A 42,759-nucleotide genomic window follows, 5' to 3' on the forward strand; every position below is an offset into this window, starting at 1 on the left:
CAGCGACCGGCCGCTGGCCAGCACCACGTGGGCGCCGGAGTCGGCGACCCGGCGTACCGCTGCCTTCACCGCGGGCGGGATAGTGCCCTCGACGCTGCCGGAGTTCCCGTCGGTCCACCGCAGGAGGGTCCCGTCGATGTCCAGGGCGACCAGCTTGGGCTGCCACTGGCCCGGCGTCGTCACGGGAGCGGCTCCAGGACCTCGCGGCCGCCCAGGTACGGGCGCAGCGCCGCCGGGACCCGGACGGATCCGTCGGCCTGCTGGTGGGTCTCCAGGATCGCCACGATCGTCCGGGTCATCGCGCACAGGGTGCCGTTGAGGGTGGCCAGGTGTCGGGTGCCGTCGCCGTCACGGCCGCGGATGTCGAGGCGACGGGCCTGGAAGTCGGTGCAGTTCGACGTCGAGGTGAGCTCGCGGTACTTGCCTTGGGTGGGGATCCAGGCCTCGCAGTCGAACTTGCGTTGCGCGGAGAGACCGAGGTCACCGGCAGCGACGTCGATCACCCGGTAGGCGAGCTCCAGCTTGTCCAGGAACGCCTTCTCGTGCTCGAGCAGCCGCCGGTGCTCAGCCTCGGCGTCCTCGAGGGTCGTGTAGACGAACATCTCCACCTTGTCGAACCAATGCACCCGGATGATTCCCTTGGTGTCCTTGCCATGCGAGCCTGCCTCCTTCCGGAAGCATGGGCTGAACGCGGCGTAGCGCAGCGGCAACTTCTCCGCGTCGAGAATCTCGTCGGAGTGGTACGCCGCCATCGGCACCTCGCTGGTGCCGACCAGGTACAGGTCCTGACCCTCGATCCGGTAGACGTCGTCGGCGGCCTGGCCGAGGAAGCCGGTGCCGTCCATCGCCCGCGGCTTCACCAGCGCCGGCGGGATGGCCGGGATGAAGCCGGCGGCCCGAGCCTGGTCCATCGCCATGTTGATCAGCGCGAACTCCAACTCGGCGCCGACGCCGGTGAGGAAGTAGAACCGCGATCCGGACACCTTGGCGCCGCGCTCGATGTCGATGGCGCCGAGCAGCTTGCCCAACTCGATGTGGTCGCGCGGTTCGAACCCCTCGGCGGCGAAGTCCCGGGGGGTGCCGACGGTCTCCAGGAGCACGAAGTCGTCCTCGCCGCCGGCGGGCGCCTCGTCGGCCGCGACGTTGGGGATCTGCATGGCCAGCTCGATCCAGCGGGCCTCGGCCGCGACCTGGGCGGCTTCGGCGGCCTTCACGCCGGCGGCCAGCTCCTTGGTCCGGGCCAGCAGCGCCTGCTTCTCCTCGCCCTGGGCGCGGGCCACTTCCTTGCCGAGTGCCTTCTGCTCGGCGCGCTTGGCCTCGTAGTCGCCGATCGCGGCCCGACGGGCGGCGTCGGCCTCCAGCGCATCGTCGACGATCGAGGACGACTGGCCGCGACGCTTCAACGAGGTACGGACACGGTCGGGTTCGTCGCGCAGCAGGCGTGGGTCGATCATGACGGCAAGGCTATCCGGAGACCCGGATCACGGTCCGTCGGTGCGGCGACCGGGGCATTCGCGGGGCATACTCGTGCCCGCCCCGATCGTGAGGAATCCTGCCGTGCCCGACCGTTCCCGCTCCCTGCCGCTGGCCGGCGCCCTGGTGTGCCTGACCGCGTTGACCCTGGTCACGGCACTGGTGGTCGGCGGCTGGGCGCCGCTGGCCGGCTTCGACGACACCACCGAACTCTTCCGCGACGCGGCGCTGCGCCACGACTCGGTCGAGCCGGTGCTGCTGGTGCTTGAGATCGCGCTCAACTCCATCGCCCTGGGCATCCTGACCGTGGCGATCGCCGCCCTGCTGTGGGCACGCAGTCACCCCCGCGCCGCGATCTACACCGCGCTGGTGATGGTGCTGACCGCCCTGGTCACCAGCGTGATGAAGGCGACGGTGGGCCGGGAGCGCCCGGCGTGGCAACCGGAGGGGACCCTGCTCACCGAGGGATCGTTCCCATCCGGGCACGCGTCCGGGATCACTGCGCTGGCCGGCGTCGCGATCGTGTTGGCGTGGCTCTTCCTGCGCAAACGGGGCCTGAAGGTGCTGGTCACCGCGCTGTTGCTGGTGCCGGTGCTGATCTCGGTGGTCGACCGGCTGCTGCTGGGGCGGCACTACTACACCGACGTGACCGCCGGGATCCTGCTCGGCGCCACCGTGGTGCTCGGCGTACTGGCGTTCTATTCACCGCTGCCGGTCTCCCATGCCGCCAACGCGGACCCGTTGCCGGTCGCGCCGGGCACCGGTCGGCGCCTGCACGTGGTGGTCAACCCGTCGAAGGTGGATCACCTGGCCACGTTCCGTTCGGTGGTCGCCTCGATCGCGAAGGAGGCGGGCTGGTCGGAGCCGCTGTGGCACTACACCACCGTGGAGGACCCGGGCGGCGGGATGGCCGAGGCGGCTGCGGTGGCCGGCGCCGATCTGGTGGTGGTCTGCGGCGGTGACGGCACCGTCCGCGAGGTGTGCGCCGAACTCGCCGGCACCGGCATCCCGGTCGGCATCGTGCCGGCCGGCACCGGGAACCTGCTGGCCCGGAACCTGGACATCCCGCTCTTCCTGCAGGCCGCGGTCGACGTGGCCATCAACGGCCAGGACCAGGCGATCGACATGGTCGCGGTCAGCGGCGACGGGATCGAGGACACCCACTTCATGGTGATGGCCGGGATGGGGTTCGACGCCGCGATCATGGAGGGCGTCAACGAGGAGATCAAGAACAGGGTCGGTTGGCTGGCCTACGTCTGGTCCGGCTTGAAGTCGCTGCTCTTCCCCGCCATCAAGGTCGAGGTCTCCATCGACGGCGGCGAGTTCACCACCCACCGGGCCCGGACCGTGGTGGTCGGCAACGTCGGCTACCTGCAGGCCGGGATGCCGTTGCTGCCCGACGCCGCGATCGACGACGGCACCATCGACGTAGTGCTGCTGTATCCGCGCCGGTTCCTCTCCTGGGTGCCGCTGGCACTGCGGATCCTCGCCAAGCGATCCCACACCGACGACACGATCAACCGGATGACCGGACAGTCCGTGGTGATCCGGGCCGCGCACGACACCCCGCGACAGTTGGACGGGGATCCGATCGGTCCGGGGCGGGAACTGCGGCTCGACTGCATCCACGGGAAGCTGCTGGTGCGCGTCCCCCGCTGACGCGTCGGGGTCGAGGCGGATGATTGGTCGAGGCTGTCAAGACCCCCGTCAGCAGGCGCCGTACGCCGTCGGGCGGACGTTGTCGTCCAGGCACAGTCGCCCCAGTTCGATCGGCACCAGGGCGCCGTCGGCCACCTCCCACCGCCACAGCTGATGGATCCCGAAGTCGGCCATCGTCTCGCGGGTGAACAGCCCGTCCTCGGTGATCCAGGTGGTGCGCTCGAAGAACCCCACCCAGTGGCCGTCGATCGGAGTGTCCTCGGGCTCGGTGAGGAAGACCAGGTCCCCGGCCGTCTGGACGAAGGTCCACTGCTCACGGTGCTCGCGGCTCTGCAGCACAGCGACGATGTCGCTGTCGGGCACGTGAACGATCCCGTCGACCCCGCCGGGCGGCAGCTCGATCCGCCGCTCAACGCCGGAGCCGCGCATCACCAGCTCGCCCTGCTCGTTGGAGTACGACGCGTCCTCACCCTCGGGGGCCCCCACGACGGAGAAGGTCCACGGACCCACGGAGAGCAGTCCCCCCGGAGGAGTGAGCACACCCTCCTCGATGCCCAGTCCACCGTCGACCGTCCACAGCATCGGCAGCTCCGCATCGCTGCCGGCGGGGTTGTCCCGACACGAGGTGGGGGTCGCATCGCTGTCCGGGTCACCGCAGTGCATCGGGTGCGGCACCGAGCGCAGCACGTCTCCGGCGGCGACCCAGCGGCGTACCGCCATCGTGACCGGAGGCGGGTCCCCCACGACGTACGCCGCGTCCAGCAGCGCCCCGTCGGGGTCGATCCACATCCGTCGGCCGTCCTGGACGGCGAGGAAGTAGGAGAACTCGAGGGGCAGCTGGGTCAGTCCGGTGCGCAGGACCCAGACGCCGACGCCGCCGCTGCGGTGGCTGACGGCCACTCCGGTCTCCTGGTCGAGGTCGACGAAGCCCATCAGGCTCTCCGCGCGGCGGACCCTGGCGGAGAGCACCTGGCCGTTGCCGAGGGTCACCTCGAGCTCGTTGCCGACCAGGGTGACGACGTCGTCGGCCCCGTCGCCGTTCAGGTCACCAGTGAGTTCGCCGGTGACGCCGGGCACCGGCTCGTCGGTCGGGGTGCGATCGATCGGCGGCAGCGGCTGCGGATCGGGCGCGCCCCTCGGCAGCAGGACCAGTCCGAGGATCAGCGCCGCCACCGCGGCGGCGGCGACCAGCACCGGGGCCCCTTGGCGCCACCACGGGACTTCGGGCTCGGGCAGTGGCGCGGGCGGGAGCTCGGGGGTCACCAACGCGGCCCGGGCGGCCAGCGCCCCACGCAACCGGTCTTCGACGTTCATCGGGCCACCTCCTCGGTGTCCAGCAGGCTTTCCAGCGCACCCAGTCCGCGGCTGGCGGTCGACTTGACGGTGCCGGGGCTGATGCCCAGCGTCTCGGCGATCTGGGCCTCGGACAGGTCGGCCCAGTAGCGCAACACCAGCACCTCACGCTGTCGGGTCGGCAGCTGGCGCAACGCGTCGAGGACCTCCCGATGCTCCTCGGCGAGCAGCACCGCCTCGTCGCTGCCGGCGAACGGCACGTCCGCGGGCGGTGCCACGCTGCGCGCGGTACGCCGGCGGCGCAGCAGCGTGCGGCAGCGGTTCACGACGGCGGTGCGGACGTACCCGACGGCCGCATCCGGATCCCGCAGGCGTCGCCCGATCAGCTGCGCGAACGCGTCCTGGACGACATCCTCGGCCTCGGCGGTGGTGTCGACGAGCAGCACCGCGAGGCGCACGAACCGCGTCCGGTGGGTGAGGTAGAGCTGCGCCACCTCATCGGCACCCAGCACGCGGCCCATGCTGCTCCCCTTCGGCTCGGATCTTTCATCCTGTCACTGAGTGGGACGTTCGGGGAGGCTCGAGGTTGCCTCATGGCTGGTAGGAATCGCCGGTTCAGCTTCAGCTGGGCAGGTGTCACGCCTCGACGGCTGGGTTCACGCCTCGACAACCCGGGTGCCCGCGGGCGTCGGGCCTGCGAGAATGCCCGGCGTGACGTCGTACGACATGCCCGCCCCGCTGCCGGGGCTCGACCAACGCGCCAGCGCTCTGCCGCCGGTGCGGTCCATCGCCTATCAGGGTGAGCCGGGCGCGAACTCCGACCTGGTGTGCCGCCGGGCGTACCCGGAGTTGGAGCGGGTGCCGTGCGCGTCGTTCGAGGACGTCTTCGCCGCTGTCGAGAACGGTGCTGCCGATCTGGCGATGATCCCGATCGACAACTCGCTCGCCGGTCGCGTCGCCGACATCCACCACTTCCTGCCCACGTCGGGGCTGCACATCATCGGTGAGCACTTCCTGCGGATCCAGTTCACCCTGATGGGCGTTCCGGGGTCACGGCTCGAGGACGTCACCACGGTGCACAGCCACCTGCACGCGCTCGGCCAGTGCCGCAACGTGATCCGGGAGCTGGGGCTGCGCCCGGTGATCTCCGGCGACACCGCCGGGGCGGCGCGGGAGGTGGCCGAGCTGGGCGACCCGACGCAGGCGTCGATCTCGCCGCCGCTGGCCGCGGAGATCTACGGCTTGGAGATCCTGCGTGACGAGGTCGAGGACGCCGACCACAACACGACCCGGTTCGTGGTCCTGTCCCGGGAGCCGGTGACGGCCCCGGCCGATCAGGGGCCGGTGGTGACCAGCTTCGTCTTCAGTGTCCGGAACCTTCCGGCCGCGCTCTACAAGGCGATGGGTGGGTTCGCGACCAACGGGGTGAACATGACCAAGCTGGAGAGTTACATGGTCGATGGGCACTTCACCGCCACCCAGTTCCTCGCCGAGGTGGACGGGCATCCGGACCAGCCGAACGTAGCGCGGGCCCTGGAGGAGTTGCAGTTCTTCACTACCGAGCTGAAGATCCTCGGGGTCTACCCGGCCTCACCCGCGCGCCAGTTGTGACACCTCGGCCGACCAGATGTGACACTTCGGCCGACCAGAACTCACACTTCGGCGGGCCACAAACCCCACTTCGGCGGTTAGTGGGGGGCGAGGTGGAAGACGGGGATCTCTCGGTCGGTGCGCTCGGCGTACTTGGCGTAGTTCGGCCAGGTCCGCAGCATCGTCTGCCACACCTCGGCGCGCTCGGCGCCGGTGACGAGCCGGGGTACGGCGGTCACGGTGCGGCCGTGCTGTTCCACCTCACAGGTGGCCGCGGCCTTGACGTTGCCCACCCAGGCCGGTGGCTTGGGGTGGCCCCAGTTGGAGCCGGCGACCAGCCAGCCGCCGTCATGGGGCACGCAGAGCAGCGGCACGGTCCGCGGGATACCCGACTTGCGGCCGGCAACGGTCAAGAAGATCTCCGGCAGGCCGGCGAACCACAGCAGCGTGACCCGGCCGCGGGTCAGCTTGCGGATCCCCTTGTCCAGGCCGACGACGTACCTGGAGTAGTTGTGCAGCCACGGCAGCGCACCGATCCGGATCGCCAACGGCCGCATCGGGTTAGGGACGGGCATGCTCGATCGCCTCGCTCTCTTCGGGCGAGAGCTGCTGCTCACAGCTCCAACTGCTGATGTTCTTGGCATAGGTCCGGGCCTCGTTGCGGCCATGGATCGAGGTGATCACCACACCGTGCCCCAGGTCGTCCACCAACGCCAGCGACCAGGACAGGTGACCCCCCATGTCGCCGAAGGCGTCATACCGGACCACCGCCAGGTGCTTGAGCGCATCGGCACCCTCGGCGCGCAGCGCGGCCACCTCCCGACGCAGCCCGGCGACGTCCTCGGGGACCTCCTCCACCGAGACCGACGATCGCGGTGCCCGGCGCAGCGCGATCACCAGCGCGGCGAGGGCGATCGGGAGGGCCAGCAGGCCTGCGTAGGACACAGTCGAGCAGCCTAGCGACAATGGTTGCTGTGCCGGACCATCTCATCGTCGTGTTGACGTTCGCGACCATCTTCGTGGTCGAACTCCCCGACAAGACCTTCATCGCCACCCTGGTCCTCTCCACCCGCTACCGGCCGCTGCTGGTGTGGATCGGAGTCGGGCTGGCGTTCGCCGTGCAGACCGCGATCGCGGTGGCCTTCGGGACGGCGATCTCGTTCCTGCCGGCCGAGTGGGTGCGGCTGGGCGCGGTGGCGCTCTTCCTGACCGGCGCGGTGATCCTGTTCCGAGCCGCCCGCGGCGCTGACGCGGCCGAGCTGGAGACCGAGCACGACTTCGAGGAGAAGGCGGTCAAGGCGGGACCGGCGCACGGGTTCCGGGCCGTGGGGATGAGCTTCCTGGTGCTCTTCGCGGCCGAATGGGGCGATCTGTCGCAGTTGCTCACCCTGTCCCTGGTGGCCCGGTACGCCGACCCGGTCGCGGTCTTCATCGGCGCCTGGGCGGCGCTGCTCACCGTCTCCGGGCTGGCGGTGCTGGCCGGCCGGGCGTTGTTGAAGCGGATACGTCTGTCGCTGCTGCACCGGCTGGGCGCCGGCGTCTGCGTGCTGCTCGCCGCGCTCACCGTGGCTGAGTTGATCAACGGCTGAGGCAGCCGGCGATGCCCTAGGCTGCTCTGGCATGAGGGCTGCACAGGCATGAGGGCTCACGCATGAGGGCTGCACAGGCATGAACCACGGTGCGAACAGTGAGGTCGGGCAACTGCGCAGCGTGCTGCTGCACCGACCGGGCCCGGAGCTGCAGCGGCTCACTCCCCGCAACAACGACCGGCTGCTCTTCGACGGCATCCCCTGGATCGAGCGGGCCCAGGAGGAGCACGACGCGTTCGCGGAGACTCTGCGCGGCCGGGGCGTCGAGGTGCTGTATCTGACCGGGCTGCTGACCGAGACCCTGGCCGACGCCGAAGCCCGCGAGCATGCGATCGCCGCGGCGCTGACCGGGCTGCATCTGGGCGACACGCTGCGCCGCTACTTGGCCGACGCGCTCGCCGACGCCACCCCCGCGGAGCTGACCGAACTGCTCACCGCCGGAGTACGCAACGACGAGGTGCGTGGCGGATTCGGGTTGGTCACCAGCCTGCTGGCGCACGACGACTTCCTGATCGACCCGTTGCCGAACCTGCTGTTCACCCGTGACTCCAGCGTCTGGCTCGCCGACCGGGTGGCGGTCACCAGCCTGGCGATGCCGGCCCGGGCCCGCGAGACCCAGTTGACCGAGCTGATCTGGAGTCGGCACCCCCGCTTCGCCGGCCAGACCCGGATCCACGGCTGGGCGCACGAACACGTCGAGGGCGGCGACGTACTGCTGCTGGCCCCGGGCGTGGTGGCAGTGGGGGTCGGCGAGCGGACCACTCCGGCCGGGGTGGAGCGGCTGGCGCGACACCTGCTGCACGCTGGACTGGCGCACACGGTGCTGGCCGTGCCGATCGCCCAGGAGCGGGCCACCATGCACCTGGACACGGTGTTGACGATGGTGGACGTGGACACGCTGGTGATGTACCCCAACGTGGCGGATTCGTTGACCGCATGGACGGTGACCGCGGCCGAGCCCAGCGACACCGAGTCGGAGTTGGAGTTGCGGGTGGCCGGGCCGGCGCCGTTCCTGCAGGCGGCCGCGACCGCGATGGGGATCGACGTACTGCACCGGATCGACACCGGCCTGGACCCGGTGGCCGCCGAACGGGAGCAGTGGGACGACGGCAACAACACCCTGGCGGTGGCACCGAAGGTGGCGGTCGCCTACGAGCGCAACGAGGGCACCAACGCCCGGCTGGAGGACGCCGGCATCGAGGTGCTGAGGATCGCCGGTTCCGAGCTCGGTTCGGGCCGCGGCGGGCCCCGGTGCATGTCCTGCCCGATCGCCCGCGAGCTCCTCTGAGGGCATAACTGAGGGCTCATCGGGGCAGAAAAGATCCGACCGCCATCGACGGGGGAAACGACAGCGGTCGGACTTGATTCAATCTACGACACGGCCAGTTCCTGCGTCACCGGGTCCGGGAAAACTGCTCGGTAAAAAGTCCCGGGCCACCGGACCGAAGGCCCGGATCAGCGGATGGTGACCTGTCGGCCGGCCAGCCCGGCGCGTGCCGAACGTTCCTCGGTGGTCAGCGGGACCGCGGCGGCGAGCGCCTCGACCAGCTTCGCGTCGAACTCCTGCGCCGGCCCCTCGAGGGCCTCGTGCCCGGTGCCCGAGGGCAGGTCCCAGACCGGCGCCAGCAGGCCGTGCGCCCGGAACATGCCGGCGAACCTGGCCCCCGGCACCAGGATGTCGTCGCCGGCGGCATGCAGCCGCGCCAACGCGTCCAGCAGGGCGTCCTCGGGTTCGGGGCGGACCCAGCGCAGATGCTCCCGGGTGGAGACGTCGGCCCAGTACGCCGCGGTGACGCCGGTCAGCCGGACGGTCGGGGTGATCGAGGCGTCCGCCTGCTCGATGGCGGCGACCACGGCCGCCGGTGGGTCGGTGAGGTCGTCGATCCAGTAGCCGAAGCTGTCCAGCACGCTCACCTGCAGGTGGTCGGCGGCGACCAGGTCCTGGATCCGGGGCGCGTCGGCGGCGGGGGCCTCGGTGAGCCCGACCGGGCCGACCTCGGCGGCCAGCGCCTTCACCAGGACGGCACCGAGGTCGCGAGCCGGATCGCCGTAGTTGTGCTGAACCTGCAGACCGAGCCAGACCTCACCGGAGTCGCGGACCATCGCCGGTGCGGCAGCAGGCAGCAGCGAGCAGAGTCGGACCGTGCGGTCGGCGTACTCCGCGACCAGGGGCAGCGGCGCGGTGGCCGCGGGCACGAGCTCGCGCAAGGCGATCACGTCGCATTCGCTGGGCATCCCCTCGAAGGGCCGGGCGACGAAGGCCGGTACGGCGGACGGGTCGCCGTGGCAGGCCTTGTAGCGGCGGCCAGAGCCGCACGGGCAGGGCTGGCGGGGCCCGACCTCACCCGGCGTGGTCTGTCCCTTGCTGCGCGATCGCTTTCCCATGGCAGCTGAACCTATGCGATCACTGATCGCCCAGCAGCTTCAGGATGTATCCCGGCTTGTCGGTGATCACCGCACGCACCCCGTAGCTCTGGCAGATCTGCAGGTCGGCGGCGGTGTTCACGGTCCACACATGGATCTCCCGGCCGGCCTCAGCGAGCCGACGACCCAAGCCGGGGTGCTCGCGGAGTACGCCGATGCCGGGGCCGACGATCCACTCCGAGCCGACCACCCGGCGCAGCATCGACCATTGGTGCGCCTTGTCCATCAGCTGCACCAGCCGCAGCTCCGGCGCGAGCCGTTGCACCCGCTGCAGCGCGGAGAAGGAGAAACTCATCACCCGGGCCGGGGAGTCGGCGCCATCCCACCCGAAGTCGCGGAGCAGTTCGACCAGTCGCTTCTCGACCAGGCCGCCGAAGCGGGTGGGGTGCTTGGTCTCGATCGCGAGTTCGACCGGGCGGTGGTAGTCGGCGACCGTCTCCAGGAGCTTGCGCAGGGTGAGCACCCGGTGGTGCTCCTCGTCCACGTCGGGCGCCTCGTCGTCCAGATCGGCCCACGGGTTCTTCCAGGTGGCGACATCGAGGTCGTGCAGGTCCTTGAGGTCCATCGTGGAGATGACCTGCTTGGTGGTGGCCACCCGCTTCAGGCTGCGGTCGTGTACGCAGACCAGGTGGCCGTCGGCCGTCAGCCGGACGTCGCACTCGAGTGCCTCGGCACCCGCATCGAGGGCGGCCAGGTAGGCGCCGAGCGTGTGCTCGGCGATGGTGTCGGAGGCGCCACGGTGGGCGACGACCTGGGGTCGCATGTGCCGATTATGGAGGTTGCGGGGCCGCGGTGCGAGGCGACTGGCGGGTCGAGTTCGGATCACGCGCGCCGACCCCCTTGCCGTCTGTGCGCTGGGGGATGATGATCAAGGTATGCCCACCAACGTCACCGTCACCCTGGACGACCATCCCGGCGAGCTGGCGCGGCTGGGTCGGGTGCTCGGCGCCGCCGGCGTGAACCTGGGTGGCCTGTGCGCGGTGACCAGCGGCGGCGGGAAGGCGGAGGTGCATGTGCTGGTCGATGCGCTTGCCCCGGCGATGGCCGCGCTGGAGGGCGCCGGCATCGAGATCGTCGGCGAGCAGGAGGTCGTGGTGCTGCCGTTGGATGACTCACCGGGTGCGGTCGGTGAGGTGGCTCAGCGGGTCGGCGACGCTGGCGTCAACATCTCGTTGGCCTACCTGGCGACCAACACCCGCCTGGTGCTGGCCACCGACGACTTCGCCGGCGCGTTGGCGGCGCTGCGGGACTGACCCCCTTCTGGCACACCCACGCCGGTGAGGTGCCTTCTCAGGGGCGGACCAGGGGTGATCCCGATGGTGGCGGAGGCGCCGCCGGGTCGATGCTCGGATCATGACCCCCACCCAGCCCATCGACACGCGGATCAAGATCGCTGCACTGTGGACCGCGGTCCTGTTCGTCTTCGCCTACGTCGACCTGTTCTCGCTGTATCGCCCCGATGTGCGAGCCGACCTCGACGCAGGGCGGCTCTTCGTCTTCGACATCACCGAGGTGTTCCTTCTCGCCACCACGCTGTACGTGGTGGTGCCCAGCCTGATGGTCTACCTCAGCCTGGTCCTCCCCCGCCGGATCAACCGCCCGACCAACATCACCCTCGCGGTGGTGTACGCCGTCACCATCCTCGGCAGCGCGGTCGGCGAGTGGGGCTACTTCATCTTCGGCAGTGTGGTCGAGGTAGCACTGCTGGCCACGTTGGTGTGGCACGCGTGGACGTGGCGAGCGGGGCCGGTGCCTGCCGCCGAGTGAGCGACCTACCCCGGCAGCGGGCCTCGGCACAGGCAGAACGGGTGCCCCGCCGGGTCGGCGTACACCTGGAAGACCTCGCCCGTGGTGGCCGGATCGTCGGCGGCCTTGAGCAGGGTCGCGCCCAGGCTGAGCGCCCTGTCGTGGGCGGCGGCGAGGTCGTCGACCCAGACGTCGAGGTGGACCTGTTGTTGTTGCGGCCCGTCGGGCCACTGCGGGGGCACGTGGTTGGGGGCGAGTTGGATGCCCAGTCGCCATTGGCCGTCGACGATGATGCTGTGCCAGTCCTCGTCGTCATCGGCGTCGACGGTGCCGTCGAGCAGCCCCGCCCAGAAGGTGCTCTCTGCCTCGAGGTCGGGGGCGTCGAGGACATGGATCAGTCGGGAGACGCGCATGCTGTCGATGCTGCCTCATCGGGTCCCGCCGGGGAAGGGCCGGAACCGGAAAGGACACTCGGCGCCCGTCCGCTCCGGAACAAAGTCGCCCACGGCTTCGGTTGTGGCGGGTATGACCTTGAACGGAGAGTACGAGCCGAGCCCCACCCGATGGGTCCGCGACCAGGTGGAGGCCTACGAATCCTCCGGCGGCACCCGCGGCAACACGCTGCTCGACACCGGGATGCCGGTGATCATCATGACGTCGCTGGGGGCGCGCAGCGGCAAGATCCGCAAGACGCCGCTGATGCGCGTCGAGCACGAGGGCCGCTATGCCCTGGTGGCCTCCCAGGGCGGCGCACCCACGCACCCGACCTGGTACCACAACCTGATCCAGCATCCCCGCATCGAACTGCAGGACGGCCCGGAGCCGGTCGAGATGACCGTGCGCGTGGTCACCGGTGAGGAGAAGGCCGAGTGGTGGCAGCGGGCCGTGGCCGCCTTCCCCTCGTACGCGGACTATCAGGCGAAGACGGACCGGGAGATCCCGGTCTTCGTCGCCGAACCGGCCTGAGCAACCTCGACGCCGGCTAGCGCAGGGTCTGGGTGGTGACCCGGCTGACCACGAACTCACCCGGTTTCATGAACGCGACGCCGATCAACACGATCAGCCGGCCCTGGTCAATGTCGGCCTGGGTCATCGTGGTCCGGTCGCAGCGCACGAAGTAGGCGTGGTCGGGTCTGCTCCCGACCAGCGCACCCTCGCGCCACAGGCCGTCCAGGAAATCCTCGACGAGCCCTCGGGCTCGCGCCCACAGGTGCTCGCCGTGGGGCTCGAAGACGGTCCATCGCAGCCCGTTGGTGATCGAGTCGAGGAGCCACAGGTGGCAGCGCCGCAGGCTCAGGTACTTCCAGTCGTGGCCCTCGGGGGCGGCGGTCCGCGAACCCCAGATGATCGGCGGGCCGGCGTGGAAGGTGCGCACCAGGTTGAGCCGGGAATGCTGCGGGGGCGGCGGATCAGCGGTGAGCCCGAGGACGGTCGCGTCTGGGCCGCTGGGGGCCTTCCAGATGCCTCGACTCAGGTCGGTACGGCGTACCACCCCGGCCACCGCGGCCGACGTCCACACCGGCCTGCCGTCGGGGTCGCGGAGCCCCGGGGCGTAGACGGCCGCGTTCTCGCCGAGGCCTGGCGCGATGGTGCCCGCAGCATGATGGCTCAACAGGACGCAGCGGTGCGCCAGGCACCAGGCGTGGACGTCGGCCTCGTGGCCGCGGAGCAACTGCGGGGCGATCACGAGCAATGTCACTGCTGCCTCGGCGAGGGCCTCCAGGGCCGGCCCGACGTCGGTGGCGCGGACCACGAGCAGTGCGTCGCCTCCCTGGCCGACGTAGGCAGCGACGGCACGGCGCAGCGGCGTGTCGGCCGACCCGAAGGTGGCATCGAAGTCGCTCAGCCCGCGGACCTGGATCGGTTGCAGCCGAGGCCCGCGCCGCGCCCGGCCGACGAAGGCGACCTGCGACACTGCCGGCTCGATCCGGAGAGGGGCCGCGATCTCCTCGATGTAGTGACCGGGCATGACGTCAGTATGACTTCACCTGCACGGCCGATACTGTGGTTCTGACTTCCGCACCGTGACTTCCGAACCGTGACTTCCGCGCTCCTACCGCGTTCGCTGGGGGACACACCGACACCATCGACGGAGGCATCCATGGAGAGCGCCCAGTCGCCCCGAATCGAAGACGCCGGCCCGTTCTTCCACGGCACCAAGGCCGATCTGAGACCCGGCGACGTGCTGGAGGCGGGCTTCGTCTCCAACTACGGGACCCGGCGTACGGCCAACCACGTGTATCTGACCGCCACCATGGATGCAGCCATCTGGGGGGCGGAACTCGCCGTCGGCGACGGACCGGGCCGGATCTATCGGGTGGAGCCCACCGGTGACCTCGAGAACGATCCCAACCTGACGGACAAGAGGTTCCCCGGCAACCCGACCCGGTCCTACCGCACCCAGCAGCCGGTGCGGGTGGTCGGCGAGATCCTGGACTGGGAGGGGCACCCTCCCGAGGTGTTGCAGCAGATGCGTGACCACCTCGCCGAGCTCAAGGAGCGCGGCGTCGAGGCGATCGACGACTGAGAACCAACCCGAAGCCAGGGGAGGGCCCCCCGTTGACCCTCCCCTGGCCCGTTCTCGGGGTCAGGCTGGGAGCGGGAACTCCCACACCTTGGCTGGGATGACCCTGTCCTGGCCGATCACGCTGGCCTCCCGCCGCTCGTAGTTCAGCGTGTAGGTGTCGGCCTTGGTGTTGACCTGGAAGGCGATCCATCCGATGCCGCTCTCACCACGGCTCACACCGGTGAACGGCGTGAATCCGGCGGCTTCCATCGCGTCGGCGGCGATGGTGGTGGCCGAGTTGGCGGTGCCGTCCGGCGAGGTGATCTTGAACCCGCCCTGGACCCCGCCGGAGAACTCCGACCCGGCCGTGACGTCCACCTCGACGAGGACCAACTCCCCGCTCTCGCGGAGCGAGGTGAAATTGTCGGGGACGGGGAAGTTGCGGACCAGACCGGTGATCGTGAACGAGTGACCGAGCTCCTCGTCCTCGAACGCCTCCGAGAGCTCCACCTTCTCCGGCGCGCCCGCCTCGGGCTCCGGCTCAGCCTCAGGCTCCGTCTCCTCGGCCGGGGCCGGCGAGTCAGGCGTCGTGGGCGATTCAGCCACCGGCTCGTCGGCGGCTGAGTCGACGGCGTCGCTGTCACTGCAGCCGGTCAGAACAAGTGCCGCTGCCAGGGCAGCGGCGGCGAGGTGGCGCATTTCGTATTCCTTCGGTAGTCACGAGTCGAGTTGCCCCGCCGTCACGGTGCGCGACAGGCGGGGCCCATGCCGATGCTGTCACCGCCAGGCCTCCTGGGGACCCAACGAAATCGCACACTTCGGTGACAACGGTGGGCATCTCGTCGGTGGCCGTCGCGATCAGGCAGGATGCCCTCATGCCTGCGAACTCGGACGCGCATGGGCCGCGGTGGCCGCGGTGGCCGCGTTGGCAGCCATTCGGCAGACTCGGCCCGCTGCCGACGACCGCACAGGGCGCCGAGATGGCCGTGGTCATCTTCATTCTCGGGATCCGGCTGGGAACCTTGATCCAGATGGCGCCCGCGCTGCCCCACGGGATCGAGGTCTCTCCCCATCCACGTTTGTACGTGGTGAGCTTCGTGGTAGCGGCCGCGGCAGCCGTCGCGATCAGTCTGTACGCCGTCCGCCGAGGGCGTCCGCCAGGCCCCTGGGTCGTGGCGGTCGACGTGACCGTTGCCGTGGCATTGCTGATCCTGGGTGGCGTGGTGGTTCCCACCGACCACCGGCTGGGCACCTGGGAGGGGTTCCAACCCGGCTACGCGCTGTCGGTGCTGTTGTCCTCCTCCTTCGTCCGCTCGCGAACCTTGTGGGTGGCCAGCATCGGCGCCGTGATCGGCGGCCACCTGGTGTACGTCGGCGGTGGGGGTGAGTCAGCCGCCGCATCGGCCAGCACCACGGTCGGCAACGCGCTGTCGTACGTGGTGCTCACCTTTGTGACGCGACTCGCGGTCTCCTACGTCCGGCGGATCAGCGCCGATGCCGACCGGGCCCGCGCCCGCGCCAGTGAGCTGGCTCGACGCGAAGAGGAGCGGCTGGCGCAGGCGACCTTCCACAATGGCGCCACGGTGATGCGTCTGCTCTCCGACCCCGAGCTCGATCCAGCCACCCGCACGCTGCTGCAGGAGCAGGCCAAGGTCGAGGCCCGGCGGATGCGGTCCTACCTGCGCGGCGAGCGCGTCGATGCTCCAGCGGGCGCCGCCACCCAGACCTCCCTCGCGCAGGCGTTGGCCCAGACCTGCGGCCAGTTCGGAGACCTGTCCATCGAGCACGCCCTCGACCTGACCGCTGACGTGGAGCTGCCCGCGGCCGACGTCGGTGCACTACAGCGAGCCATGGACAGCATCCTGAACAACATCCGCCTTCATGCCGACGCACATCAGGTGGTGGTGCACCTCGACGCCGGCGAACCCGCGGGCGGCTGGACGCTCACCATCCATGACGATGGGCGAGGCTTCGACGCCGTGCCCGCGAACTACGGGATCGGACTCCGGGAACTGGTCGTTGCTCAACTCCGCAACCGACAGATCGAGGCCACCATCGAGTCCCACCTCGGCGTCGGCACCACGGTGACGCTGACCGGGCCCGCCACCCGACCGATCCCCTCGGAGCAGCCATGACCATCTCCGCCGTCGCCGTCGACGACTCCACGGTGATCCGTGAGTCACTGCCGCTGCTGATGCCCGAGATCCGATTCGTCGGTCGATACGCCACCGTCGAGCGGCTGCTCGTCGAGCGACCGACCGCCGACCTCGCGGTGCTCGACCTGCACCTGGTCAATGAGCGCCAACCCTCGGTGCGCCAGGGCCTCGCGGCGGTACGCGCTGTCGTCGCCGCCGGCTACCGGGTGTGCGTCTACAGCCAGGAGGAGCGGCGGTTCGTGCTGGCCGCCTGCATCGCGGCGGGGGCCGGCGGCATCGTCGCCAAGTCGGCCCCGCTGGCCGAGGTCCAGGAGAGCTTCCGGGACGTGGCCGCCGGCCGTGTCGTCGTACCTCAGTCGATCATCAGCCTGATGGAGATCCTGGTCCGCCGCAACTGCATCACCATCATCGGCGAGCGGCAACGCCAGGTCCTTGCGGCTCGAGCGCGAGGTCTGACGTACGCCGAGATGAGCACGAAGCTGTTCCTGTCCGAATCCACCCTCCGCGGCTACTGGCGCGACCTGACCCTGAACGTGTCGTCGTACCTGCAGCAGACCACTCCCCACGACATCGAGCATGCGCTCGGTCTGAAGCCCGGCGACCTCTTGGACTTCTGGCCGATGCAGCCAGCCAGCACCGACCGCCCCGGCGCCGAGTGGTGGAAGCTCACCGAGCCCAGCTGAGGCACCGCTCCCCACGGCCGTGCCAGGGAGGCGGTCAGTCGCCGAAGATGCCGCTGTAGGCGTTGAGGGCGGGCTGCCCGCCGAGGTGGGCGTAGAGGACGGTGGAGTCCTTGCCGATCTCCCCCTGGGTCACCAGGTCGATCAGCCCGGCCATCGACTTTCCTTCGTAGACGGGGTCGATGATCATCCCCTCGAGGCGTCCCGACAGCCGGATCGCGTCGATGGTGGACTCCACCGGGATGCCGTAGAGGTCCCCGGCCCAGCCGTCGAGCACGGTGATCTCGTCGTCGCGGAGATCCCGGGGTACGCCGATCAGATCGGCGCAGTTCCGGGCGATCCGGTCGACCTGGGAGCGGGTCTTCTCGAGGGTGGCGGAGGCGTCGATGCCGAGGATCCGACGTGGCCGGCCGCCGGCCTCCTCGAGGGCGGCGAACCCGGCGATCATGCCGGCGTGGGTGGAGCCGGTGACCGTGCAGACGACGATGGTGTCGAAGAAGACGCCGAGCTGTCGCTCCTGCTCTGCCACCTCATAGGCCCAGTTCGCGAAGCCGAGTCCGCCGAGCCGGTGCTCGGAGGCGCCCGCCGGGATCGGGTACGGCGTACCCCCGGAGGCCTCGACCTCGTCGATGGCCTGCTGCCAGGACTGGCGGATCCCGATGTCGAAGCCGGCCGGGTTCAGCCGGACGTCGGCGCCCATGATCCGCGACAGCAGGATGTTGCCGACCCTGTCGTTGACCGGGTCGTCCCAATCGACCCACCGCTCCTGGACAAGCCTGACCTTGAGCCCGAGCTTGGCGCCGACCGCCGCGACCTGACGGGTGTGGTTGGACTGGTAGCCGCCGATGGAGACCAGCGTGTCAGCGCCCGAGGCGAGCACGTCAGGGACGATGTACTCGAGTTTGCGGATCTTGTTGCCGCCGTAGGCGAGGCCTGAACTGACGTCCTCACGCTTGGCCCAGATCTGCGCCCCGCCCAGATGCGCGGTGAGCCTGTCGAGGTGGTGGACGGGGCTGGGGCCGAAGGTGAGCGGATACCGCTCGAAGTCGTGGATCGACATGGCGCTCCTCGGGTCGGTGGTCCTGTCGACGATGACACAGGGGTCCACGGTCACAGGTGTCCACGCCCGGCCGCTCAGCGTGTGGTCGACTCGGGGAGCTCTCCGTCGAGACGGTCCAGGAGCCTGCCGAGGAGTCGATGCAACTGGCGGGATTCGTCCTCGTCGAGCCCGAACGCCTCGACGAGGCGGGCGGGGATGTGAGCGACCTGGTCCTGCAGGTCCCGTCCGGCGGCGGTGACCGTGACCAGCACGCGCCGCTCGTCGAGCGTGTCACGTTGCCGGGTGACGAGGCCGGCCTGCTCGAGTCGCTTGATGACAGGGGTGAGGGTGCCGGAGTCGAGCCGGAGTCGCCCACCCAGGTCGCCGACGGTCATCGGCTCGTCGTCGCCCCAGAGGGCGAGGAGCGTGAGGTACTGCGGATAGGTGAGCCCGAACTCCCGCAGCAACGGCCCGTAGGCGCGGGTGACCGCACGGGTGGCGGCGTACAGCGGGAAGCAGAGCTGAGCGTCGAGGTCGAGCTGGGGGTGACGGGACACACGACGAGCATACTTGCGCAATTCGATTGCGCACAACTATATTGAGCCCATGCCTATTCTTTACACGACCACCGCCATTGCTACCGGGGACGGCCGCAACGGCCACGTCCAGACCACCGACGGCCTGCTGGACACCGACGTGCGTCTGCCCGTCGAACTCGGTGGCGCCGGCGGGGCGACCAACCCCGAGCAGCTCTTCGCGGCCGGCTACGCCGCCTGCTTCCACTCGGCGCTCAAGCTGGTGGCCAGCGCGGACGGTGTCGACACCACCGACAGCGAGGTCGTCGCGGACGTGTCGCTGGGGGCTCACGAGAACGGTGCCTTCGGCCTGTCCGTCGCACTCGAGGTGACCCTCCCGGGCGCCGAGCGTGAGGTGGCCGAGAAGGTCGTCGCCCGCGCCCACGAGGTCTGCCCCTACTCGAACGCCACCCGGGGCAACATCGAGGTCGTCCTCACCGTCGCCTGACTCCCGATCAGTTGGTCGGGACCTCGCGCGGCGGGTAGTGGAACCCGTCGTACACGACGCGGGATCCCAACGGCTCCTGCAGTTCGACCACCCGCTCCACGGTCGGGTTCCCCTGGCAGTTCGCCGCGCCATTGAGTGGTTCGGAGGTCCAGTAGAGGGTCACCGAATCGGACGTCTCGACGAGGTAGGGGTCGTGCAGGAAGGGCTCCGGGTCCCGAGCGCTGGTGCACTCGCGTTCGTGGATCTGCGCGGTGAGCGTGCTGCCCTCGGGGTCGCTCCGTACGCCGGTCACCTCCACCCACGCGGCACCCTCGGTGAGCACCGGCGACAGGTGACAGTCGCCCCAGCCGGTCGCGCGCCACGACCCGTCCACGCGCTCCAGGTCCAGCAGGAAGTCCCCTGCGCCGGTGGGGCCCTGCTCGGTCCAGTGGCCGAGGCCGAGGGTGAGGGTGTCCCCGTCGTCGCGCAGCACTCGCCATTCGACGTCGACGCCGTCGCCGAAAAGGGACAGTTGCGCCTCCTCGCCGGTCCTCGGATCGTCCAGGATGTCGCTGAAGATGCCTGTCGCCTCGTCGTCGGTCAGGACCCCGGGCACACCTTCGGGCATCACCGAAGGTGCCCACCCTGGACCGTGACCGCCACAGGACACCTCGACCTCACCGGTGGCCGTGACGACGAAGGGGGCGTCATTGCTGGGGCCCGCCTCCGGGTCGACGGCGGAGTCCGCCGTACAGGCAGACACCGCCACTGCCACTGCCACTGCCACTGCCGTCACACCTATCGCACGCCACATGAGGGCCTCCTCCACCGACTATGACGGTGTCGGCGGCGTCGCGGTTCCACGAGGGCGCGGATCCGTGGGGCGCACCCACTCGCTACTGGACCGAACGCAGGAAGCGACGCAACTCGCGTGTCACGTCGTGCGGGGCCTCCACGCTGCTGACATGGCCCGGCCCACGGAGCACCACCAGTTCCGACCCGGCCACCTCGGCGTGGATGGCCTCGCCGACCGCAACGGGGGCTCGCACGTCGTGGTCGGCATAGAGCAGCAGGGTGGGTACGTCGATCTCGGGCAGCATCTGACTCTGGTCCTCGACACTGGCGCGGGCCATCGCCCGGAAGCCGACCGGCCGGAACCGCCGCACGCTGTCGCGGAACGTCGCCCTCACCTGGGGCGTGACCGACGGCGAGAACATCGAGGGCACCATCGCGTCGGCGAACTCGTCGGGCGGCATGGCCGAGAGCTCCAGAGACCGGGCCAACCGCTCCCCCGCTGCCTCGGGCCCCAGCGAGCCCCGCCACCCGGCGTACCCACTCAGTAGCGCCAGCGAGGATGCGAGGCCGCGGTGCCGGCGGAAGGTGCACAGCACCAGAGCCGCACCGAAGGAGAGGCCCACCAGGTGGGCACGCTCGATCCGCAACTCCTGGAGGAACGCCGCGAAGCAGGCGGCGTAATCGTCCATGCCGAAACCCTCGGGTGGGTCGGACGACTCTCCTGCCCCCGGGGCGTCCCAGGCGATCACACTGAACTCCTCGGCGAGGGCGTCGATCTGACTGCCCCACGTCGAACGCCCGTCGCCCACGAAGCCGTGCGCCAGCGCCACCGGCGGCCCGGTTCCTGCGCGCTGGTAGGCGATGTCCAGGCCGCCCACGTCGACGCGCATCGCCTCGGGCTCGTCAGTCGCGCGAGTTGCCGCGCCGGGCCCGTCGGGCCCCGATGCGCAACTGGATGACCCTGGCCATCCCAGCGATCGCCACCACCACGCCACCGGCGACGGCGGCGATCAAGAGGGCCATCCCCAGCGGGATGGTGGCAGCCATGCCGAGGAAGTGGACTTCGACCTTCATCGAGTTCTGCAGGATGAAGACGATGAGCAGGATCAGCAGCACCAGTGCGGCCCCGGTGGCGACCCAGGCAGCGCCGGCCCGCGTGAACCGCGGCGCCTCAGGTGCCGTCGGGGCCTCAGGTGCCGTCGGGGCGTCGCTCCCGGTCGGCGGTGTGGGGGTGGGGTCCTCGTCAGGAGGGGGGTTCTTGGCCATGGTGCCCATCTTCCTCCCTTTCCGGCGCCCACCGCGGACATTCTGGTGGTGGCTGGGGTGGATACGCGGTCCATGGCCCGTCGTCACGCTCTCGGTGGAGCACTCTTCGTGCTTCTCATCCTCGCGTCGGCAGTCGGGTGCACCAGCCGGGATCAGCCCCAGTCGGCCCCACCCACACCCAGCCCGACGGCAGTGGTGACAGCGCCCAGCGAGCCACTGACCCCCGAGCCCTCGGAAGATCCGGTGTCGTGGGAGCTGGTGGCTCCCCACCTACCGAGGGAGGCCGAGGTCGTCGGCGACGTTCTCCATCACGCGACGGAAGTGGACGTCGTAGTCGAGCACTCCTTGATGGAGGTGACCGAACAGTTCCAGTGACGTCTGCCCGATCAGGGTGGCCCAGGCCATCAGCGCACGCCCGAGCCGTTCGTCGTCGATCCGGCCATCCACGAACGCAGAGATCGGCGCCACCGCGGCTCGCTGGGCGCGCGTGAGCCTCACCGGCGGGGAGCCGAGGGGGATGCCTGCTTCCTCGACGTCGGCCATCAGCCCGAGCAGCACCTGGGGCACGCGCTGGGCGGGGCCGATGGTGTCCTGGGGGGCGGCGTACCCGGGGACCGGTGATCCGTAGAGCAGTGCGTACTCGAACGAGTTCGTGCACGCCCAGTCGCGCAGGGCGCCAGCGGCGGCCAGCCAGCGCTTGCGGTAGCGGGTCCTCGGCACGGCGCTCTCGGCTGCCTCGACCGCGGCACCGCTCTCGTTGTAGCACTCAACGAGCAGGGCGGTGATCAGGTGCTCGCGACTGGGGAAGTACCGGTAGACCGCCGACGAGGCCATCCCCAACTCCCGTGCGACCGCGCGCAGTGAGAGCTCCCCCGGCCCGACGGCGGCGAGCTGGGTGCGGGCCGCCGACAGGATGGCGCGGGTCAGTTCGATGCGTGCGAAGTCCCGGGCGGTTCGCGGAGCCGACGTCATGATGCCATCCTGCCCGAGCTCGAGAGCGGTGGCAACAAACAAGAGCAGTGCTCTTGCTATTGGAGCTGAGACGTGCCACACTCGATGAACGAGAGCACTGCTCTCGTTTCTATCCAGAACCAGGCAAGGGAGTCGGCATGTCCGACAGGCACGTGATCATCGGGGCGGGTCCGGTCGGCCGCGCGACCGCAGCAGCTCTCCAGCAGCGCGGCGCCGAGGTGGTCCTCGCCAGCCGATCGGGACGCGACGGGACGACTGCGGTCGACGCCACCAGCCCCGACGCGCTCGCCCGGCTCGCTGACGGGGCGGTCGCGTTGTACAACTGCGTGAACCCGCCGGCGTACGACAAATGGCCCGAACTGTGGCCCCCAGTCGCCCGAGCGCTCCTCGAGTCCGCCGAACGCAGCGGCGCAGTGCTGGTCACTGCGGCCAACCTCTACCCGTACGGGCCGGTGCCTGGCGGGGAGATGCGTGAGGGGATGCCCGACTCGGCGCCAGGCCCGAAGGCCCAGGTCCGGGCGCAGATGACCGCCGAGGCCTTCGCGGCTCACCGAGCCGGGCGGATCCGGGCGGTCGAGGTCCGCGGCAGCGACTACATGGGGGCGGGCCCCGGTGACTACGCCCACGTGCCGCGAGTCGTCGCGAAGGCCCTGCGGGGCAAGACGGTCAGCGTCCTCGGCAGCGCCCACCAGCCGCACACCTGGACCGACGTGCGGGACATGGGTCGGGCTCTGGCCACCGTGGCAGGCGAGGAGTCGGCCTGGGGACGGGTGTGGCACGCACCCTCCAACGCGCCGCGCAGCCAGGCCGAGGCGGTCAACGACGTGTTGGCGAGCGTCGGCGCCAAGCCCGTCACCGTGAAGGCGATGCCCCAGGCCCTGCTCACGATCGCGTCGCCGTTCGTCCCCGTCGTCCGGGAACTGCGGGAGACGCTCTACCAGTTCACCGCGCCCTACGTCATGGACTCCTCGGAGATCACGGCGACCTTCGGGCTCGAGCCGACGTCCTGGGACGAGGTCTGCCGACGTACCGCGGGCTGAACCGGCGGAACGACCGGAGGGCGTGCCGCATCATGTGTCCATGGCCCTGCGATCACGACCGTCCCTGGCGGAGAAGGCGCTCAGCTACCGCACTGTAGGGGTCACCCTCGATGAGGATCGCTGGCACGGCGACACGCACGCGGGGTACCAGCGACGTGTCCGCATCGGCACGGGTACGACGCACTGGGAGTTCGCCGCCGCCGAGATCCTTCGGTGGGGAGTCAAGACCCGCAGCGGCTTCACGGTCGAGGGCGGCGACACCGTCGTCGCCGGCGATCGATGCTGGCTGGTCGCGCACATCGGGCCGTTGCGGATCCATGAGCCGGTCCAAGTTGTCGGAGTGATCGACGAGGCGGATCGCAAAGGGTTCGCCTACGGCACGCTCAGCGGCCATCCCGTCAGCGGCGAGGAACTGTTCCTCGTGGAGCAGCGCGACGATGGTTCGGTGTGGCTGACCCTTCGCTCGGTGACCCATCCTCCGAAGGGGCGCTGGCGCGCGATCTATCCGCTCGCGCTGGTCGCTCAGCGGTTCTACCGGCGGCGATACCTCCGGTCACTCGCCTAGATCTTCCAGAACGTGGCAACTCCACCGGCCACGGTCAGACTGCGGCCTGGGCGGCCAACGGCTCACTCGCCGCGAGAACCAGTGCCTTGAAGATCCCGGCCTGACTCGGATCGCGATCTGCACTGTCCTCGGGGTGCCATTGGACACCGAGGAACCAACCCGGGTAGTTGGCTAGGGCGACGGCTTCGATGGTGCCGTCGTCGGCGTACGCCGAGGCCGAGAGTCCCCTTCCCAGCCGTTTGATTCCCTGGTGGTGGTAGCAGGAGACCAGCAACTGGTCTCCTGTCACCACGTCACGAAGGGGCGAGTCCTCGGTGAGCTCGATCATGTGAACCCGATGCTGATGATCGGCGCCGAGCGACTCCCCGAGATCCTGGACGAGGTCACCGCCGCGCGCCACGTTCACGACCTGGTTGCCCCGACAGATCGCGAGCAAGGGCAGCTGCTCAGCTATGGCTACCCGCGCAACGGACAGGTCGAAGGCATCCTGCTCCTCGTCGATGTCGTACTGGGAGGCGTGGGAGTCCTGGCCGGACCAGTGCGCAGCCAGGTCACCTCCGCCCGGAAGCAGTACCCCGTCGGCGAACCAGAGCCGTCGTCGCACCAAGTCGTCGAGTGCGCCCTCGTCAAGTCCAGCCGGCGTGTCGGGGTGAAGCACCACCGGCTCGCCGCCTGCCGCGTACACAGCCTCAGCGAGCCGTGCTGCCACTACTTCGGCTCGGTACCGGAGTGCAGATGCGCTGGCTGAGAACCGCGCCGGGATCACGATGAGGGGGCGGCGTCCCGGCGACTCACTCATACTTCACCCACGTGGTCTTGAGGTCCGTGTACTCCTCCAGCGCGTGACGGGACTTGTCACGCCCGTTGCCCGAGAGTTTGACGCCACCGAAGGGCACCGCCATGTCGCCCTCCTCATAGCAATTGACCCACACCGTGCCAGCACGGAGAGCACGAGACATTCGGTGCGCCCGGCCCAGATCCGTGGTCCACACTGCAGCCGCCAGTCCATACTCGGTATCCGAAGCCACCCGCACCGCGTCGTCCTCGTCGGTGAAGACCTGAACGCTCAACACCGGCCCGAACAACTCATTTCGAACCAGCACATTGTCTGGGGCGGCATCAGTGACCACCGTGGGCTCGAGATAGGGACCACCGCTCTCCTGCAGCGTGCGCGACCCACCGGTCCGAATGCGAGCACCTTGACCGACACCCTCCTCCAACTGTCCCAGGATGCGTCCCAGGCTGCGCTCATCCACCAGAGGACCCATCAAGGTGCTGGGCAACAGTGGGTCGGCCGGCTGCCACTTGGATGACGTGGCCACGATCCGGTCCACGATCTGTTCGGCCACGTCCTCATGAACAACAAGGCGGGAGCCTGCGGTGCACATCTCACCCGCGTTGAAGAAGATGGCCCAGGCAGCCGAGTCAGCAGCTTCGTCGAGGTCGGGCGCATCGGGGAAGACGATGTTGGGCGATTTTCCGCCCAGTTCGAGGTGTACCCGCTTGAGGTTGCTGTCAGCGGCGTAGTGCAGGAAGTGCCGACCGACCGCGGTCGACCCGGTGAACGTCACTATGTCCACGTCGGGATGCTCCCCAAGGCGACGCCCAACAACGATGCCATCCCCCGACAGGACGTTGAACACACCGGGCGGGAGCCCGGCCTCGGCGCCGAGAGCCGCCACCTTGAGCATCGAGAGCGGCGACTGCTCGGCTGTCTTGAGTACGACCGTGCAGCCCGCTGCAAGGGCGGGGGCGAACTTCCAGCAGCCAATGGTGAGGGGGAAGTTCCAGGGGATCACCGCGGCCACGACACCGGCTGGTTCGCGAGTGACCAGAGACAACTCACCCTCGACGGTGGGAGTGATCTCTCCAGCGAGTTTGTCGGCCAGGCCGCCGTAGAACCTCAGGCAGCGGACCGCGGCCCGGAGTTCGACCTCCCAGGCCTGTCGAATGGGTTTGCCCATCTCCAAGGAGACCAGCAGCGCGATCTCGTCACGGTGCCCTTCCACCAAGTCGGCGAACCGCAGGAGGACCTCGCCACGCTCCCGAGCCGACATGCGTGGCCATGGTCCTCGGTCGAACGCCGTGCGCGCCTCGGCTACCGCCGCGTCGACATCCGAAGCGTCGGCCCAGGCCACCTTGCTGAGCGTGCTGCCGTCGCGCGGGGTGATCACCGATCTCCGGCCCGCGGCCTCCCGCTCCTCGCCGCCGACCCACAATCCGGACGGGATGGGCACCCGGGTGGCAGCCGTGCGCCAGTCGACTGCCGACACCGGATCGATCGCGCGGCTCATTGGCGATCTCCGGAAGTCGCGACCCTGGGGGCGCTCAGCGAGAAGAGCGGCTCAGAGTCCTGCGAGGCCCTCGCTGCGCGGGAATGTATGGACGATCCAAACGCTGGCATCTCGGCCGACCGCGCACCATCGGTGCGGCACATCGGCCGCGTAGGTGGCGTAGTCACCAGCGGACAGTTCGACCTCGTCGTCCACGGGCCCGACTCGGATCCTGCCCTTGCGGACCAAGACGTGCTCCCGAGCACCTGCCCCGTGAGAGGCCGAGACCTCGGACCTCCCAGCCTTGAACGTCTGGTCATGGATCTGGAGGCTGCCAGCACCGACTTCCTGGGTTCTGAGGATGAACCCCGTCGATGCATCATCGGAGATGTCTTGACCTTCACCGGACCTCACCACCTCGATCGAGGTGCGCTCCGCCGCCGTCAACAACTCGGTGACGGGCACGTGAAAGGTCTCGGCTATCCCGACCAATGTCTCGAGCGTGGGGTTGGTCCGGCCACGCTCCACCTTGAAGAGGGTGGCCTTGGCGATTCCGGACCGCTCGCTGAGCTGGGCCAGCGACAACCCGTGCAACTCCCGGAGCCGGCGCACGTTCGCCGACAAGGCATCGGCACCAGGAATCATGGTTCTCGCTCCCGACAGGACGGATGGGGCGGCACAGTCTAGCCCCGGGTTCACGCATGCTGGGCATAGAGGTCCCACTCCCAACTGGCTACCTGGACGCGTCCCGCATGGACCTCACGGGCCTTCAGCGCCGAGTAGACCTCGATGAACTCGCTCCCGAAACCTTCGACGAACACCTCGTCCTTGGCGAGCGCATCGATCGCCTCGTCAAGGCTGGACGGCAAGGAGGCACCCTCGGCAGTCGGCTCCAGTTCGCGGTCGATGCCATCGCGTATCGCGTGCAGCATCGCCGCCATCACGAGGTGGGGCGAAGCGCTGGCGTCGCCAAGCCTCAACTCTAGGCGGGTCGAGTCACCCAGTTCGGGTGGGACCCGGACGAAGGTGTTTCGGTCGTCGTGGCCCCAGTTGCTGCGTCGCGGGCTCAGAGCCTCACCGTGGACTCGGCGGTATGAGTTCACGGTGGGTGCCCCGAGTGCCATGAGCGCGGGCGCATGTGTCTGAAGTCCGGCGACGGCTCTCAACCCCACCACGCTCAGCTTGTCGCGGCCGTCGGCGAACACGTTCCGGTCGTCGTCCCATAGGGACACGTGGACGTGGAACCCGCTGCCGGCGAGATCGGACTGCGGCTTCGCCATGAAGGTCGCGCGCAGTCCCGCCCGGGCAGCTAGTTCTTTGACGCTTGACTTGAGCAGGAACGCGTCGTCTGCCGCGTCGAGGACGTCGCCGTGGCCGAGGTTGATCTCGAACTGGCCTGGCGAGAACTCGCGGTTGACCACCGTGACCCCGATGCCGAGGTCAATGAGCATCCGGTGCATCCGCCCGACGGTGCCGTCCGGGTCGGCATATCTGTCGATGGTGTACGAGACACCGTCACTCGAGTAGGGTCGCGGCCCGTCGCCATCGTCGCGAAACAGGTAGAACTCGGGTTCGCCGGCAGCGACCGCCCGGAATCCAGTGTTGGCCATGAGGGCGTCGCTCGCCTCCGCGAGTTGGTTGCGTGGGCACAAGGCCGACCGATCACCGTGCTCGCTGAGCGCGGACAGGACCCAGAGGGCGTCAGGCTCCCACGGGGGAATCCTCGCGGTGCCCAGGTCAAGGCGGGCGTGGAGATCAGGATGAGCCGCAAGACCGGTGAACTGCGCCGCCGGCACACCTTCGCCGAACAGGTCCTCGGCGCTCGCCATCTTCGAGAAGGCGATGCCGGCCTCCAGCGACATCCATCGTTCGGCGGACACCTGCTTCGCGCGTTGACGTCCGAAAAGATCAACGTAGATCACGCGGATCACCCGGACTCCCGCAGCGGCAAGACGTCCGGCGAAGTCCTCGTCGAAGGTCGCCGCGACCCGGCCCGGCCCGATCCTTGGATCGCCCGCGGCACGACTCACCGTTGCGGTTCCGGCCGGCCTCACCTCACTGCCGTCGGCGATCACAACTCGGCCTGATCGGTTGTGATCATCGAGGCGACCCGTGTCACCCATTCGCCGTAGGGCAGTACCTCCGACTGAGCGAAACAGTACTGGCGGGTCTCCTCGAGGATCTCCTCGTCCGAGCGGGCCAGGTCGAGCGGCTCAGCGCAGGGCTGAGCGACGTACCAGGGTGAATCGACGAAGAACTCCAATGCATTGCCCTCAGGGTCCCGGCAGTAGAGGGACCAGGCGTTTCCGTGGCTGATGGCGTTGCGGGCAGAGATTCCCTCTGCCTCCAGCCTGGCGTCAATCCGGCGCAGCGTGTCGAGGTCCCGCACTCGGAAGGAAACCTGGAAGACATTGGACCCGATGCTGCCGCCAACCACAGGTGTGGACTCGATGGTGCGGTCGCGGCGGTTCGAGGCAAGCACCAACTGGTGGTGCTCTCGCGGGTCGGTGGTCAGGAAGGCGATCTCTGTTCCCCCGCCCGATTCGATCGCACCGGCGTCGCTCTGCGTCAGCCCGAGGACTCGGGTGTAGAAGTCCAGCATCGTCGAGAAGTCGAGGCAACTGAGTCCGAAGTGGCTCACCGCGATCCGGCGACCTTCGAGTCCCGCGTCAATCATTGTCGTGTTGCTCATGTTCGTCATGGAGACTCCTCTGCAGGTGCGGTTGATCCGGTCTCACCGGGTTTCGGGGCGGCTGTGATTGGAGGAGCCGAGGACTCCCAGTCGGTAGTCCCCCACGTGATGGCGAGCATCTGACAACCCTGACTGTCCGCAGCCCCGTGGTAGTGCCGCTCTCCCGGTGGGGTTACTACGAAGTCGCCGGGCCCCAGCGTCGACTCGGATTCCTCGGTGCCCACGACCGCCCGTCCGTCAAGCACAAGGAGGCGCTGGCCACCCGGATGGGAATGCCAGTAGGTCACCGCATCGCCCCCGAAGGAAACGCGGGCGATATCGGGATGAGCGGCCTCGGCCGCATCGTCGAGCATCTCCAGCTGTACCTCACCAGTGAAGCGGCCGCTGTACGTCGCCGGGCCAGCGGCCTGCCGGTCGGGGTCACGGGGTGGACACATAGGTCACCTCCCCAGCTGAGTCAGACGAAGGCTGAACTGTGGATTGCTCCTGCTCGAGCAGTACGGCGTCACGGTCGTTCCAGACGACCTGGACCCGGTCCCCCACCCAGACGTCGGCCCGGGCGAGTGCCGGCATCCGTGCCTGCACGGTGGTGCCGTCGGCGAGTTGGACCTGGTATCGGTGAACGGACCCCAGATATGTGGACTCCTCCAGCAGACCGGTCAGGTGGCTACGCCCAGAAGCGAGTGGCGTGCCCTCGGAGCAGACCTCGATCCGCTCGGGGCGAATGACCAGCGACGCGGGCCCGCCCTTCGCACAGGACGTGCCAACCGCGGCTGACTCCTCGACGCGCACCGAGCCCGCCCTGCTGCGCAGCACACCGAGTTGCGCGTCGTAGTCCCCTTCGATCACGTTTGAACTACCAATGAACTGGGAAACGAACACGGAGGCCGGCCGCTCGTAGAGCTCCTCCCCGGTGCCGATCTGTGCGATCCTGCCATCCTTGTAGATGGCGATCCGATCGCTCATGGCCAGTGCCTCCTCCTGATCATGAGTCACGTAGACGACCGTCACCCCGATCTCCCTGCAGATGTTGACGATCTCGATCTGCAGCGCGTCCCGTAGTTTCTTGTCCAGGGCGCCCAGCGGCTCGTCCATCAGCAGCAGCGTCGGCTCGAACACCAGGGCGCGGGCCAGCGCCACCCGCTGCTGCTGGCCACCCGAAAGTTGAGCCGGCAAGTGCTGTCCCCTGCCATCAAGGTGCATTCGCTCGAGCATGGACCTAGCCGTCGCCCGCGCCTCCCTGCGCCCCATTCCCCGCATCCGAAGCGGGAAGGCCACGTTCTGCTCGGCCGTGAGGTGGGGGAACAGGGCATAGTGCTGGAAAACCATTCCGGTGCCCCGCTTGTGTGCTGGCACGCCGGTGACATCTCGACCCTGGATCGAGATACTGCCGCGATCGCAGTTCAGGAAACCGGCGATCATGCGCAGCGTCGTGGTCTTGCCCGAGCCCGACGGTCCGAGCAGGGTGAGGAACTCACCGGGCTGCGAGGCCAGGTTGACGTCGTCAACCACGCAACTCTTCGCGTAGTACTTGCTCACCGCCTTGACCTCAAGGGCGGGGCCGGGGCCGTCAGATGTTCTCGGTGTCGTCACGATTTCCGCCTTGCCTGTCGAAGTCCGATTACGTAAGCGATCACGAGCCCAGCCGTCGACAGAGCGACGAGCATGGTGGAGGCTGCTGCCACGGTGGGATCCAGTTGCTCCCTGACCGATGTCCACATCTCCACGGGGAGGGTGCGCAGCACGGGTGTCGTCAGGAACAGCGACACGACGAGCTCATCCCACGAGGTGACGAAGGCCAGCAATGCGCCAGCGAGGACGCCCGGCCGGATCAGTGGCAGGGTGACCAGGAAGAACGTTCGGAACGGTCCGGCTCCGAGGCTGGCCGCGGCCAGGTCGAGCCGCGGGTCCATCGTTTCGATGCTGGCCGCTACCGTGACCACGACGAGGGGCACCGCCAAGGCGCCGTGAGCGAGAACCAGTCCAGCCGGGGTGCCCACCAGGCCGACCCGCCCATAGGCGAAGAACGTGCCGATGGCCACCAGGACGATCGGCACGATCGCCGGACTGAGCACGAGTGCTTGGACCAGCGACTTGCCGGGGAATCGACCGCGGGCGATACCGAATGCAGTCAAGGTGCCCACCGACGTGGCGAGCAGCGTCGCCTGGATGGCGACCGACAGACTGGTAAGGGTCGCCAAGCGCCATGCCTCGTCAGAGGCGAGTCTGCCGTACCACTGGGTGCTGAACCCCGTGGGCGGGAATGAGAGCAGAGGACTGGCGGTGAAGGACATCGGAACCACCACCAGGGTGGGTGCTACAAGGAGGAAGGCAGCCGGAATGGCAAGGCAGAGCTGAGTACTGCGCCGTCTGGTGTCGCTGTTCATGGGGCGCCACCCCCGAACACATCGCGGATCCGTACGACGCGGCTACCGATGGCGACGGCTACGAGGGCGATGAGGAGCAGGGTCACGCCGAGGGCACTCGCCGTATGGAAGTCGAGCTCCCGCTGGACTTTGTCGATGATCAGAGTCGAGAGGGTGGGACTGCTGGTGCCGCCGAGGATCGCTGGGGCGATGTAGAAGCCCAGGGCCAGCACGAACACCAGGAGACAGCCGGAGTAGACGCCCGGTAGTGACAAGGGGACGAAGATGCGCCGGAACGCGATTCGCGGCTTGGCGCCTAGATTCTCCGCGGCTCGCACGAGTTCTCGGTCTATGCGCCGCATCACCGTGAACATGGGCAGGATGGCGAAGGGGAGAAGGATTCCGGTCATTCCGATCACGACCCCGAGATTCGTACGGATCAGACTCAGCGGTTCGTCGATCACCCCCATCCTGAGGAGGGTCGAGTTGATGACCCCGGTGTCCTGGAGCCAGATCTGCCACGCGTAGGTACGGACGAGGAAGCTTGTCCAGATCGGCAGTAGGACTATGGCGAGGAGCAGTTCGGTGCGGCGTGACTGAGACATCAGGTAGGCGTACGGGTATCCGATCAGCAGGCAGGAGAGGGTCACGCTCGCCGAGGTGATCAAGGTGGAGTTGAGTGCCCGGAAGTAGATGGGGGAGTCGAAGAAGACCCCGTAGTTCTGGACGGCGCCGTCGCCGCCAAAGCTGCGCACAACTACCTCGCCCAGGGGCCAGCCGAACACAGCGAGGATGAACACTAGGCCCGGAAGCACCAACCACGCCCATCCATTGAATCGCGACTTGCGTGCCTCGGGGGGGCCCGTCTCCTGGGACGGGGCCCCCGAGACTACGACTACTGCGTCAACCATGCTTGGAACTGGTCGTTGACGGATCCGAAGTACTCGTCCCAGTACTCGTCGTCCTGACTGACGGCACCCTCCAGATGGCTGGTTGCCAACCACTCGGAGACACCCGGGTCCACCTTGTCGACGGCTGCGGCGCTGCCGGGGGCGAGCGGGTAGTGCTTGGAGATGTCCGCGTTACGCGCCGGATCGGTCATCCAAGCGATGAACTGCATCGCCTCGGCCTTGTGCTTGGTGCCCTTCGGCACTACCAGGTAAGAGCCTGCGACGATGTGGCGATCCCACAGCACGTCCACGGGACTTCCCAGCCTGGTCGCCAGGTCGTAGGGACGGGCCGCGAAGTTGACGACCATGCTGGCCTCGCCGGTGGACAACATGTCCTGCCCGCCGGGAGGACTGTCATACCAGATGGTGTGGTCACGGATCGTGTCCAGTTTGGCCAGCGCACGGTCGACGTCCAGGGGGAACAGTTGATCTGGGGCGACTCCGTCGGCTAGGAGAGCGAGTTCAAGGGCACCACCGGAGGCGAGCTTCCATAGGCCGCGCTTGCCCGGGAAAGTGGTGACATCGAAGAAGTCCGCGTGCGACGTCGGCTCAGTCGCAAAGGCATCCCTCTTGAAGCCGACCGCGAACGTCGTCACGTTCTGTGCCACCCGGTAGTCGCTGTTGGTCATCCCGGCTGCCGGCGCGTCGCACGTAGTCACAACGGTGCAGTCGATCCTCTCGAGCAGGTCGCCGTGACTCTGCAGCCCGAAGTCCCCGCCGACATCGACCACGTCCCATGTCACATTCCCAGATTCGACCATCGCCTTGATCTTGGCGGTGTCTACCGGCGAATCCATCACGATCTTGATGCCGGGATTGGCGTCCTCGAAGGAGTCCACCCACGCCTTCTTCTGTGCGTCGCTGTAGGGCCCCCCGAACGACGCGAAAGCCAGGGTGACCCGGTCCGCGTCACCTCCGGTGGACCCCAATCCCACTCCACAGGACGACAGCAGCGCTGTTGCGGCCAAGCACGCCACCGCTACGGGGCCAATGCTTCTCAGGTTGATCATCGTGCTTTCCCTTCCTCGACTGGAACAGAGGCAATGCGCTCGTGCCTGACCGGATTGCTGAGAGTGCCGACGCCGCCCACCTCAACGTCGACTCGATCCCCCTCGACGAGATAGCGCGGAGGGACCCTGGAGTCGCCGACCCCACCGGGAGTGCCGGTGGCAATCACGTCACCCGGTTCGAGGGTGACCCCACGGGAGAGGTACGAGATGAGCCAGGCGATGGAGAAGATGAGCTCGGACGTGTCCGCGTCCTGCATGACTTCACCGGACACTGTGGTGCGAAGGGTGATCTTCTCGGGGTCGAAACCATCGGCTGAGGCCAGGCAAGGCCCGAGCGGAGTGAACGTGTCGAAGCTCTTGCCGAGCGTGAACTGCCGAAGCGGCGTCTCCAACTGCGCGCGGCGACCCGAGACATCGTGCAGCGCCGTCACGGCGCCGACGGATGCCCACGCCTGTTCGACGGTGGCTCGGTAGGTGGGGCGACCGATCACGACGGCGACTTCCCCCTCGAAGTCAGGGCGGGTCTCCTCCAAAGGAATCACGATGTCCTGCTCAGGACCGATCACTGATGTCGGCAACTTCGCGAAGACGACCGGCACAGGGGGAACCTCAAGTTCCGACTCTTCCGCATGACTGACGTAGTTGAGACCGATGGCGAGGATCTTCGGTGGACGTAGAGGGGCGAGCAATCGAAGCGACCCCAGGTTGTGGCGAGGCCCATCGGCTGCGGCAAGGTCGGACCACGCCTGCGCCGTGGGAACGAACCCGACGTCGGGCGCCGGCCCCGCATCGGTCACCACCTCGCCGTCGAGTCTGCCGAGCCGGGTGGACCCGTCGGGAGAGACGAAGCGGACTGCCTTCACCGGTGTACCTCCATGTCTGAGTGTTTCTTTTACGACTATGAATGGATACTATGCAACTACGCTCGCATCGTGTCAATAGTCCGGAGGTCCCAAGATGAAGCTCTTCCCTCTACCGCACTTGCCCCTCACCGACGTGCGATTCCATGACGTGGTGGCCCGATCCAACGAACTGGTTGCCCGGCCCGACCGTTCTCTGATCGTTGAGTTGTGGGAGGCGACCGAGGGGACGTTCGAACACGAACTGCCGGGCGAAGAAGTGCTCTACTGCCTTGAGGGGGAGGAGCATGTGGAGGACCTGTCCACGGGAGAAGTTCTCCTCGTGAGCGCTGGCGATCTCCTGCACTACCCCATGGGATCGCGCGTCCGGGTCACCTACACCGGCCACTTTCGTGCCTTGATCATGCAGGTGGCACCCACAGGTGTCGAACCCCTCGAACCGGCATGACCAGCAGGGTCCGACCAGTGGGGGGCGCCGGTCACCCCGAAGTGTCCATCCACGAACTCCTCACCAGGCGATGGAGTCCGCGGGCATTCCTGCCCCAGGGGCCGACCAAGACGCAACTGAGATCGATGTTCTCTGCAGCAGCGTGGGCGCCTTCGGCGTTCAACAGCCAGCCGTGGCGCTTCATCGTCGGTTCACAACCAGACGCGACCTGGCAGGTGATCCACGACTGCCTCGACGATGGCAACCGAAGGTGGGCCGGCGCAGCCCCTGTCCTGGCCTTGAACGTCGCCCAACTCCGAGCCGGCGATCGTGACCTCCCCACAGCGGTGTATGACCTCGGCCAAGCAGTGGCCCTGCTGACAGTTGAGGCGCTCTCAGCCGGGTTCTACGTGCACCAGATGTCGGGGTTCGATCCGAGGCAGGCTCGGCTGGCCTTCGACATCCCCAACGAGCATGCGCCGATCACAGCCATGGCGATCGGGAGGAAGGGCGAGCCCGCCTCACTGCCCGAGGATCTCAAAGCAAGGGAGTTGAGGGTGCGTGAACGCCGAGCGTTGGCCGACACCGTCTTCGCGGCACGGTACGGGTTGCCTGCGCCCTGGATTCACACCCCGGTACCAACAGCGCTCCGCTGATTCGCCCGCCGCGCCTGAGGGAACTTGTCGGTGCTCCCATCTAGGGTTCATAGGGTGAGTGACCGATGAGCAAAGAAGCAGCCCTGCGGGCGATGCGAGAGGCCCGATACAACGCGAGGTCGGCTGCGACGTCGACGCCGGCCCGAACCGCGGTTCGACCCGCCGATCGACCTGCGAAAGCATCGCCGGGGCCAGTTCCCGCCGAGCCCACCGACGCCCTCTGCGGGCACCGCTCGATGAACGGACGCACCTGCACCCGCGAGTCGGGGCACGCGGCGAAGAGCCACCGCTACTCCTAGTCCTTGTGGTCTCAGCGTTCCGGCCGCGGGCGCTGATCGACGAACCACCACGTGCCACAGGCGAACCCGACCAGCAGCACGAGGGCCACTGGAGCGCTCCAGCCCACCACAACCGACACCAGGATCACGACCGCGATGACATTCGCTACGGCGATGACTGCCGGCTTGATCCACCAGCGGGAGTCGGCTGCGGCCAGCCGGGTCGGCGGCCGATCGGGCGTGGTCATGGGGCCATTGTCTCTGCTCCGGCGGCGGGTGGCAGCTCCCAGCGCTGCGCTCATACGACGTTGCTCGATGCCGATGATTCGCCTACTTCTGCATGTCGGCCTCACCGCTGCTCGACGCGGCAGTGGCCTACATCGCCCAGACGGCCCGCCGACACGGACTGGTCTGCTTCGACCCGCAGATCGGAGAGGTGATCACCTAGGGGCAAGGGCGGCACCACGCACCCCCACTTCGTGCTGCGGTTCGACGGCTGACGCCGAGGACGCCGTCCGCACTGAGGGATTGACGTGCTCCAAGGGAGGGTCGAGAGTGAGTAGGAGCGACCGCTCAAGCGGAGCTCGACAGCCCCGGAGGCGTGATGAGCCGCTACTACCGCATCCTGTACGCCGTGGGTTTCACCCCATGGGAAGCAGACTCAGAGAACGCGGCACCGGAGTTTCGGACCCTGATCGACCGAGTTGAGGGTGGCTTGGAACGTCCGTTCGGTGCGGCACTCGATCTCGGCTGCGGCAGGGGCCGATGGTCGCTCGAACTGGCCGAGCGTGGCTGGGACGTCACCGGCATCGACGTCGTCCCCAAGGCGGTGCTGGACGCCAGACGACGCGCCGAAGAGGCCGGTGTCGCCGCGCGGTTCGTTGAGGGCAGCGTGACCGCACTCGGCAATGCTGACCTGGGGACGGGGTATCGCCTCGTGGTCGACGTCGAGTGCTTCAACCACCTCAGCGACGAGGACCGTGCAGCGGTGGGCAGCGGGGTCGACGCCGTGGCCGAGCCCGATGCCGAGATAGTTCTCCTCGTCTGGTCGCGAGCGCGCCGAGGCCCGTTCCCGCCCGGTGCGACGCGCGAGGACGTTGCCGCGGCGTTCCCGGGGTGGAGAATCGTTGATGAGCTGGCCTATCAGGCCAGGTTGCCGTTGCCGCTGCGAGGCATCAACCCGCGGTGGTACCGCCTGGCCCGCGCCTGAGGTCCGCACCTTCTCACCACCTGCTCGCGGCGTTTCCCGCACAGCCCTATCCTGAATCAGGGGCCATCCCGCAGGAGGCCAGATGGTCGGGTTCGCCGAACTCCAGGGGCGACTGGCGGACGCGCTGGCGACGAACCGCCCCGGGTCGCAGGACGAGCACGTGGTCGTCGGACTGCCGTCGTACAGCCTGGGCCCGAGCATCCTCGAGCACTACCGGCCACTGCTCGGCGCCCTCGAGCACCGCTTCCTGCTGGCGATGTTGATGCTGCCGCGGATCCCCGGGGAGGAGTTCATCCTGGTCACCAGCCAGCCTCCCGGCGAGACGCTGCTGGACTACTACGCCCGGCTGGCCGACCCGGCCGATCCGGGGGCGGTACGGCGCCGCCTGCACCTGCTGGTGGTCCCCGACGACAGCCCCCGCTCGGTCGCGGCCAAACTGCTGGACCGCCCCGACCTGCTCGGGCGACTACGGGACCTCGTCGGCGATCGCCTCGGACACCTGGAGCCGTGGAACGTCACCGAGGCCGAGGTTGCGGTGGCCGTCGCGGTCGGCCTGCCCGTCAACGGCACCCCGCCGGAACTGTGGCCGCTGGGCTTCAAGAGCGCCGGGCGGCAACTCTTCGCCCGCGCCGGAGTGCCGACGCCGTGCGGACGCGAAGGTGTCCGCGATGCCGCGGATGTGGCGGAGGCGGTGACGCAGATGCGACGACTGCGTCCCCGGCTCGGGCCCGTGGTGATCAAGCAGGACAACAGTGGGTACGGCGACGGGAACTGGCTGATGTCCACCCGCGACGAGGCCGGCCACCGGATCCCGCGGGACTGGCTGGCCGAGCACTGTCTCGACGACGCACCCGAATGGTTCGTCCGCGACCTGGCCCTCGGCGGGGTCGTCGAGGAGTACCTGTCCGGCCGACGCACGGCCAGCCCCAGCGCCCAGTTGGAGATCGCTCCCGGTGGCGACGTCCACCTCCTGTCCACCCACGAGCAGATCGTCGGCGGACCGGGGGGCCAGACCTTCGTGGGCTGTCGGTTCCCCGCCGACCCGGCGTACTCCGCCGAGCTCGGCCGCCATGCGCTGGCGGTCGGCAAGCAGTTCGCCGCCGCCGGCGCCATCGGCCGGCTCGCTGTCGACTTCATCGCGGTGCACCAGGGCGGCCGTTGGCAGGTGTACGCCCTGGAGGTCAATCTGCGCAAGGGCGGTACCACGCACCCCTACGCCGTGCTGCGGAACCTCACGCCGGGCCACTACGACCCGATCGGCGTCGGCTGGATCGCGGATCAGGACGGTCAGCCGCGCTGCTACTACTCCGCCGACGGGCTGCAGGACCCGCAGTGGGTCGGACTGACCCCCGCCCAGGTGATCGCCGCCGTCGAAGCTGCCGACCTGTCCTTCGACCGCGGCTCCGGCACCGGGGTGGTGCTCCACATGCTCGGCGGGCTGGCCGTCGACGGCCGGATGGGACTGGTCGCCATCGGCCGTGACCCCGCAGAGGCCGACAACCTCGCGGCCGCCACCGAGGCGGCCGTCCGGGCTCTCACGCCGGGGCGATCCACGGGTTAGGCGACCGCTTCGCTCCGCAGGCCCGCCGGCACCTTCTCACGGGGCGGTTCGTTGACCAGCGCTTCGAGCTCGGCGATGACCGCAGCCGGGGTGATCGGGCGCGGCCGGGCGAGCACGGCCAACAGTTCGTCGACCGACTGAGCGACGGTGAAGTTGCCGCCGGCGTTGTGGCGGCCGGTGGGCGACAGCGGCCCCAAGGCGATCGCCTCGCGGATGCCCAGGGCCAGCGCCTCGGCGTTGTCCGGCTGGACCAGGATGACCGCACCACAGTCGGTCTCGGGGAGGCCGCCATCGTCAGAGGCAACCACTCGACATCCGGCATGCTGGGCCTCGATCGACACGATCCCGAACGTCTCATGCCAGTACTGGCTGTTCGACGGCATCACCACGATGTCGTGCTCAGCCATCAGCGCCGCCATCGCGGCCGGGGTCTTGCACGCCGGGACCAGGTCCACGCCCGGGTGCGCCTCGAGAAGCCCGCGGATCAGGGCTCCTTGTGGCTTGTCGTCGCCGGAGGTGGTCGCGGTGAAGGTGAGTCGGGGGTCCTTGGCGACCAGGTCGTTGTGGAGCATCGCCAGGAACGTGTAGATCCCCTTCTCCGGGCTCAGCCTGCCGGCGTACAGGATCCGGATGCCCCCCGACACCCGGTCCCACCTCGGCTGGCTGGCGAAGCAAGGTTCCGCGAACGGATAGACGACCTGGATCGTGGCGACGTCGACGTCGAGGAACCCCGACCACAGTTGCGCGGCGAAGCCGCTCGTCGCGATCAGGCCGCGGTCACGGGTGCCGGCCACTGCGGCGTCGCGCAGGTGCTCGCGCAGCGGCGGCGGGACGTGCAGGATCTGGTACGCCGGTGTCCTGGTGGCGACGGCCGGGAACTCGGTGACGAAGACGATCGCTCCGTCGAGTTCGCTGACCTCGGCCACCGTCGCCAGCGCCAGGAAGGGGATCCCGACGAACTCGTCACGACCATCGGCGACGCCGAGCCCGATGGTGACGACCCGGGCCGCCAGACCGCGCCGGTTCAGCTCGCGAACCTGTCCGATCGTGTAGTTCTCCGAGCCACCGGTGCCGGCCGGCAGGGGCAGGCCCGGCTCCCAGATGAACGAGATCAACGCGGCACGCGGAAGCCGGTGCCGATGCGGGAACGAGTCGGGGACAATGAGCCGTGAGGTTGCGAGGTGATCTCGCCACCGCCTCTGATTGCTGCTGGCGCCGGTGTCCTTGTCATCGCGGTGACCGCGATCGACGACCCGGCGAGTGCAGTCGTAATGCGACAGTACCCCGACGGCCCTCACAACCCCGCTTCGCGGTACCGGCTTGGGGGGCAGAGCGTAGGTCTCTACACGGGTGAGGTCCGGGGGCTACTCAGGTGCCTGCCCGGTGGTCGTGTAGGTCTCCCAGATCTGCTCGGCCTCGGTCGGGGTGAGTTCGTCGACCGCTTCCTTGCGCATCCCCACGACCTTCACCAGGGCATCGCTGAGCCAATCGGGCATCTTCACAACGGGATCAGGTGCAGGGGTTGCCGTGAGGCCGCGTCCGATCTTGCCGAGTCGGTGAAGGACGTCCACCAGCGGCTCGGCAACTGGTGTGTCGCTCTCTGCGATGCGCGCCTCCACCTCCGCGTAGACCTCCGAATCGCTGCGCGCGCCGAAAGCCCACACCTCGGCGACGTCCACGACGACAGCCCCCGATGAGTCGTGCCCCACGCGCCAGACGACCCGCCAGTGGCGGTCGCTGACCACGATCTTGCGCCACCCGATCAGGCCGCCGAGAAGTGGCTCACCCGCTTCGGGGTTCCGTTCGAGGAGCAGCAGCTTCTTCAGCGCCCAACGAACCACCTGCGGGTCGCCCTTGCGGAGCATGGTCTCCAAGTCGTCGACAGCACCGTCGACGAGGCGCACGACCGTTCGTGCCGCTTCGGAGAGGCGGCCCTTCTCGAACTCCACGGGGAATCAGCCGCGGCCCGCTGCGATGTCGGCGTCGAGTTCGGCCTCCAGTTCGGCACGGGAGAACCCCATGCCCGCGATCACGTCATCGAGCGAATGGCGAACGCCCTCGTCGTCAAGCAGGCGGCTGAGCGCGATGGATGCGCTTCGCACGTCCGCCTCCAGCGTCCGGATGGCTTCGAGGCGCTCCATGCTGACCACCGCTGCCACCGGCCGCCCGCGTCGAGCGACGATGACGTCGTGGTCTTCCGCGTCCTTGAAGAGCGCAGCGCCTCGCCCCGCCGCATCGGTCACCGAGAGGGCGGGCCCAGACGAGAGCCAGTCGGCGTTCATGGCACCTACTGTACAGATTTCTGTATAGATTGCCCAGGTGCCTGGTGCCGCACCCCTTGGGGTCCGGCCCGTCGCGGACACCTCACCCCCGCTGACGCAAATACCTCCCGAAGTGGGGCACCGTGAACGCGATCCGGCCCCGCTCCGCCGAATAGATCAGGCCCTTCTTCAGCAACGCGTCCCGGGCCGGGGAGAGCGACTGGGGCTTTCGCTCCAGCACCCCGGCGACATCCGCGGTGGCGACCGTGCCGACCGGGTCATCGCCGTACTCGACCGCGGCATCGGCCATCGCCCGCAGGTAGTCCCGCTCCCCCGGCGTGGCCCGCTCGTACCTGCTGCCGAAGAAGCCGACGGCGAGCTCGGCCTCGGCCTCGGGGGCGGCCACCGCGATGTCCTCGCCGGTGATCGGCGAGTGCGGCGCCAGATCCCACGCGGCCTTGCCGTAGGCCTGGATGAAGTAGGGGTATCCCCCGGTCGCCTCGTACATCGCAGCCAGCGCCTCGTCGGTGTACGCCGCGCCCTCCTCCGCCGCGGGTCGACTCAAGGCCGCGTCCGCTGCCTCCCGGGAGAGCCGGTCGATCCGCTGATAGGAGAAGAGCCGCTCCGAATAGGACTTGCTGGCGCTGAGCACGGCGGGCAGATGCGGCAGACCGGCCCCGACCACGATCACCGGCAGCCCCGACTGGCTCAGCTCGTGGCAGGCCGCGCACAGCGCGGAGACGTCGTCGGCGCCCAGGTCCTGCATCTCGTCGATGAAGATGCCGATGCCCTTGCCGACGTCGGCCGCCAGCCCACCCACGTCGGTGAAGAGTTCGACCAGATCGATCTCGATGTCACCCGAGTCCGCGCGCCCCTTCACCGCCGGCGCGTCGATGCCCGGCTGCCAGCGGTCCCGCAGTTTCGCGCCCGCCCCGGCGTCGCGCTCGGCGAAGGAACGGATCACCCCGAGCACATGGTCGACCTCGTCGGGGTTGGGGTGGCTGAGCTCGCGCACCGCCTGGTGCAGGGCACTGGACAGTGGCCGGCGCAGCGGCTGGTCGGGACGCGCCTCCAACTTGCCGGTCCCCCAGTGCCGGCGTACCGCCGCCGAACGCAGCGTGTTCAGCAGCACCGTCTTGCCCACCCCGCGCAGCCCGGTGAGCACCAAGGAGCGCTCCGGCCGGCCGCGGGCGACCCGCTCCAACACCACGTCGAAGGCGCGCAACTGCTCATCCCGGCCGGCGAGCTCGGGCGGGCGCTGGCCGGCGCCGGGGGCGTACGGGTTCCGGATCGGGTCCACGATCGGACGATATCGAGCAATCTAGCCCGGAACCTAGATTGACCTAGCGTGTCGTAGCGAGGACGCCCCTAGACTCGAACCCGTGCCCGAACTCCCCGAGGTGCAGGCGCTGGTCGACGATCTGGCCGACCGGCTCGATGGCCGTGCGATCGTGGCCGTGCAGTTGGCCGCGTTCAGCGCACTCAAGACCTACGACCCGCCGCTGTCCGCGCTCGAGGGCGCGCTGGTGGACGGCGTACGACGGCACGGGAAGTTCCTCGACATCGAAGCCGCCGGACTGCACCTGGTGATGCACCTGGCCCGGGCCGGCTGGATCCGGTGGCGCGACGAGGTCCCGGCCGCCCCACCGCGACCCAGCAACAAGTCCCCGCTGGCGGCGCGGATCGTCCTCGACTCCGGTGCCGGACTCGACGTCACCGAGGCCGGCACCAAGAAGAGCCTGGCCGTGTACGTCGTCCGCTCACCCGCCGACGTACCAGGCATCGCCTCGCTGGGCCCGGACCCGCTCACGCCCGCGTTCACGCCCGAGGTGCTGGCCGGCATCCTCCGCGACGCCGGCCGCAAGCAGCTCAAGGGAGTGCTGCGCCATCAGGGCACCATCGCCGGGATCGGCAACGCCTACTCCGACGAGATCCTGCACACCGCACGGATGTCGCCGTTCAAGCCCGCGGACAGCCTGGACGAGAGCGAGCGGCAACTCCTGTACGACGCGATCCGGGCCACCCTGGGTGCGGCGGTGGCGCGCGCCTCGGGCACCCCGGCCAGCGAACTGAAAGCCGAGAAGAAGGCGCAGATGGCGGTGCACGGGCGCACCGGACAGGCCTGTGCCGTCTGTGGCGACACCGTCCGCGAGGTCAGCTTCGCCGACTCGTCGTTGCAGTACTGCGCCACCTGTCAGACCGGCGGCAAGCCGTTGGCCGACCGGCGGATGTCGCGGCTGCTGAAGTAGGCCTCCTCGGCTGTCGAGTGTCCGCGAGCAACGAGCGGACGTAGCGAGACTGTGAGTCTTTCCTTGCAGCCCGTGTGCTGGTGGGCTGTGGTCGGTGACCGCGGTTGTGACTCATATCGAGACTGGCTTCGTGCCTTTCCTGGGACTTGTCCGGTCGTGGTCGCCGGCCCC

52 protein-coding genes (1 of these 52 cut by a window edge) are annotated in these 42,759 nt (G+C 68.8%); 19 read left to right on the forward strand and 33 right to left on the reverse strand.

Features of this window, described 5'->3' with window-relative positions; all coding sequences use genetic code 11:
* On the reverse strand, positions 1 to 183 hold the 5' portion of the coding sequence (locus tag JKG67_RS12040; protein ID WP_203337558.1) for an HAD family hydrolase. The gene continues 651 nt to the left of window position 1, outside the view; the window shows 183 of its 834 coding nt (coding positions 1-183); its start codon is at positions 181 to 183; the stop codon falls past the left edge of the window.
* Positions 180 to 1,454, reverse strand: a complete 1,275-nt coding sequence (gene serS / locus JKG67_RS12045; protein WP_203337559.1) for a serine--tRNA ligase — start codon at positions 1,452 to 1,454, stop codon at positions 180 to 182. The genes JKG67_RS12040 and serS overlap by 4 nt, the downstream gene beginning before the upstream one ends.
* 103 nt (positions 1,455 to 1,557) lie before the next feature.
* Here serS and JKG67_RS12050 point away from each other — a divergent pair, with 103 nt between their 5' ends.
* Positions 1,558 to 3,132, forward strand: coding sequence for a bifunctional phosphatase PAP2/diacylglycerol kinase family protein (locus JKG67_RS12050; RefSeq protein ID WP_307816537.1), 1,575 nt, complete (start codon positions 1,558 to 1,560; stop codon positions 3,130 to 3,132).
* Positions 3,133 to 3,180: 48 nt separating this feature from the next.
* On the opposite strand, the gene JKG67_RS12055 is transcribed toward JKG67_RS12050, so the two are convergent.
* Positions 3,181 to 4,446, reverse strand: coding sequence for a hypothetical protein (locus JKG67_RS12055; protein WP_203337561.1), 1,266 nt, complete (start codon positions 4,444 to 4,446; stop codon positions 3,181 to 3,183).
* Positions 4,443 to 4,946 (reverse strand): SigE family RNA polymerase sigma factor, encoded by a 504-nt coding sequence (locus JKG67_RS12060; RefSeq protein WP_203337562.1) that lies wholly within the window; start codon positions 4,944 to 4,946, stop codon positions 4,443 to 4,445. Before JKG67_RS12060 ends, JKG67_RS12055 begins: the two co-directional genes overlap by 4 nt.
* A gap of 205 nt (positions 4,947 to 5,151) precedes the next feature.
* On the opposite strand from JKG67_RS12060, the gene JKG67_RS12065 reads away from it, so the two are divergent.
* A complete protein-coding gene (locus JKG67_RS12065; protein WP_203337621.1) occupies positions 5,152 to 6,036 on the forward strand; it encodes a prephenate dehydratase in 885 nt (294 codons plus the stop codon).
* 77 nt (positions 6,037 to 6,113) lie between these two features.
* On the opposite strand, the gene JKG67_RS12070 is transcribed toward JKG67_RS12065, so the two are convergent.
* Entirely contained in the window at positions 6,114 to 6,590 is a 477-nt protein-coding gene (locus tag JKG67_RS12070) for a nitroreductase family deazaflavin-dependent oxidoreductase (RefSeq protein ID WP_203337563.1), read from the reverse strand.
* Positions 6,577 to 6,960, reverse strand: a complete 384-nt coding sequence (locus tag JKG67_RS12075) for a DUF4446 family protein (protein WP_203337564.1) — start codon at positions 6,958 to 6,960, stop codon at positions 6,577 to 6,579. Before JKG67_RS12075 ends, JKG67_RS12070 begins: the two co-directional genes overlap by 14 nt.
* 20 nt (positions 6,961 to 6,980) lie before the next feature.
* On the opposite strand from JKG67_RS12075, the gene JKG67_RS12080 reads away from it, so the two are divergent.
* Both JKG67_RS12080 and JKG67_RS12085 read left to right on the forward strand, forming a co-directional pair.
* Positions 6,981 to 7,604, forward strand: a complete 624-nt coding sequence (locus tag JKG67_RS12080; protein WP_203337565.1) for a TMEM165/GDT1 family protein — start codon at positions 6,981 to 6,983, stop codon at positions 7,602 to 7,604.
* 79 nt (positions 7,605 to 7,683) lie between these two features.
* Positions 7,684 to 8,892, forward strand: coding sequence for an arginine deiminase (locus JKG67_RS12085; RefSeq protein ID WP_203337566.1), 1,209 nt, complete (start codon positions 7,684 to 7,686; stop codon positions 8,890 to 8,892).
* A 167-nt stretch (positions 8,893 to 9,059) separates the two neighbouring features.
* On the opposite strand, the gene JKG67_RS12090 is transcribed toward JKG67_RS12085, so the two are convergent.
* Both JKG67_RS12090 and JKG67_RS12095 read right to left on the reverse strand, forming a co-directional pair.
* A complete protein-coding gene (locus JKG67_RS12090) occupies positions 9,060 to 9,989 on the reverse strand; it encodes a DUF5926 family protein (RefSeq protein ID WP_203337567.1) in 930 nt (309 codons plus the stop codon).
* Positions 9,990 to 10,008: 19 nt separating this feature from the next.
* Positions 10,009 to 10,791 carry a glycerophosphodiester phosphodiesterase family protein gene (locus JKG67_RS12095; RefSeq protein WP_203337568.1) on the reverse strand — a complete coding sequence of 261 codons (783 nt, stop codon included), beginning with the start codon at positions 10,789 to 10,791 and terminating at the stop codon, positions 10,009 to 10,011.
* Between the two features lie 112 nt (positions 10,792 to 10,903).
* Here JKG67_RS12095 and JKG67_RS12100 point away from each other — a divergent pair, with 112 nt between their 5' ends.
* Together JKG67_RS12100 and JKG67_RS12105 are read left to right on the forward strand one after the other, a co-directional pair.
* Positions 10,904 to 11,281 carry a hypothetical protein gene (locus JKG67_RS12100; protein ID WP_203337569.1) on the forward strand — a complete coding sequence of 126 codons (378 nt, stop codon included), beginning with the start codon at positions 10,904 to 10,906 and terminating at the stop codon, positions 11,279 to 11,281.
* 100 nt (positions 11,282 to 11,381) lie between these two features.
* The gene (locus tag JKG67_RS12105; protein ID WP_203337570.1) at positions 11,382 to 11,795 is read left to right on the forward strand and encodes a DUF6326 family protein; all 414 of its coding nucleotides are present in this window, start codon (positions 11,382 to 11,384) and stop codon (positions 11,793 to 11,795) included.
* Between the two features lie 5 nt (positions 11,796 to 11,800).
* On the opposite strand, the gene JKG67_RS12110 is transcribed toward JKG67_RS12105, so the two are convergent.
* Positions 11,801 to 12,187, reverse strand: a complete 387-nt coding sequence (locus JKG67_RS12110; RefSeq protein ID WP_203337571.1) for a VOC family protein — start codon at positions 12,185 to 12,187, stop codon at positions 11,801 to 11,803.
* A 112-nt stretch (positions 12,188 to 12,299) separates the two neighbouring features.
* On the opposite strand from JKG67_RS12110, the gene JKG67_RS12115 reads away from it, so the two are divergent.
* Complete coding sequence (locus tag JKG67_RS12115; RefSeq protein WP_203337572.1) at positions 12,300 to 12,740, forward strand: nitroreductase family deazaflavin-dependent oxidoreductase; 441 nt, start codon at positions 12,300 to 12,302, stop codon at positions 12,738 to 12,740.
* Between the two features lie 16 nt (positions 12,741 to 12,756).
* Here JKG67_RS12115 and JKG67_RS12120 read toward each other — a convergent pair whose 3' ends face one another.
* Positions 12,757 to 13,743 carry a phage tail sheath family protein gene (locus tag JKG67_RS12120; RefSeq protein ID WP_203337573.1) on the reverse strand — a complete coding sequence of 329 codons (987 nt, stop codon included), beginning with the start codon at positions 13,741 to 13,743 and terminating at the stop codon, positions 12,757 to 12,759.
* A gap of 132 nt (positions 13,744 to 13,875) precedes the next feature.
* Between JKG67_RS12120 and arr the strand changes: the two genes are divergently transcribed.
* Complete coding sequence (arr, locus tag JKG67_RS12125; protein WP_203337574.1) at positions 13,876 to 14,301, forward strand: NAD(+)--rifampin ADP-ribosyltransferase; 426 nt, start codon at positions 13,876 to 13,878, stop codon at positions 14,299 to 14,301.
* Between the two features lie 60 nt (positions 14,302 to 14,361).
* Here arr and JKG67_RS12130 read toward each other — a convergent pair whose 3' ends face one another.
* Positions 14,362 to 14,979, reverse strand: coding sequence for a hypothetical protein (locus JKG67_RS12130; protein WP_203337575.1), 618 nt, complete (start codon positions 14,977 to 14,979; stop codon positions 14,362 to 14,364).
* Between the two features lie 176 nt (positions 14,980 to 15,155).
* On the opposite strand from JKG67_RS12130, the gene JKG67_RS12135 reads away from it, so the two are divergent.
* Positions 15,156 to 16,415, forward strand: a complete 1,260-nt coding sequence (locus tag JKG67_RS12135) for a sensor histidine kinase (RefSeq protein WP_203337576.1) — start codon at positions 15,156 to 15,158, stop codon at positions 16,413 to 16,415.
* The gene (locus JKG67_RS12140) at positions 16,412 to 17,119 is read left to right on the forward strand and encodes a helix-turn-helix domain-containing protein (protein WP_203337577.1); all 708 of its coding nucleotides are present in this window, start codon (positions 16,412 to 16,414) and stop codon (positions 17,117 to 17,119) included. Before JKG67_RS12135 ends, JKG67_RS12140 begins: the two co-directional genes overlap by 4 nt.
* Positions 17,120 to 17,153: 34 nt before the next feature.
* Here the strand turns inward: JKG67_RS12140 and JKG67_RS12145 are convergent, their stop codons facing one another.
* Both JKG67_RS12145 and JKG67_RS12150 read right to left on the reverse strand, forming a co-directional pair.
* Positions 17,154 to 18,176, reverse strand: a complete 1,023-nt coding sequence (locus JKG67_RS12145; RefSeq protein ID WP_203337578.1) for a 1-aminocyclopropane-1-carboxylate deaminase — start codon at positions 18,174 to 18,176, stop codon at positions 17,154 to 17,156.
* 74 nt (positions 18,177 to 18,250) lie between these two features.
* Positions 18,251 to 18,712: a MarR family winged helix-turn-helix transcriptional regulator gene (locus JKG67_RS12150; protein WP_307816538.1), complete on the reverse strand. Its 462-nt coding sequence runs from the start codon at positions 18,710 to 18,712 to the stop codon at positions 18,251 to 18,253.
* A gap of 49 nt (positions 18,713 to 18,761) precedes the next feature.
* Here JKG67_RS12150 and JKG67_RS12155 point away from each other — a divergent pair, with 49 nt between their 5' ends.
* Entirely contained in the window at positions 18,762 to 19,178 is a 417-nt protein-coding gene (locus tag JKG67_RS12155) for an organic hydroperoxide resistance protein (protein WP_203337579.1), read from the forward strand.
* Positions 19,179 to 19,185: 7 nt separating this feature from the next.
* Here JKG67_RS12155 and JKG67_RS12160 read toward each other — a convergent pair whose 3' ends face one another.
* The 4 genes from JKG67_RS12160 to JKG67_RS12175 form a co-directional block, all read right to left on the reverse strand.
* Positions 19,186 to 19,944, reverse strand: a complete 759-nt coding sequence (locus JKG67_RS12160) for a hypothetical protein (RefSeq protein WP_203337580.1) — start codon at positions 19,942 to 19,944, stop codon at positions 19,186 to 19,188.
* 109 nt (positions 19,945 to 20,053) lie between these two features.
* Positions 20,054 to 20,842, reverse strand: coding sequence for an alpha/beta fold hydrolase (locus JKG67_RS12165; RefSeq protein WP_203337581.1), 789 nt, complete (start codon positions 20,840 to 20,842; stop codon positions 20,054 to 20,056).
* A 13-nt stretch (positions 20,843 to 20,855) separates the two neighbouring features.
* Entirely contained in the window at positions 20,856 to 21,218 is a 363-nt protein-coding gene (locus JKG67_RS12170) for a lipopolysaccharide assembly protein LapA domain-containing protein (RefSeq protein ID WP_203337582.1), read from the reverse strand.
* A 270-nt stretch (positions 21,219 to 21,488) separates the two neighbouring features.
* Complete coding sequence (locus tag JKG67_RS12175) at positions 21,489 to 22,190, reverse strand: TetR/AcrR family transcriptional regulator (protein ID WP_203337583.1); 702 nt, start codon at positions 22,188 to 22,190, stop codon at positions 21,489 to 21,491.
* A 137-nt stretch (positions 22,191 to 22,327) separates the two neighbouring features.
* Between JKG67_RS12175 and JKG67_RS12180 the strand changes: the two genes are divergently transcribed.
* Both JKG67_RS12180 and JKG67_RS12185 read left to right on the forward strand, forming a co-directional pair.
* Entirely contained in the window at positions 22,328 to 23,230 is a 903-nt protein-coding gene (locus tag JKG67_RS12180; RefSeq protein WP_203337584.1) for an NAD-dependent epimerase/dehydratase family protein, read from the forward strand.
* Positions 23,231 to 23,270: 40 nt separating this feature from the next.
* Positions 23,271 to 23,795, forward strand: coding sequence for a DUF1990 domain-containing protein (locus tag JKG67_RS12185; RefSeq protein ID WP_203337585.1), 525 nt, complete (start codon positions 23,271 to 23,273; stop codon positions 23,793 to 23,795).
* A gap of 34 nt (positions 23,796 to 23,829) precedes the next feature.
* Here JKG67_RS12185 and JKG67_RS12190 read toward each other — a convergent pair whose 3' ends face one another.
* Genes JKG67_RS12190 through JKG67_RS12205 form a run of 4 tightly spaced genes read right to left on the reverse strand, consistent with a single transcriptional unit; the run spans position 23,830 to position 27,864 of the window.
* Positions 23,830 to 24,594, reverse strand: coding sequence for a gamma-glutamyl-gamma-aminobutyrate hydrolase family protein (locus tag JKG67_RS12190; RefSeq protein WP_203337586.1), 765 nt, complete (start codon positions 24,592 to 24,594; stop codon positions 23,830 to 23,832).
* On the reverse strand, positions 24,587 to 26,089 hold the full coding sequence (locus JKG67_RS12195; RefSeq protein ID WP_203337587.1) for an aldehyde dehydrogenase: 1,503 nt from the start codon (positions 26,087 to 26,089) through the stop codon (positions 24,587 to 24,589). Before JKG67_RS12195 ends, JKG67_RS12190 begins: the two co-directional genes overlap by 8 nt.
* 51 nt (positions 26,090 to 26,140) lie before the next feature.
* Complete coding sequence (locus tag JKG67_RS12200; protein ID WP_203337588.1) at positions 26,141 to 26,713, reverse strand: helix-turn-helix domain-containing protein; 573 nt, start codon at positions 26,711 to 26,713, stop codon at positions 26,141 to 26,143.
* 50 nt (positions 26,714 to 26,763) lie between these two features.
* Positions 26,764 to 27,864: a glutamine synthetase family protein gene (locus JKG67_RS12205; RefSeq protein ID WP_203337589.1), complete on the reverse strand. Its 1,101-nt coding sequence runs from the start codon at positions 27,862 to 27,864 to the stop codon at positions 26,764 to 26,766.
* On the opposite strand from JKG67_RS12205, the gene JKG67_RS12210 reads away from it, so the two are divergent.
* Complete coding sequence (locus JKG67_RS12210; RefSeq protein WP_203337590.1) at positions 27,829 to 28,155, forward strand: hypothetical protein; 327 nt, start codon at positions 27,829 to 27,831, stop codon at positions 28,153 to 28,155. The two genes, JKG67_RS12205 and JKG67_RS12210, sit on opposite strands and share 36 nt — an antisense overlap.
* Here the strand turns inward: JKG67_RS12210 and JKG67_RS12215 are convergent.
* The 7 genes from JKG67_RS12215 to JKG67_RS12245 all read right to left on the reverse strand — a co-directional run bounded on the left by JKG67_RS12215 (position 28,140) and on the right by JKG67_RS12245 (position 33,949).
* Complete coding sequence (locus JKG67_RS12215) at positions 28,140 to 28,760, reverse strand: VOC family protein (RefSeq protein WP_203337591.1); 621 nt, start codon at positions 28,758 to 28,760, stop codon at positions 28,140 to 28,142. The two genes, JKG67_RS12210 and JKG67_RS12215, sit on opposite strands and share 16 nt — an antisense overlap.
* Before the next feature lie 5 nt (positions 28,761 to 28,765).
* Positions 28,766 to 29,197, reverse strand: a complete 432-nt coding sequence (locus JKG67_RS19225) for a cupin domain-containing protein (protein WP_372442079.1) — start codon at positions 29,195 to 29,197, stop codon at positions 28,766 to 28,768.
* Positions 29,181 to 30,299 (reverse strand): ABC transporter ATP-binding protein, encoded by a 1,119-nt coding sequence (locus JKG67_RS12225; protein WP_203337593.1) that lies wholly within the window; start codon positions 30,297 to 30,299, stop codon positions 29,181 to 29,183. The genes JKG67_RS19225 and JKG67_RS12225 overlap by 17 nt, the downstream gene beginning before the upstream one ends.
* 50 nt (positions 30,300 to 30,349) lie before the next feature.
* Positions 30,350 to 31,147, reverse strand: coding sequence for an ABC transporter permease (locus tag JKG67_RS12230; RefSeq protein WP_203337594.1), 798 nt, complete (start codon positions 31,145 to 31,147; stop codon positions 30,350 to 30,352).
* The gene (locus tag JKG67_RS12235; RefSeq protein ID WP_203337595.1) at positions 31,144 to 31,881 is read right to left on the reverse strand and encodes an ABC transporter permease; all 738 of its coding nucleotides are present in this window, start codon (positions 31,879 to 31,881) and stop codon (positions 31,144 to 31,146) included. Before JKG67_RS12235 ends, JKG67_RS12230 begins: the two co-directional genes overlap by 4 nt.
* A gap of 140 nt (positions 31,882 to 32,021) precedes the next feature.
* Positions 32,022 to 33,086: an extracellular solute-binding protein gene (locus JKG67_RS12240; protein ID WP_275403352.1), complete on the reverse strand. Its 1,065-nt coding sequence runs from the start codon at positions 33,084 to 33,086 to the stop codon at positions 32,022 to 32,024.
* On the reverse strand, positions 33,083 to 33,949 hold the full coding sequence (locus tag JKG67_RS12245) for a fumarylacetoacetate hydrolase family protein (protein WP_203337597.1): 867 nt from the start codon (positions 33,947 to 33,949) through the stop codon (positions 33,083 to 33,085). Before JKG67_RS12245 ends, JKG67_RS12240 begins: the two co-directional genes overlap by 4 nt.
* A 94-nt stretch (positions 33,950 to 34,043) precedes the next feature.
* On the opposite strand from JKG67_RS12245, the gene JKG67_RS12250 reads away from it, so the two are divergent.
* Both JKG67_RS12250 and JKG67_RS12255 read left to right on the forward strand, forming a co-directional pair.
* On the forward strand, positions 34,044 to 34,394 hold the full coding sequence (locus tag JKG67_RS12250) for a cupin domain-containing protein (protein ID WP_203337598.1): 351 nt from the start codon (positions 34,044 to 34,046) through the stop codon (positions 34,392 to 34,394).
* Positions 34,391 to 35,029, forward strand: coding sequence for a nitroreductase family protein (locus JKG67_RS12255; protein WP_238998343.1), 639 nt, complete (start codon positions 34,391 to 34,393; stop codon positions 35,027 to 35,029). Before JKG67_RS12250 ends, JKG67_RS12255 begins: the two co-directional genes overlap by 4 nt.
* 310 nt (positions 35,030 to 35,339) lie before the next feature.
* On the opposite strand, the gene JKG67_RS12260 is transcribed toward JKG67_RS12255, so the two are convergent.
* Entirely contained in the window at positions 35,340 to 35,555 is a 216-nt protein-coding gene (locus JKG67_RS12260; RefSeq protein WP_203337600.1) for a hypothetical protein, read from the reverse strand.
* 356 nt (positions 35,556 to 35,911) lie between these two features.
* Between JKG67_RS12260 and JKG67_RS12265 the strand changes: the two genes are divergently transcribed.
* Positions 35,912 to 36,517 carry a class I SAM-dependent methyltransferase gene (locus JKG67_RS12265; RefSeq protein ID WP_203337601.1) on the forward strand — a complete coding sequence of 202 codons (606 nt, stop codon included), beginning with the start codon at positions 35,912 to 35,914 and terminating at the stop codon, positions 36,515 to 36,517.
* 82 nt (positions 36,518 to 36,599) lie between these two features.
* Positions 36,600 to 38,078, forward strand: coding sequence for a peptide ligase PGM1-related protein (locus JKG67_RS12270; protein ID WP_203337602.1), 1,479 nt, complete (start codon positions 36,600 to 36,602; stop codon positions 38,076 to 38,078).
* Here JKG67_RS12270 and JKG67_RS12275 read toward each other — a convergent pair.
* The 4 genes from JKG67_RS12275 to JKG67_RS12290 form a co-directional block, all read right to left on the reverse strand.
* On the reverse strand, positions 38,075 to 39,193 hold the full coding sequence (locus JKG67_RS12275; protein WP_203337603.1) for a glycosyltransferase family 4 protein: 1,119 nt from the start codon (positions 39,191 to 39,193) through the stop codon (positions 38,075 to 38,077). The two genes, JKG67_RS12270 and JKG67_RS12275, sit on opposite strands and share 4 nt — an antisense overlap.
* 249 nt (positions 39,194 to 39,442) lie before the next feature.
* Positions 39,443 to 40,027 (reverse strand): type II toxin-antitoxin system RelE family toxin, encoded by a 585-nt coding sequence (locus JKG67_RS12280; RefSeq protein WP_203337604.1) that lies wholly within the window; start codon positions 40,025 to 40,027, stop codon positions 39,443 to 39,445.
* A gap of 6 nt (positions 40,028 to 40,033) precedes the next feature.
* Positions 40,034 to 40,360, reverse strand: coding sequence for a type II toxin-antitoxin system prevent-host-death family antitoxin (locus JKG67_RS12285; RefSeq protein ID WP_203337605.1), 327 nt, complete (start codon positions 40,358 to 40,360; stop codon positions 40,034 to 40,036).
* Positions 40,361 to 40,442: 82 nt separating this feature from the next.
* Positions 40,443 to 41,639: an ATP-binding protein gene (locus tag JKG67_RS12290; RefSeq protein ID WP_203337606.1), complete on the reverse strand. Its 1,197-nt coding sequence runs from the start codon at positions 41,637 to 41,639 to the stop codon at positions 40,443 to 40,445.
* An 82-nt stretch (positions 41,640 to 41,721) separates the two neighbouring features.
* Here JKG67_RS12290 and JKG67_RS12295 point away from each other — a divergent pair, with 82 nt between their 5' ends.
* Positions 41,722 to 42,588 (forward strand): Fpg/Nei family DNA glycosylase, encoded by an 867-nt coding sequence (locus JKG67_RS12295; protein WP_203337607.1) that lies wholly within the window; start codon positions 41,722 to 41,724, stop codon positions 42,586 to 42,588.
* The last annotated feature ends 171 nt before the right edge of the window (positions 42,589 to 42,759 follow it).

It is taken from the genome of Nocardioides limicola (assembly GCF_016827675.1).
GTDB classification, from domain to species: Bacteria; Actinomycetota; Actinomycetes; order Propionibacteriales; family Nocardioidaceae; genus Nocardioides; species Nocardioides limicola.

What these genes read in the sequence shown, in the direction of transcription:
- serS (WP_203337559.1), bottom strand. Translation starts at nt 1,454, where the DNA reads ATGATCGACCCACGCCTGCTGCGCGACGAACCCGACCGTGTCCGTACC.
- JKG67_RS12055 (WP_203337561.1), bottom strand. Translation starts at nt 4,446, where the DNA reads ATGAACGTCGAAGACCGGTTGCGTGGGGCGCTGGCCGCCCGGGCCGCG.
- JKG67_RS12060 (WP_203337562.1), bottom strand. Translation starts at nt 4,946, where the DNA reads ATGGGCCGCGTGCTGGGTGCCGATGAGGTGGCGCAGCTCTACCTCACC.
- JKG67_RS12065 (WP_203337621.1), top strand. Translation starts at nt 5,152, where the DNA reads ATGCCCGCCCCGCTGCCGGGGCTCGACCAACGCGCCAGCGCTCTGCCG.
- JKG67_RS12070 (WP_203337563.1), bottom strand. Translation starts at nt 6,590, where the DNA reads ATGCCCGTCCCTAACCCGATGCGGCCGTTGGCGATCCGGATCGGTGCG.
- JKG67_RS12080 (WP_203337565.1), top strand. Translation starts at nt 6,981, where the DNA reads ATGGTTGCTGTGCCGGACCATCTCATCGTCGTGTTGACGTTCGCGACC.
- JKG67_RS12085 (WP_203337566.1), top strand. Translation starts at nt 7,684, where the DNA reads ATGAACCACGGTGCGAACAGTGAGGTCGGGCAACTGCGCAGCGTGCTG.
- JKG67_RS12090 (WP_203337567.1), bottom strand. Translation starts at nt 9,989, where the DNA reads ATGGGAAAGCGATCGCGCAGCAAGGGACAGACCACGCCGGGTGAGGTC.
- JKG67_RS12095 (WP_203337568.1), bottom strand. Translation starts at nt 10,791, where the DNA reads ATGCGACCCCAGGTCGTCGCCCACCGTGGCGCCTCCGACACCATCGCC.
- JKG67_RS12100 (WP_203337569.1), top strand. Translation starts at nt 10,904, where the DNA reads ATGCCCACCAACGTCACCGTCACCCTGGACGACCATCCCGGCGAGCTG.
- JKG67_RS12105 (WP_203337570.1), top strand. Translation starts at nt 11,382, where the DNA reads ATGACCCCCACCCAGCCCATCGACACGCGGATCAAGATCGCTGCACTG.
- JKG67_RS12110 (WP_203337571.1), bottom strand. Translation starts at nt 12,187, where the DNA reads ATGCGCGTCTCCCGACTGATCCATGTCCTCGACGCCCCCGACCTCGAG.
- JKG67_RS12115 (WP_203337572.1), top strand. Translation starts at nt 12,300, where the DNA reads ATGACCTTGAACGGAGAGTACGAGCCGAGCCCCACCCGATGGGTCCGC.
- JKG67_RS12120 (WP_203337573.1), bottom strand. Translation starts at nt 13,743, where the DNA reads ATGCCCGGTCACTACATCGAGGAGATCGCGGCCCCTCTCCGGATCGAG.
- arr (WP_203337574.1), top strand. Translation starts at nt 13,876, where the DNA reads ATGGAGAGCGCCCAGTCGCCCCGAATCGAAGACGCCGGCCCGTTCTTC.
- JKG67_RS12130 (WP_203337575.1), bottom strand. Translation starts at nt 14,979, where the DNA reads ATGCGCCACCTCGCCGCCGCTGCCCTGGCAGCGGCACTTGTTCTGACC.
- JKG67_RS12135 (WP_203337576.1), top strand. Translation starts at nt 15,156, where the DNA reads ATGCCTGCGAACTCGGACGCGCATGGGCCGCGGTGGCCGCGGTGGCCG.
- JKG67_RS12140 (WP_203337577.1), top strand. Translation starts at nt 16,412, where the DNA reads ATGACCATCTCCGCCGTCGCCGTCGACGACTCCACGGTGATCCGTGAG.
- JKG67_RS12145 (WP_203337578.1), bottom strand. Translation starts at nt 18,176, where the DNA reads ATGTCGATCCACGACTTCGAGCGGTATCCGCTCACCTTCGGCCCCAGC.
- JKG67_RS12155 (WP_203337579.1), top strand. Translation starts at nt 18,762, where the DNA reads ATGCCTATTCTTTACACGACCACCGCCATTGCTACCGGGGACGGCCGC.
- JKG67_RS12165 (WP_203337581.1), bottom strand. Translation starts at nt 20,842, where the DNA reads ATGCGCGTCGACGTGGGCGGCCTGGACATCGCCTACCAGCGCGCAGGA.
- JKG67_RS12170 (WP_203337582.1), bottom strand. Translation starts at nt 21,218, where the DNA reads ATGGCCAAGAACCCCCCTCCTGACGAGGACCCCACCCCCACACCGCCG.
- JKG67_RS12175 (WP_203337583.1), bottom strand. Translation starts at nt 22,190, where the DNA reads ATGACGTCGGCTCCGCGAACCGCCCGGGACTTCGCACGCATCGAACTG.
- JKG67_RS12180 (WP_203337584.1), top strand. Translation starts at nt 22,328, where the DNA reads ATGTCCGACAGGCACGTGATCATCGGGGCGGGTCCGGTCGGCCGCGCG.
- JKG67_RS12185 (WP_203337585.1), top strand. Translation starts at nt 23,271, where the DNA reads ATGGCCCTGCGATCACGACCGTCCCTGGCGGAGAAGGCGCTCAGCTAC.
- JKG67_RS12190 (WP_203337586.1), bottom strand. Translation starts at nt 24,594, where the DNA reads ATGAGTGAGTCGCCGGGACGCCGCCCCCTCATCGTGATCCCGGCGCGG.
- JKG67_RS12195 (WP_203337587.1), bottom strand. Translation starts at nt 26,089, where the DNA reads ATGAGCCGCGCGATCGATCCGGTGTCGGCAGTCGACTGGCGCACGGCT.
- JKG67_RS12200 (WP_203337588.1), bottom strand. Translation starts at nt 26,713, where the DNA reads ATGATTCCTGGTGCCGATGCCTTGTCGGCGAACGTGCGCCGGCTCCGG.
- JKG67_RS12210 (WP_203337590.1), top strand. Translation starts at nt 27,829, where the DNA reads ATGAGCCGCAAGACCGGTGAACTGCGCCGCCGGCACACCTTCGCCGAA.
- JKG67_RS12215 (WP_203337591.1), bottom strand. Translation starts at nt 28,760, where the DNA reads ATGAGCAACACGACAATGATTGACGCGGGACTCGAAGGTCGCCGGATC.
- JKG67_RS19225 (WP_372442079.1), bottom strand. Translation starts at nt 29,197, where the DNA reads ATGTGTCCACCCCGTGACCCCGACCGGCAGGCCGCTGGCCCGGCGACG.
- JKG67_RS12230 (WP_203337594.1), bottom strand. Translation starts at nt 31,147, where the DNA reads ATGAACAGCGACACCAGACGGCGCAGTACTCAGCTCTGCCTTGCCATT.
- JKG67_RS12240 (WP_275403352.1), bottom strand. Translation starts at nt 33,086, where the DNA reads ATGATCAACCTGAGAAGCATTGGCCCCGTAGCGGTGGCGTGCTTGGCC.
- JKG67_RS12250 (WP_203337598.1), top strand. Translation starts at nt 34,044, where the DNA reads ATGAAGCTCTTCCCTCTACCGCACTTGCCCCTCACCGACGTGCGATTC.
- JKG67_RS12255 (WP_238998343.1), top strand. Translation starts at nt 34,391, where the DNA reads ATGACCAGCAGGGTCCGACCAGTGGGGGGCGCCGGTCACCCCGAAGTG.
- JKG67_RS12260 (WP_203337600.1), bottom strand. Translation starts at nt 35,555, where the DNA reads ATGACCACGCCCGATCGGCCGCCGACCCGGCTGGCCGCAGCCGACTCC.
- JKG67_RS12265 (WP_203337601.1), top strand. Translation starts at nt 35,912, where the DNA reads ATGAGCCGCTACTACCGCATCCTGTACGCCGTGGGTTTCACCCCATGG.
- JKG67_RS12270 (WP_203337602.1), top strand. Translation starts at nt 36,600, where the DNA reads ATGGTCGGGTTCGCCGAACTCCAGGGGCGACTGGCGGACGCGCTGGCG.
- JKG67_RS12285 (WP_203337605.1), bottom strand. Translation starts at nt 40,360, where the DNA reads ATGAACGCCGACTGGCTCTCGTCTGGGCCCGCCCTCTCGGTGACCGAT.